Origin of the sequence: Psychrosphaera aestuarii, from assembly GCF_017948405.1 — a bacterium.
GTDB lineage: Bacteria > Pseudomonadota > Gammaproteobacteria > Enterobacterales > Alteromonadaceae > Psychrosphaera > Psychrosphaera aestuarii.
Map to the genome: position 1 here is coordinate 2,249,190 of NZ_CP072844.1, position 57,671 is coordinate 2,306,860.

Here is a 57,671-nt window from a genome sequence, read left to right on the forward strand (position 1 = left end):
AGGATGATAATTAAAATCAACATGCATATCTAAGAAACTATCCTTGCCGCCTTGGTGTAACCCCCCGCCATGAAAATTGGGATCGATAAAGATGTTCTCACCTGTAATTTTGCATAGCAGTTCTTTAAACTCATCGGCTAACAACTCACGTTTCAATGTCTTTAAATTAGGATGGATATCATCAAATAGAGCTTTTTCAAATTTGTTTTTAGCAAATATGAAATCTCTACTTTTGTTCACCTCACCTTCTTTTACAGCTGGTATGGCAGCAACAGCTTCCAATAAAAGATTTTCATCACAAAAGTTATCAATTACAACATGCTCAAAAGGTTGAGCATTTAAAAATTGGCTTTTTAACTCTTCGACTTTTCCATTTAATAAATCAAAGTTAATCATTTCTCTTTTAACCTTTTAAAATTTAAAGTTATTTTTAAATATAAGTAGCGAAAAAAACTAAAATCCTTATGTTTCTTTCCAAATCCAACTAACACACTGTCTTGTCGCAAAGTTTCGGCAATATTAGTCATTTTGTTTAAAAAATATTTTATGTTAACTATCTTATTACCAATTTGATTCTGAGAATGTTGTCTATACAGAACAAGTTGCCGATCCAAAAATATCAGGTTCCCATTTAATCGAATGATACATGCAAACCAATGGTCGTGAACAATTTTGTTGGGCATTTGGTTAATTTTTAATATTAACTCTTTGGCATGTGCATTAATACAGAGTGAGCAGCCTGCGACGGGATTTTGAGCAAAAATACCTTCTTTATATTTCAGTATATGATTTGGATTCATTCTTTGAGATGACAAAAGAGACATACCTATCATTCTCAAGCTTTCATCTACGAGCGCCATATCTGAAAATACACCTGCCGGTTTCTTAAGACCTATTGATGCGATTGACTTTATTTGTATCTCACACTTTTCGCTACACCAAACATCATCCTGATCACAAAAAAATATATAATCGGCGCTTGAGTACTTTAGTAATTCGAAAAAGCTTCTAGATGATCCAAAATTAACACCATTAGACTCTACAAGTAATACCTTATTAAACCTAAACTTATTATTATTTAAAACATCAACTGTACCATCGCTCGAACAATCGTCTCTAACTATTAGGTTTACTAAAACAGACTTTTGATTCGATAATGATATTAATTGTTCCTCTAAGTATTGCTCTCCGTTATAGGTTGAGAGCAATATATCAACTTCCATGCTTGTTCTCCCATAGCATAAAGTAATGAAATAAAAAAAACGGTACTGCCGAAACGCTAAGTAAATATGGATTTATGAACGAAGATAAAAATAACATCATAAAACTAAATGAAATTAACAATGTATCTTTATTTATTTTCCTTTTTACAAAAGTAAAATATGGAAAAATGAAAAAAAAGAACAAATAAAGCAAAGTACCTACAATGCCCAATTGAACAAGTAGAGTTCCAAATTGGAATTCATAAACATATGGCTTATATTCACTTCTAGTGTAATTAGGTACGTAAGCGGTTAAGCCATGTCCTAATATAGGTGCACTCGAAAAATACTCCATAATTTTTTTAGCTTGTAATGATTTAGTATCTAGTGAAGACGAGTCATTAACTTTTATCATTAAAACATCTAAAACACTTTTTGAAGACCCATCACTAGAGTGTTCCATCTTAGCAACTGATGATAAGAAAATTAGAATTGTAAACAGTATGTATACAGGTGCTTTTTTACTGTACAAAATTAGATGGAATATAAAAACACAACTAATATATAACCAAATAAACCTTTGAAAACTAACGATACAGGCCACAAAGAGTATGGTTTGAAATATTAAATATATTTTGCTTTTAAAATACCCTTTCCTTATAAAAATAAGGCCTAACAAAAAGCTAAATGACAACATTAGTTCATTTAATAGTGATACCCTTACAAACTTCTCATTCCCCCAAAAGAGTTGACTCGATACGCCAGGGAAATTATTCTCAAAAAAAGCGACTATTGACTTCCCCGAAATAAGACCAACTAAAGGAGTTATTATAATCATAAGTTTTACGATAGCTAAAACTATGCTAAGAGAATAACAATAACGTAAATGTACCACAGAGCTCTTCATCAAACATTCAGCTCTGCCAGTGAGTATAATGACACTAATTATTAAAATAGTAGGAAGAAATACCATTACATCTTCCTTAAAACGCCAATAGACCAAGGTATTTAGAGCCGCGACTATAAACATTAAACTTAAAACTGTAAAAACAAATAGTTCATCTTTTTTAAACTTAAACTTTCTAACTAAAATAAAAGTAAGTAAGAATAGAAGTATACTAGCTATTTTAATTTGTAGCATCCCTGATGCGGGCACTAATATTAATGTAGCCAATAAAAACTTAAATGAGTATGCTGTTAAAACGTTTTTAGAAAACATATCTTTCAAATTGTTTTCTTATGTTATTGACATCGTGTTTTTCAATTAATTGAAGGCAAATCCTAGGTAAATCTAATTCATTAATTTGGTTAGAAATTAGTAAATTAAAGCACGGTTCAAGTTCACTCGAAGTATGGCTACTACTATTACGACCGGAGTAATTGTTATACGAAACAGCATCTATATTTGATAGTGTTAAGACTCCTGAAAAATTCCCTCCCTTCTTTCCTTTTACATGTCCTGCGATAATAGTCGGTATTTGCATCATAGCAGCCTCAACAGCTGACCGACCAACACCAACAAATACTTTTGCATTCTTATTTACGTAGCTTAATGCGTGCTTTCTTGGCATTGCTCCATGAAACTTAATGTTGGGATAGCTTAAAATAGCATCCTGTGCGAATTCTGAAGTTGATTCACCAATTACTTCAAATAGTAAATTAGGATAATTACTTGCTAAGTTACAAAACGCTTCGATAGATTCTTTTTTATCTTTGTGTACGTGCGATAACATTATTATCTTAGAGCGTTCCACACTGTTTATTTCTATATCTAAATTAATTGGATTATAAATAACCTCAGATCTTATGTTGTGATTAAGTAAGTGATCTCTTACCTCATTACTAACAGATATATAATGATCGGCTTTACCAAAGTGGCCTTCTAAACAGCTGTATTCATTAGGTAAAATATGGTGAACCACTTTAATCACCTTAAATCGAAAAACCTTCGACAAGCAAAGAGCCAATATAGTAGGAAACGGATGCGAACATATGACAACCCTTAACTTACGAAGACTATTAAAGTATTTTAAACCTACGAATAAACAAACTATAGGAATACATAAAAAATATACCTTTTTCATTAAGCTCAATGCTGAAAATCGATCAGTATCTAAATACATGTTATTGAACTTGTTTACTTTAACTTCCTCAGGGGATCCCTGCCCACCACCAGAGTATAATTCCGCTTCTATTCCTTTCTGTTTAAAGCTTTGTGCCAATGCATAAAAGTACTGCTCTGCACCACCAGTACGAGTATAATTTATAAAGAAACCTACCATTTAAACCTCTATTAATTTAAGCATTATCTAGACAGTTGAATACCGTAGCAATTAAGTTTGCTTTCCAAATTTTCGTAACCTCTAAATACTTGCCCAGCATTTTTTATTGTACAAACTTTAGAAAAGTTAGAGCCAATAATAACATTAAAAAAACCAGACCTAAGGTCGTAAGTGTTCATCGTTATATTATCGGTACTCTTTATAGTCCATTTGGTAATAGTCGCTTTTCCTACCTCTATATCAACCTCTACACCTAACTGCTTTAACTCTTCTAGATATTTAAAACGCAAAGGGTAAATTTCATCAACTATAGTCCCACCTGTATATAGCATTAATGGAGCTATGACCGGTTGATAATCAGTGCCAATCTTGGGATAAACGCCAGTTTCTAACCTCGGCTCCTGCCCTTCAACTGGTATGAAACGTTTGACTCTGACATCTGAAACGCTGCCATCTTTGTTTTTAAGTTCTAATTCGACTCCTAAACTTTTTAAAAACCTTAATGGCTGTTCCATATATATGTATGGAACTTTTTTAATTAAACTTGAGGATTTACTAACTACGGAGAGTACTATATAGCTCAGAGCTTCAATACGATCATTTATTACACGATGGGTAACCTCTAACCCAAACGTCTCTGTGTTAGATACACTTATTACCCTGTCACTAATTTTAATATTAGAGCCACGTTTATTCAAATAACTAATTAAGTCAATGATTTCTGGTTCAATTGCTACGTTTTCAATTGTGATCGAATGCTTAGTTTGTAATGATGCAAATATTAAATTAATTGTTGCACCTACACTTGGAAAACGAAGCTTAATTCTTTTGTCTCCTTTAAATATTTCTCCTGATATAATTGTACTACTTTCGCTATCAGAAACAGTGAACCCAAGCTCAACAAAGCCATCTAAGTGTATATCAATCGGACGTTCACCAAATGAGGAACAACCACCCGATTTCGGAATAGTAATATGGGTACACCCTTTACCCAACAATGCTCCCATTAAAAGAGTTGAATACCTTATTTCAGAGTTTCTGGGAGAGTTTAGCGATACTTTCTTTGGAATAGAATTAGAATTAATATTTAACTCTGTACCATTTTGAAAAGTCATATCTAGATCGTCTGACAAAATCTCTAGTAGCTTTTTTACATCTGTTAATTGAGGAACATTACTAAATGTACATTTTTCAAACATTACGCTTGCACAAATTAGCGGTAAAACAGAATTTTTAGCCCCAGATACTTCAACGCTTGAAGTCACATCACCAACTTTTTGAACCGTTATTTGTTCCATTTATTTTCCTTTTATTAAAAATTTTATATCGTAAAAAAACAAACCTTTATAAGAATGAGTTAGTAACTTAAATGCCTTTTTGTTAAATACATTTAATAAAAAGGCATTTAAAAAACCCGCAAAAACCATTATTAGGGAGGCACCAAACACTCCATATACCGGGATAAAAAGAAATAGTAAAACTCCTGAAAAGATAATGGTTATTAGATTCTTAATAAGTGCAAAAGTTATCAACCCTTCCTGATAGTACCAGACGCTATGAAGCTGAAGTGCACTAGACGGAATTAAGGTAAACATATAAATGTAGAATATTGTTAATGCACCTTCATATTTATCACCAAATATAAAAACAAAACTGAAGCTTAAGATAATACTAGTCAGCATCATTGTTAAATACACAAAAAGAAAAGTTAACTGGTTTAGTTGTCGAAACAAATGCCCATCTATTTCATTTTCTTTAGCCGTTTTAGCTCGAACTATTAAAACAGTATTAAATGCTACAATCGGAATAAACAATAAAGATGCCAATCTTGATACCAGTCCTAACTCTGCAACATCGTTAAGACTTCCAAACACTTCGAGCAATATAATATCAATTCGGGATTGTAAAATTGCTACAATTGCTGAAAGGCAAAGCGAAGCCAATATTGACGGCTGAAAGAACTTTAAATTAAAACAAAATAATAATCCTTTTAAATACTTGGCATATTTAATTATAAAGCTTAGTAGCAGAACAAATAAACCAAGTACTGATTCAAATACAACTATCTGAATAGCATCTGAAAAAGAAATACTTTCATTAATTACAAAATCTAAATAGAAGACGCTAATACATATGAGAATTAAGAAGTAGGATACAATATTAACAAATATCAGATTGTTAGCTCTATTATAACTCTCAATAAGTGACGATAAAGCTAGCATAGAACCAGAGAAAACCATTAATGAGATACTTTCATCGAAGACTCCAATCGAACAAATAATTACAATTGAAGCTAAAAGAAAACGCAAATAAAAATGGTTTAAAAAACATTTGACTTTTGAGCTTACACTTTTATTTTCCAATATTTGCTGTAAGAAATAATTATCGCTCCCAATAGTAAAAACCACTAAACTTATTTGACGGTAGATAAGCAAAATCATAATTGAGCCAAAAACTTCTACTGTCGCATAGCGACTTAATAAAACGAGAAATACCAGTGAAAATAGCGCTTTAAGGCCCCTATCAAAAATATTTAAAAAGGAATCTTTAACCATTAGTAAGTTCTATGTAAATAGCTTGCTCTTGCTCGAATTGCGCAGTTTCATTTACTTCAAGTATTGCTTTATAAACAAATTCATTTTCAATTTTGATTTTATCTTTTTTATCAACTAATTGATAAATTGAATTAAAGTGTTGCAATATTTTTAATGTTGAATAGCCTACATTTATAAACGTATTTAAGTTTCTTCTAGAGATGACATCGAAATCAAGAGAGAGCTTTCTACATTTTGTAACATAACAAGTAAGACCAAAATCCGTCGGGTCTTTTCTATTTAGCATCTTAGAAAACCTGTTGTAAAACAAGTAATTATAGAATTTATATTTAATTTTTGTTAACAGTGAGGTATTTTCCATTAGTAAGTTATGTAATTTGTCGTCTAAGCAAAAAATTGACCCTAAGTTCGGATAATTAAATTCTTGATAAGAATGTCTAGCGGCATGAAAAACCCTCATTCTTTTTTCTATTCCTTCGGCTTCTCCCTTTTCTAGCCCTGAAAAAGTTGTCGAAAGCAGTAAATAGTTCCCTCCTAATAAAATTGAAGATCGCTTCCCAAAGCACAATTCAGCTTTACTCAATTTTTTGACGTGTCCATTATGAAGAACTTGGCAAGATTCAACATAGTCACTGATGTTGTATCCGTATGCTCCTGCATTCATCGTAATAGCACCGCCCAGATTTCCGGGTATTCCTTCCAGCCCTTCAAATCCTTTATACTCTTTATAAAGAAAAAACCTTGATAGCTCTGAAATATCAACGCCAGCCTCTGCAACGATTCTATTTTTTGTATCTATTTTTATTGATCTAATTTTTTTTAAGTTAAGGAAACAAGAGTAAACAACTGCATCAGAGAATAGTAAATTGGTAGTATTTCCTATTACTTTCCATTGAATGCCAACTTTTTTTGCTATATGTACGAACCGTTCAACTTGCAAAATAGTGGCTGGATAAACGATCAATTTTACTTTTTTACCAGTCTTAGAGTACGTATAAGAAGCTAGGTTTACATCTTTCTCAAAAGCTATTTTTTCTTCGAAAAGAAGGGAAATTAACTTTTCCATTAACTTCTCCCTAGTATAATTCAACATTAGCCTATCTCTGAGTTTGGGTGATATCTAAAAACAATAAAAATAATAAAGGTTAAAACGCCAAAAACAGTAGATAAAAATACTATTAAAAACCTTTTAGGCCCACTTTTCTTTTCTGGAAGCATTACTGAAACCAGGGTTTTTATTAAATATTGATCATTTACTTCAGCCATAAGCAAGGTTTTAGAGTGTTGTTCTATCATATTGTAAAAGACTTGTTGCATGTCAGCATTAGAAGTTTCAGAAATTTTATTTGCTAAAACTTCTATACTTTTCTCTGCTTCTTTTTTGTCTAACTCTTTAAAATAGCCATTTAACTCAACTGTTAGAAGGTTCACAAGCTCTTTAGCTACATAAGGTGAGTAATGGCTAACTCTAAGTGTTATTAAACCTGAAGTTTTGTCTTGTTCGAACGTTATACTTTCTACAACTTTTTCGTATGTTTCAAAACTTGTAGGCTCTTGACTTCGGCTGTCAATAGTCAGCCAGATATTTTTTTTCGAATCATAAATATCATCATCATATATTAAAGTGTTAGTCTTTTGATCCCATTTGCTGGCAGCCATAAAAGTTGGTTTCAAATCATATTTATTTACAAACCCCTCAATATACGGCCAACTTTTAACCAACTCTAGCGCATGTTCGATTTTATTTTCTGAGTTACCAGTTCCAATGTCGAGTCCTGCGATTGTGGCTAAACCACTATATTTAGAAGCAAGGGCACTAATTCCTCCTGCAGAGCTCTGGCTAGACGGAACTAATACAGTACTAGCTGTATAAATGTTTGGTAAAGAAATAGAAAATAATAAAGATAAAGTGGCGCATATTATAGCAACCAACATTACCTGTAACTTCTTACTCCAAATAATGGAGGCTAATTCTCTAATATCTATGTCACTATCACTATCTTCTAGAAATTCACTACGAGAATAGTCACTAACGTTATCTACCAAGCTTTTCTTTAGCTTAAGATTCGAAGCATCATTATTTTCTGTGTTATATCTTGAGTTGAAGGCGTCATCTTTTGACATCGTAATTCCTATTTGTTCGTTTTAATAATTTAAAGGAACGCGCTTTTATTGATTATTTGTTTACAGCGTAGGAACGCCGCTAAACCAATAGATAAAATATCTATGTCGACTTACCCTAATGTTAGCTCAACTGTGTAATTTATATCTAATGGCATGCCGTATCGGCTATTCTCCGTAATAAGTAAGTCTGAGCTAAATTACCACTTGCACGGAGGAGTTTTGCCAACGCCAAGTATCACTCAGCATCTCTTTCAGTCCAAACTCAGCTTTCCAACCAAGTTCTTGTTCTGACTTGTCGGGGTTTGCCCAACATTCAGCTATATCGCCTGGACGTCGGCCGACAATTTCGTATGGTACTTTTTGGCCAGTTACGGCTTCAAAGGTTTCCACCATTTCTAACACTGAGTAACCTTGTCCTGTACCCAAGTTATGGGTAATAACACCGCTTGCGTTGTCGATTTTTTCTAAGGCTTTTAAATGGCCTTTGGCTAAATCAACTACGTGAATATAATCACGAACGCCAGTGCCATCTGGTGTGTTGTAGTCGTTACCAAACACACTTAGTTTGTCTAATTCACCTGCTGCTACTTTGGCAATAAAAGGCATTAAGTTGTTTGGAATACCTTTTGGGTCTTCACCAATCAACCCAGACTCGTGCGCCCCAATTGGATTAAAATAGCGTAATATCGACACTGACCAGTTGTTGTTCGACGCGGCTAAATCCCTAAGGATATTTTCCATCATCAACTTACTTTGCCCATACGGGTTAGTGGCGGAAGTTGGAAAGTCTTCAGTAATAGGTACCGAAGCCGGATCACCGTATACCGTGGCCGACGAACTAAATACAAATTGATGCACACCGGCTTTTTCAAGCTCTTCTAGTAATACTAGCGTACCAGTCACGTTGTTTTGATAATAAGTAAGGGGGATTTGTGTTGACTCGCCCACCGCTTTAAGCGCTGCAAAATGTATCACTGATTTAATGTCTGTATGCTCAGCTAATATTTTTTGCAGTAGATCACGGTCACGAATATCTCCTTGATAGAAGTAAAAATCCTTCCCTGTGATTTTTTTCACTTTGTGTAAACTTTCTTCCGACGAGTTACACAAATTATCAACCACTACGACGTTATAGTCGGTGTTTGTATCTGTTAGTAATTCTACTATAGTGTGCGAGCCAATGTAACCAGCACCGCCAGTAACTAATACTGTTTGCTTATTCATTAATCACTCCCAAACAAATCTCGGGTATAAACCTTGTCAGTAACGTCAATAAGCTCATCAACCATGCGGTTGGCTACAATCACATCACTGCTTTGTTTAAATTCATTTAAATCTTTAATAACTTTTGAACGGAAAAATTCGTCTTCTTCTAAAACAGGCTCATACACCACAACTTCAATGCCTTTGGCTTTGATACGTTTCATGATGCCTTGTATTGCTGACGCCCTGAAGTTATCCGAGCCGGTTTTCATGATTAAGCGGTACATGCCCACTACTTTAGGGTTACGACGAATAATGGCATCGGCAACAAAGTCTTTACGCGTGGTATTAGCATCAACAATAGCGCGTATTAGGTTTTGCGGCACCGCACTAAAATTAGCGAGCAACTGTTTGGTGTCTTTTGGTAAACAATATCCACCATAACCAAAAGATGGATTGTTGTAGTGACTGCCTATTCTTGGGTCAAGTCCTACACCTTGAATTATTTGTTTACTGTCTAGGCCATTAATTTCTGCGTAGCTATCTAGCTCGTTAAAGTAAGCAACACGCATGGCTAAATAGGTATTCGAGAATAACTTGATGGCTTCAGCTTCCGTGGAATCGGTAAAAAGCACATCAACGTTTTCTTTGATGGCGCCTTGCTCAAGTAAACCTGCAAATACTTTGGCTCGTTCTGATTGCTCACCGACAATAATACGAGATGGATGTAGGTTGTCGAATAACGCCTTACCTTCACGTAAGAACTCGGGTGAGAATAGAATGTTATCAGTATTAAATTGCTGTTTAATATCAGCGGTAAAACCAACGGGTACGGTTGACTTAATCACCATCACCGCATTTGGGTTAATGGCCATGACGTCTTTTATTACCGACTCAACCGATGAAGTATTAAAGTAATTGGTTTCTGGGTCGTAATCCGTTGGCGTAGCTATAACAACAAAGTCAGCATCACTATAAGCAAGCTGCTTATCTGTGGTTGCCGTAAAATTAAGACGGTCGTTTAGCAAAAACTCGCTAATTTCTTTATCAACAATAGGTGACTGACGATTGTTTAGCATCGTCACTTTTTCTTCAACAATATCCACCGCAACCACTTTATTGTGCTGCGCTAGTAGCATGGCATTTGACAAGCCAACGTAACCAGTTCCTGCAATTGCTATTTTCATACTAATTATATTCCGTTTTAATCATTGAGTTGTCGATACAGCGGACAAGTTAAACTTGGTAAAAGTCTCGATACCATTGCACAAAGTGTTTAATGCCTTCTTTGAGTGCTGTTTTAGGTTGGTAACCCACGGCGTCAAACAAGTCTTGGGTGTCGGCCCACGTTTTATAAACATCACCGGGTTGCATTGGTTTCATATTTTTAGTGGCAGTAATGCCAGTGGCACTTTCAATGGTTTGTACAAACTCCAATAGCTGTACTGGATTGCCATTGCCAATATTGTACAGGCGATAAGGGGCTGAGCTGCTTTTTGCCGTGCCGGCTTCTGGAGTCCAGTCTTTATTGGCGCTAGGTACTTTTTCTGCAACACGCACTATGCCTTCAACAATGTCGTCGATATAGGTGAAATCTCGGCTTAAATTGCCATTGTTGTAAATATCAATGGCATCACCGTCGATGATTTTTTTGGTGAATTTAAAAGGTGCCATGTCTGGTCGGCCCCATGGACCATAAACGGTAAAAAAGCGTAAGCCTGATGTCGGTAAATCATACAAATGAGAATAAGTATGACTCATTAACTCGTTGGCTTTTTTTGTAGCGGCGTATAAGGAAATAGGATGATCAACACTGTCGTCACAGCTAAACGGCGTTTTCGTATTTAAGCCATACACTGAACTAGAAGACGCGTAAACCAGGTGTTTTACCTTGGTCTGTCGACACCCTTCTAATACCGTTAGGTGTCCGGTTAAGTTAGAATCTGCATACACCAGTGGGTTGTCGATAGAATAACGAACACCAGCTTGCGCCGCCAGATGTATAACGATGTCAAACTGTTGTTGTTCAAACAAGGCTGCCATGCCATCGCGATCGGCAAGATCAAGTTTAATAAAACTAAATTCAGCAACGGGCTCAAGTTGAGCTAATCGAGCTAGCTTTAATGCAGGATCATAATAATCGTTCAGATTATCGATACCGATAATTTCATGACCCTGATTAGACAATGCCTGAACAACATGAAAACCAATAAAACCCGCCGCACCTGTAACTAAATATTTCATTTTAAAATCCACTTTACTTTTAAAAGACTAACTCTCGTTAGAAACTGATATCAATTACTTAACGGTTTAAAGCCTACCTAAAGCGGCCAAACCTACGGTCAACTGATAGAAAATAGACGTGGCTTTTTCCCATAAGGTTAATTGGTCGGTGTAATTCGCATCAAGTGGAACCACGATTGTATCACCAGGATTAATGGTGGTTTCATCACCGCCTAACCAAGTGTAATCTGGGATATCCACTAAGCCGTTGGCACGGATAATATAAACACGGTCTTCGTCAGCTTGTTGACGCAAACCACCGCTTGAACGTAAATAGTCCTCTAGTGCCCAATCTTTGCTGTGTATATGAGAGGTAGCCACTTGCACTTCACCAATCACGTTAACTTCGCGGCGATACGTTGGAATAACTAACTTGTCGCCGTTTTCTAATTGAATGTCGTAGCTGTCGTCACCTAGTACTTTTTCTAAGTCAATAACTAACCGGCCAACACCCTCAACGGTTGTTAATTGGTTAACTAAGGTTTGTACCTCACCCACGGCAATGCTGGCATACGACGACGAAATAGACTTAAACGCTAATTCTTTGCTTAAGTTACGGGCTAAATCGCGTGCTTGTTTTTGTTCTAACTCTCTTAACGATTCACGGGTAAAAAACGCGGCTTCTGATGACGCAAAGTTAGTCAGGCCACCTGCGCGCTGAATCACATTAGCTAAACCTTCACCCTCACGAATGGTATAGGTACCCGGAAATACAACTTCACCGCTTAATGTAATACGAGACTCTTTTTGCCAATTGGCTTGCTGATAAACGTTAACAACATCTTTAGGTTGTACGGCTATATTGGCCGACTTATCGCCATTTAAGGCTTGATGTAATGAAAAGCGCACATGAGTGCTGTCTGATGCATTCACGCTATTGTTGATACGCGTAATTTCACCAACGTCTAAATTTGCCGACTCTTGAACGCCGCCCGCTGAAGCAATTACGTCAAGTATTGTTGCATTTGATGATATTGGATAAACCCCCGGGAAATTAACTTGTCCTGAGACTTCTACCGTTGGTACTAGTTGTCCTGGTAATACATTGGCTTGCAACAACTTCACAATTGGCAATATAAGCTCTTGGCGACTTAATGATTTTGTTGAGTCCAGTGCTTGTTGTTGAATTTGCAAGTCACCGGTTTTTAATTGGTATAAATAGTTTAATTCTTGATCATCTTTTAATGCAGCGATGTTAAGTTTTAATAATTCTTGCTTTAACGAGTTTGCTGCACTTTGTTGCGCTGAGTAAGTAAGGTCTAACTTTTCATTTGTTGAGATATTTGGAATATCATCCAGTTTTGCTGCAACTAGCTCACGCTTTTTCAGGCTATCAGCCATAAAGTCGTTTTGATCATAGCGATTAAAAAACAGGACTAAATCGTTGGCAGATAATGTCACGCTTGAGCCCGCTAGTGCCGCTCGTGGCGCAAAATTATTTAAGCTGATAGTACCGTCATTATTTTCACTAACAATAAGCGCGTAATTCATGTCGGTAGACTGAGTTAAGTCATCGGCGTTCGTAATTAATTCGTTTAACGTCATCCCTTCTACAAAGGCATAGCTGCTTGGTCTAGATACTGCACCGGCAACATGTACTACTTGGCTAAATTGCTGAGATATTGGTAAAACTCGAACCACATCACCCGCTTTTACGCTTTGCTTCGCCGACGGTTCTGTTAAATCGATGCGTTTTACCACACGCTGATAATTTGTATCTAGGGTCGTTAGTAATACATTTTTTGGATACGCTAGCGAGGTTAAACCACCCGCTAATTTGATTGTTTCGGCAATGCTTTCATTTGCCTTCACTTCGTAAATCGCTGGGCGACGCACTTCGCCGTATACTTTTACTTGTGATTGAATTGAGTTTACAAAAACCACATCACCTTGTTGCAGTCGAGCGTCGCTAGTTACATCGCCTTGGGTGAACAATTTATATAGGTCGAGCTTAGATACGGTTTTGCCTGCACGCTTAAGTTGAATGTCACGTAACGACCCCACTTCGTTTGGGCCACCACTGATAAACAGGGCGTTGGTCATGGTTGATAAACTAGATAATTGATATGCGCCCGGCTTTTGGACGTCACCAACAACATAAACCTGTATGTTGCGTAAGTTAGCAATTGAAACAGAAGACTTTATGCCGATCATGCTCACTTCAACGAGTTCAGCAATGCGTGTTTTTACTTCTTGGTAAGTTAGTCCTGCAACGTTAACTGGCTGTAATTCCGCAAAAGTAATCTTACCTTCGTTATCTACGGTAACTTGTTGTGAAGATGACTCTTTACCAAATAAGTTTATTTCTAGGGTGTCGCCCGGCCCAATCATGTAGTCGGCTGGCACGGCGGTGTTTTCACCTGGGACAAAAGCCGTTTGCATGTCTTGGAACATGTCGTAGCCAAACGGTTTTAAGTTGTTTAGGTCGTGTTTATTCTGCGTTTTTTTTGTGTTAGTCAGTGCTTGGTCTAACGCACTATTGGTATTTTGATTGTTTAGATATTGTAGTTCTGGTGCTTGTTGTTGACCGTTCTGAGTTTTGTTACCCGACATGTCAAAACTATTAAGGTCGATACCAAACTGTTTTGCTAGCGCTTGCTGTTGCGATTTAGGAAGTTTTTTAAACTGCTCTATTTGCGCTGCCGATGGCGTGGTGGAGATTTGCGCGGTGGCAAAGCTTGAACATAACAACAATGTAGATGAAAAAAATGTTGTTGCTAAAAGCGAAACGAACCCTTTGGAAAAGGCCTTGTTCATATATCTATCCTCAGAAAACTACTAACACGTTAGGTAAGGACGCCGTACTGTAATCCTTTACCTAAAAATCGACGTTGAATAATACATTAACTGATTATGACTTGCACCAAGTTTGCCTAAGTTATTTACACAAAAACGTTTCGAATTTTTAATTGCTCAATAATTAAATCTACGCACTGCTCTACCGACTGGCCCGCTGTGTTCAAATGTATTTCTGGACTCACTGGAATATCATAGGGCGAATCGATTCCAGTAAAGTTTTTGATACTGCCACTTCTGGCTTTTTTATATAAACCTTTTGGGTCTCTTTTTTCACACACATCTAACGAGGTATCAACAAATATCTCAATAAATTGGCCTACCTCTAGCTGATTTCGAACCATTAATCGGTCTGACATAAAGGGCGAGATAAATGCCGTTGACACAATAAGGCCGGCATCAACAAATAACTTGCTGACTTCTCCAATACGGCGGATGTTTTCGACTCTATCTTTATCTGAAAAAGTTAAATCTCCATTTAAGCCGTGTCGAACATTATCGCCATCTAACAAGTATGTATGGCAACCTTGTTCAAATAGTCTCGCGTCGACCGCATTCGCAATGGTGGACTTTCCTGCGCCACTTAAGCCGGTGTACCATAATACAACGGGGTTATGGCCGTTGGCAGCACTGCGTTGTTCACGAGTAACGCTTTGTGGATGGTTCACGATATGTTCTGAGGTTAACTTGCTTGATTCGCTCATATGAAATCCTAATGCCCGCTACTTTTTAAATATTTCTGAAATGTCTTGGGCACCCCAATGCGGGAAGTGCTTTCGAACTAAGGCGTTTAACTCTATTTCAAATTCTGAAATATTCACGTTTGAATGAGGCATAACGTTACGCCCTTTACCTTTTATCATGCCAGCGCCAACGGTTACATTGGTGAGGCGGTCAATAACAATAAACGCGCCCGTCGCTTTTAAATGGTCGTAATGGTCAAATGCGACTTGGTGATTTAACGTAATTTGGCATTGCCCTATTTCATTTAACTCAAGCCTTACTGCGTCTTGCGTTTCGATCGTATTGACGTCAATTTTATAGTCTAAGTCCCGTATCGAGCCCGCTATTTTTTTGGACGCAAACTTAAAGTTAAATTGTTTGTTAGGCACCATAGGTTGCTCAGACATCCAAATTAAGTTTACTTCAAGTTCATTCGCCACTAGCGCTTGATTATTCGCAAGGGTAATGATGTCGCCACGGCCTACATCGATTTCATCGTTTAAGGTCAGTGTAACGGCCATTCCGGCATGTGCTTGAGTTAACTCGCCATCAAAGGTAATTATGTTCTTAATTGAGCTTACTTTACCAGATGGCAACACGCTAACAACATCGCCTACTTTTATAACACCTGATGCAATGGTTCCGGCAAAACCTCTAAAATCGGAGTTAGGTCGATTGATATATTGCACTGGAAAACGAAAGTCTTCTGCGTTGTGCAAATTAGCGGAGTTGTTAATCGGCGTCGTTTCTAACATTTCCATTAATGTTTGACCAAGATACCATGAGCTTTGTTGCGACTGTAAGACGATGTTGTCACCTTTTAAGGCACTAATTGGCACATATTGGATATTTTCTAATTGCAGCTGCTGCGCAAGCTCGGCGTAGTCTTTTTGAATACTCTTAAATACCGGCTCGGAGAAATCCACTAAGTCCATTTTGTTGATGGCCACGATGATGTTTTTTATACCCAGCAAAGAAGCGATAAAACTATGTCGACGGGTTTGGGTTTGCAAACCGTAGCGAGCATCAATCAGAATAATGGCAAGATCTGCCGTTGAGGCGCCGGTTGCCATGTTACGCGTGTATTGTTCATGTCCGGGAGTGTCGGCAATAATAAATTTACGTTTGTCTGTTGAGAAGTAACGATAAGCCACATCAATGGTTATGCCTTGTTCACGCTCAGACTGCAAACCGTCGACTAACAGCGCCAAGTCAAATTCTCCATCTGTGCTGTTAAAGCGTTTAGAGTCGCTTTTTATGGCGGCCATTTGATCTTCAAATATCATTTTTGAGTCATGCAATAAACGACCAATCAAGGTGCTTTTGCCGTCATCTACCGAACCACACGTTATAAATCGCAATAATGCTTTGTTTTCATGCTGTTTTAGATATTCGTCGATATTCGTTTTGATTAAGTCGGATTGATGTGCCATTAGAAATAACCTTCTATTTTCTTTTTTTCCATCGATCCAGCTTGGTCATGGTCTATCATTCTGCCTTGACGTTCAGAAGTTTTTGTTAACAACATTTCTTGAATAATTTCCGGTAACGTTGTTGCATTTGACTCCACAGCGCCCGTTAATGGATAGCAGCCTAGTGTGCGAAATCGAACCATTTTCATTTCTGGGGTTTCGCCTGCCTCAAGTGGCATGCGCTCGTCGTCTACCATAATGAGCATTCCGTCACGTTCAACAACTGGACGTTTTTTTGCTAAATAAAGTGGCACAATTTCTATATTCTCAAGGTAGATGTATTGCCATATGTCTAGCTCGGTCCAATTTGATAACGGAAAGACTCGAATACTTTCCCCATTATCAACATCACCGTTGTAGATATTCCACAACTCTGGGCGTTGCTGTTTTGGTGCCCACGCATGATTCTTATCTCTAAATGAATACACGCGTTCTTTGGCGCGCGTTTTTTCTTCGTCCCGGCGCGCTCCACCAAAGGCGGCATCATAACCACCCGCATTAAGTGCTTGAAGAAGTCCTTGGGTTTTCATGATGTCGGTGTGTTTTGAACTGCCATGCGTGAAAGGCCCAACATTGTTTGCCGCCCCTTCTGGGTTAATATGAACGTTTAAATCTAGGTCATACTTTGCTGCTATTTTGTCGCGAAATTCAATCATTTCTTTGAATTTCCATTGCGTATCAACATGCAAAAGAGGGAATGGTAACTTCGCTGGGAAAAAAGCTTTTCGGGCTAAATGAAGCATTACGGCTGAGTCTTTCCCGATAGAATATAACATCACAGGATTGTTAAATTCAGCAGCGACTTCTCGAATGATATGAATACTTTCCGCTTCAAGTGCTTTTAAGTGCGTTAATTTATGTTTGTCCATTTACAACTGCTACCCGCTAGGCGTTGGTTAATTTGTGATCAATTCGTTTTTGCCACTAATACGTTAAGTAAAATAACACAAAAAAACCAGCCGAAGCTGGTTTTTTAATTAAACTAAATTTATTACTAAACTGCGTTTATTTATTGAGACGGTATTGAACGGTATCGACACGAAGTCGTCTCGCTACCTTAGCATCTCAATATTACAGGTGCTTCTCTTGAGTACCTTCATGAGTACCAACAACAGATAGTTCTTCATCAATTTTTGATTCAACGTCTTCAACCGGTTTGAAATCTTCTGCGCCGTGCATCCAGTCTACTAGCTTGTCGCTTAGTAACCATAAACAGATACCGCCTAGGAAGGCCATAACGGCTACGCCACCAAAGGTAGACAATGGACCTGCATCACCAACCATTTGACCAATTGCTGCTGCAGCATAGTTACCTAAACCAGAGAATAGGAACCACATACCCATTAACAATGATGTATATTTAAGTGGTGCTAAACGAGAAACCATTGATAGACCAATTGGTGATAAACATAGCTCACCCATTGTGTGGAAGATGTACGCCATCACTAACCAGATAACGTGCGCTTTCATGTTTGCATCGTCACCAATTTGAAGTGCCGCACCTACCATTGAAATAAAGCCTAAACCAAGGAAGAACATACCTAGGGCAAATTTCTTTGGTGAGTTTGGCTCAGCTGCGCCCATTTTTAACCAAATAGCGGCAAACATAGGAGCCATGATGATAATAAAGATTGGGTTTACTGACTGTAACCATGATGCTGGCATTTCCCAACCAAAGAATACAAGGTCAGTTTTATATTTTGCGAATAAGTTCATTGAACCGGCTGCTTGTTCAAAACCAGCCCAGAAAATAATAGTGAAGAAAGACATGATTAGAATAACTTTAACGCGATCACGTTCTTCAGGTGTAAGCGGTTTGTTTGCAACGGCAGCGTTGTCGCCTTTAGATTGTTTTGCTGAAGGCTCTACACCTACATCGCCTAAGTATTTATTAGAAAGTGCAAGTTGTAGCAGCACACCTAACAACATACCAATACCTGCAACTAAGAAACCGTATTGATAGTCATACTTCTCACCGACTGTACCAACAACAAAGTAACCTAAGATAGAACCTGTGTTAATACCCATGTAGAAGATAGTAAATGCTGCGTCACGGCGTTTGTCGCCTTCAACATACAAGTCACCAACCATGGTAGAGATATTAGGCTTGAAGAAACCATTACCAACAATAAGAAGTGCAAGACCTAACCATAAAAAGCTTTGTTCCATGCCTGGAATGAATTCATGCGGCGTACCAAGTGCAAATTGGCCTAACATCATTACAACGCCACCAAAGATGATTGATTTACGTTGACCCCACACGTTGTCGGCCATCCAGCCACCAAGTACAGGAGTTACGTACACAAGCATTGCATAGGTACCTAAAATACCCAGTGCTTTTTTCTGTAGTTCAGTCTGGTATAAATCATCAGCGCCAGCTGCGGCTGCATCAATACCAAAGTAAGCCATGTCCCAACCCATTGCCGTCGCAGTTGCTAAGCTTGATAGGTATAAAACAAAGATACCACGCATACCGTAGTAGCTCATGCGCTCCCACATTTCCGTTCCGAATAGCAGGAAGAGGCCCTTAGGATGGCCTAACATTTCACCTGCTGAGGCAGATTTATTCATAATTTACCCTTTTATTTTGTTTTTATAATATTTTTTATATTTATTTTTATTATTAAAAAAATTGACCTCAAGATTTATACAGTCATCAAAGACGGGTTGCAAGGCTATACCTGTACATTGCATAAATATGAAGCAAACTGTTTAGCGAATAGTCGGTTTTATACCTTATTTGTTATTTACACAAAAAACTTAATGAGATGAGCGGCCCATACTATGCCCGCAATAATCAGTGATAATGTAACAGCTGCGCTGGCCAGATCTTTTGCTCGCCCTGACAATTCATGACGCTCTAGTCCAACTCGGTCAACCACGGCTTCAATGGCTGAATTCAGAAGCTCAACAATAAGTACTAATAGCATCACGACAATCAGCGATACAAAGTCCATTATCGATTCTGCAATAAACCATGCAAGTGGGGTTAACACAACAAATAAGAGTAATTCTTGGCGAAAGGCGGCTTCATGTTTAAAAGCGGCTTTAAAACCTAAGATTGAGCATTGTGTTGCCTTAAGAATGCGTGTTATGCCGTGGCCATTTGCTTTTTCATTGTGTTTTTGAGTCTGGTCTTGAGTCGGCTTTTCAAGTGGCGGTTGTCGATTTGAATTCATTGATTTGGTCTGCTTATTTTTAACTGCATGTTTTGGCGGCTTCAGTTTGGATATAGCGCTTAATTATTACGACTCAAAATATCATATTTTCTAAGTTGCGGTATTTGATTCTGTAGTCTTGCTTCTGTTTTATCGAGCGTTTCAAAACGTTCACAAAAGGCAGCGGCTTTGCCCGCAAGTCGGTTAGCGTTATAGGCTAATGTGCGCTCAACGCTGCTACTTAGCTTTTCGACACTTTCATCTACGTCGTAACCTTGACCTTCTACTGAGCCTTCACTTTGGCGATAAGCCTCGCCCATGGCTCCTAACATTACTCGCATTGAGTCGGTAACCACTCTGGATATTTGTTCTGAAAGTTTGTCGGTAAAAAAGTCGTCGAGTTCATTTAAGCCTTGCGGAGCAATATAAAAATTATCACCGCTGCGTGCGAATCGCTTTAATAAACCGTATCTTAGCTCTAAAAAGTGATCTTCAATTTCTTGTGCTGCGTCGGTACCGGCAAAGTCTTTGATCACTTTATTTAATGCGTCAAAGCCGATGTCTAAACTGTCCATGGCGATGGTGACGATTTCTGGTAGTTCTTTGCGTAAGCCTAAACTGAATTCACGCAGTAAGTAGCGCTCTTGATCGGTAAGAGTGATGAGTTCGCCGCGAATAAATAACTCGGAGTCGTTGTTAATTTGCATTTGAGTACGACCCATTTCCATAATTCGGATGTGATCTGGCGAGATCAACAATCCAAACTTTAGACGAATTGGGCACTCTTCCGCCGTAGCTTGCGATGGAAATACTAAGCTACATAACGTAATCAGGGTTATTAAAATACTTTTGATAGGCAAAACTTCGACCACTTATAGGTTGCGACAATCACGCGCAATTAAACACGATGATCAGTTTGCGAGCAACCAGAGTTTAAATCAATGTTATTCAGCGTACCTGACCATGCGTACGTAGAAATCACTATTTTTATCGTTGCTGTCGATTCGACCATTAAAAAAGCCTAATGCCCACGCTTCGTCTTTTTTAGTGGCCGCTGTATTAGGTGTAGAGGACCAGTAATGCTGCGCCGGGGCTCCGTTAAATATGGTTAAGTTTGTTGCAGGATTAACACAGGCACGCTCCACAATCGAAGCTAATTCTTTGATATTAGGTACTCGCCAGTCATCAAAGTTACCAGCTTGATAAGTTGATGAGGCTTGCAATGCTTCTTGCCACGTCAGTCTGAGTGCTTCACCGGTACAAGTTTGTGTGGTGCCATTCCATTGTTGCCCGACTACGCATCGCGCCCAGGCAAGACCTGTGGTGGAGTCAATCACCATTTCTTGGCTAATATCTTCGGTAATAAAAATGTCGGTTGGTAATGTTGCGTCTGAACCAGGACAGTCTTGCGCCCACGCACTCGATACCGATAAATGGACTGCCGTTAAAAAACTGGCTAGCGTAAAAGATAGTATGTTCTTCATGGGTTTCTCACTAAACGTATATAAGCGCCAGATGTGCCTTTAATTGCTGAGTCGTCGCCATTTCTAACGTCGATTACCCACTGCAATGTTTCATTGCCACCTTCGATATTTATTTCCGATACCCAATAAAATAAGTGATTGAGTACTGCAGGATCTGGTGAATTGGGAAAAAAGTCAGTTGGGAATAAATTCGCGTTATCGAGTTCACCATAGTCAAGTATTTGCATTAATTCTAAGTAGGTCGGCAATCGCCAATTTGCGCCACCGCAGAAGGTGTCATCGTTCACTTCTTCAATAAAGGTTTCGCTACCGCAGCTTGCAGGATTTGAGCAGGATAGTTGGCCTGGTAACGAGTCATCTATACTGTAATAGTTTTCTACGCCATGTAATTCGCTATATTGCGGCGTCGCGTTCGCAACTTTAACTTCCCATACTAAACCAGTGAAATTATCGCGAATACAACTAAAAACGAGTGCATCATTTGGTAGCTCATCCCCGTTTATATCAAATTTTGTAAAGTCGAAGGTTTTATCGCCCGCACCACTTTTGTCAATCGCATCTCGTACTGAATCTCGTCCTGAGTCGGCGTCTTGATTTGGAAAATTGACGTTATCACAAGGCACAACGTCGGTTGCGCCATAACATTCAATAACGCCTGAGTCGTGCAAGCTGCCTAAGTTGAGCGGATTTACTGTGATATTGACCGTATCTGATTCGCTGTTACTGGCATTGTCAATCACCGTCACTTGAAAGGTGAGTAACTCTGTTGAGTCAACGTTTGGCGCAAAAAACTCGGCGATACATTGGTCGGCATTAGTCAAGGTTACGGTAATACCGGTTAACTGCTCCCACTGGCAAGATAAAACATTATCGATGGAGACACTGTCGGAGGCATCGAGTATGACTTTTGTGAATTCGTCCACAATTTGATCTTGGCCTGCGGTGGCTACTGTGCCTTCGGCGGCGGCAATTTGAATGTCTATGGTGTTGGTCGCTGTTAACCCAAAATTATCAGTCACTTGTAACTGAAAAGTGTAATTTGTTATTTGTGTTACATATGGTGCTTGAAAGGTGATTTCTCTTAAATTATTTGGTGAGAGTATTTGCAACGCAGGATTACTATCCACTTGTGTCCATTGGTAGTAGCGAATTTCACCGTCAGGATCGATACTATCTGCGGCCGATAACGAAATAACTTCAAAGGTTTCATAAGGAGCAACGGCATCGGTATTATTAGTAATGCGCGCAATCGGCTCCTCATTTACGTTAGTCACACTGATAGTTATTGAGTCATCCACTCGTTGTCCATCTGTTGTGGTATAGGTCGCCTTAATAACGATTGTGGTGTCGATATTAATTGTTGGCGCCACCAAGCTGACTTCTAACGCCGGATCTACCGGAAAGTCGCTAATAACAGGACCTTGCGTTTGCGTCCAAATTACGGAGCCATTTTCTGGATAAATAGATGCCGTTAAGGCAAAAGTTTGCCCTTCTAATACGGTAATGTCGTTGCCTATGTTAATGCTTGCTAAATTATTCCCCGACGGATCGGAAGATTCACTGCCGGAACAAGCGCTGAGTAGTAAGGTAAATAACAATACAAATATTAAATAATGACTTCTCATTTAATGGGTTATCCAGTTTTAACGTTATTTAATGGTTTTTGTTAGGCTAAATCTTATCGGCCTCAAGTAACAAAAATGCATGTGTCTAGCCAAACTAAAGCAATAATTACGCCAGCGCCTATTTAGGCTAGTATAAAAAAAGGCCACTTGAATAATCAAATGGCCTTTTCTGAAGTTCAGTCGAATATAAGTTTATTACTCGGCGCTGTCTTCTTCTGTTTTATATTTTGCTGCTGTTTCTTGAATTAACGGCTGTAGTTCACCTTTTTGGAACATTTCCATAATGATGTCACAACCACCCACTAATTCACCGTCTACCCATAACTGTGGGAATGTTGGCCATTCTGCATAACCTGGTAATTCAGCTCGGATATCTGGATTTTGCAGAATATCAACATACGCAAACGGTTCGCCCACTTGCATTAATGCTTGAGAGGCTTGTGAAGAAAAACCGCATGATGGCAATTTAGGGCTACCTTTCATGTAGATCAAAATTGGGTTTTCTGCGATTTGTTTTTTAATTTTATCAATGGTTTCCATTGCAACCTCTTCTTTATGGTAAATTTTTACACGACGACTAGACTTATGTCTGATCTTAAAAATAAAATACGGCGTTTTATAACTTTAGACTTGAAAAACAAACTTTAAGTCATATTTATTGATAACGTTACAAAACTGATACTTGAGTAAATTAGTCAAGTTTTATAATCTTATCAGCAAACATAAACAAAGCCAACGGAGACAACCATTATGGCATTCGAATTACCAGCACTACCATATGCAAAAGATGCATTAGAACCACACATTTCAGCGGAAACGTTAGACTTTCACCACGGTAAGCACCACAACACTTACGTTGTAAAGTTAAACGGTCTAATCGGTGGTACTGAGTTTGAAGGTAAGTCATTAGAAGAAATCGTTAAGACTTCTGAAGGTGGTGTATTTAATAACGCGGCACAAATCTGGAACCACACTTTCTACTGGAATTCATTAAGCCCAAATGGCGGCGGCGCACCAACTGGCGCACTTGCTGACGCTATCTCTGCAAAATGGGGTTCGTTTGAAGACTTTAAAGCCGCATTTAACGACAAAGCAGTAAACAACTTCGGTTCAAGCTGGACTTGGTTAGTTAAATTAGCTGACGGTTCTTTAGACATCGTTAATACGTCTAATGCCGGCACTCCAATTACTGAAGCAGGCGTTACTCCGCTAATTACTGTGGATCTTTGGGAACACGCTTACTACATCGATTACCGCAACGTACGTCCTGAATACTTAAACGGTTTCTGGGCACTTGTGAACTGGGAATTTGCGAACAGCAACTTTGCTTAATTCATAAGTATTTGGGCACAAAAAGTAAGGTTGAGCATTTTGCTAAGCTGATTTTGTATCCATAAAATAAATAATAAAGCGCTGAGTTTATTGTGAACTTAGCGTTTTTTTTTGCGTATAATACCCCTCATACAAATAAGTAGGGAAAGTAAATGAAAGAGTTATTACTCGCTTCGGGTAACCAAGGCAAGGTAAACGAATTACAGGAAATCTTGAGCCCTTTTGGTTTTAATGTTGTACCGCAGAAGCACTACAATGTCGAAGAAGTGCCAGAAACCGGCACTACCTTTGTTGAGAACGCAATTATCAAAGCCCGTCACGCCGCTAAAGTGACAGGTTTACCATGTGTTGCCGACGACTCTGGTTTGGAAGTGGATGCGTTAAATGGCGCACCAGGCATTTATTCTTCTCGTTTTGCAGGTCCTGATGCCACTGATGGTACCAACATCGATAAGCTGTTGTCGGTACTTGATGGTAAAACAGCCGAGCAACGTAAAGCCCGTTTTGTTTGTGTTATTGTTTTTATGCGTCATGCTGATGATCCTTGCCCTATTATTTGTGAAGGTTATTGGGATGGCGTGATTGCTGACAAGCGTTCAGGGGATAGTGGTTTTGGTTACGATCCGGTTTTTTATCAACCGCAATTAGACAAAACGGCTGCTCAGTTATCACCTTCTGAAAAACATGCGCTGAGCCATAGAGGCCAAGCGTTAAAGCAACTTGTTAATAAATTTAAAGAGCTAGGAATATAAGTTGCCCTCCAATTCATCTAACCGTGTGTTAATAAACCAACTACCACCTCTTTCTCTTTATGTACACATCCCATGGTGTGTACAAAAGTGCCCTTACTGCGACTTTAATTCACACGCTTTAAAAGGTGGTATTCCTGAAACAGAGTATGTTGCACACTTACTAGATGATCTCAGTGCTGATTTGCATTTTGTTCAAGATCGTAAATTACAAACCATTTTTTTTGGTGGTGGAACGCCTAGTTTGTTGTCGGAAAAAGCCATGGCAACGCTGTTAACCGGCATTGAACAGCGTATTCCTTTTTCTGAAAATATAGAAATAACGTTAGAAGCGAATCCTGGTACCTTGGAAACTAACAAGTTTGAAGGGTTTGCGAAGGCAGGTGTGAACCGTATTTCTATTGGTGTACAAAGTTTTGAGTTAGAAAAGCTGGTTCAACTAGGACGTATTCATAACAGCGAAGAGGCGTTAAAAGCCGCTGGTTTTGCTCATAGTTCAGTATCTACCTTTAACTTGGACTTAATGCATGGCTTGCCAAATCAGTCACTTGAACAAGCACTGGCCGACGTGAAACAAGCTATCGCCTTAGACCCTTTTCATATTTCTTGGTATCAACTAACCATTGAGCCGAACACCCTCTTCCACTCTAAGCCGCCTGTACTGCCAGATGATGATGTACTTTGGGATATTCAGCAACAAGGGCATGAGTTATTGACTCAAGCCGGCTATGAGCAGTATGAGATATCGGCTTATTCAAAACCGGGCCATCAATGTAAGCATAATCTGAACTACTGGCAGTTTGGTGACTATCTTGGCATAGGTTGTGGAGCACATGGCAAAATTACCGTTCAAACTGATGCACTTAAATCAACCCAATATGCACCTCAAACAAACGCACAAATTAAAGTAATTAGAACTGAAAAAGTAAAACACCCTAAAGGTTATATGGACTTAACAAAACCTTATGCATATAAGCAATGGACAGTTGAACCTGACGAATTACCATTTGAGTATTTTATGAACCGACTGCGCCTTAAGTCCATGTTTAGTATGGAAGAGTTTGAGCAAAGGACGGGGTTGGCGAAAGAAAGTCAGTTAGCACCACTAACAAAAGCTTTAGAATTGGGGCTTTTAACTCAAATTGATGCGAACTCGTATAAAACCACCAGCAAAGGAATAAGATACTACAACAACTTAGTGGATCTTTTTTTGTAACTAAGTGTTGGTTTCAACCTCAGTAAAATTTAACATTTCAACTGTGACAAATTACGTCATAAAAAAAAGCGACCTTCTGGTCGCTTTTTTGTTAAACCTAGAGCTACGCTCTTTGATGCAGTCTTAGGTTCGCATTAATATTATTTCTTTTGCGAAGCACGAGCCGCTTCTTTTTGTTTACGCTTTTCTTCTTGTCGCGCTGCAATGACTTCTTTCGCTTCAGAACCAATATGCTCTTCACCGCGTGCTTTCGCCAATTCTATTTGCTTTTGACGCTCCGCAAAACGTGCACGCTGCTCGTCAGTTACTTTGTCAATACAATGCGGGCACGATACGCCTTGTACGTAGTGCTCAGATTTCATTTCGTCTTCAGTAATCGGCATACGACAAGCGTGGCACTGATCGTACTGACCTTTGTTTAAGTCATGATCTACCGCAACACGGTTATCAAAAACAAAACACTCACCTTCCCACATGGTTTCTTCTTTTGGCACTTCTTCTAAATACTTCAGAATACCACCTTCTAGGTGATAAACTTCTTCAAAACCTTGCTCTTTCATATACGCTGTTGATTTCTCACAACGAATTCCGCCTGTACAAAACATAGCTACTTTTTTGTGTTTGGCCGGATCCATATTTTTAGCGACGTATTCAGGAAACTCTCGGAAGGTTTCTGTTTTTGGATTTACAGCCCCTTCAAAGGTACCAATTTGAATTTCGTAGTCGTTACGAGTATCAACTAAAATCACTTCTGGATCTGAAATAAGTGCATTCCAGTCTTTTGGTTTCACATATGTACCAACGACTTCACGAGGGTCGATGCCTTCAACACCCATGGTCACAATTTCTTTTTTCAGTTTTACTTTAGAGCGATAAAATGGCATTTCTTCATCAAAGCTTTCTTTTGATGAGATATCTGCTAAACGTGGGTCTTGGCGCAACCAGTTTAATACTGTGTCGATACCTTCGCGACTACCAGCAACAGTGCCGTTAATGCCTTCCTCGGCTAATAACAAGGTGCCTTTAACGCCATTGTCTTCCATTACTGTTTGTAACGGCTCACGTAACTCTTGAAAATTTTCTAAGCGCACAAACTTATACATTGCGCACACTACAACTTGTGACATATTTTTTTCCTCTTTGCCGCCCGAATCGTAAATCCGGAGCATTGTGGGTAAATCAGGGTTGATTTAGCGAGCGCGCATTATACGGATTAAACTTTGAGCTGACAAACGGCAGATAAAAAAAATCCAAACCGCTATAACACGATTTGGATTTTACTTGTTTCAGATCAATATTTGATGATGTCGATGTTTATGCGATATCGCCAATAATTGACCTTGCAGTTTTTTTCGTTATTTAGTCTAGCTTATCCGTGGCAATTTTGTAGCGCGGATCTTCATTAACATTAATTTCAACGAATTTTTGTGCTTTGTTAAGTAAGGTACGACACTCTGGACTGATATGACGAATATGTAATTTCTTACCAGCTTTCTGATACTTATCAGCAAGTCCGTCTAGTGCATCTATACCTGAACTGTCCCAAATACGAGAGTCTTTAAATTCAATAACAACATCTGAAGGATCAGTATCCACTTCAAATAAGTTGCGGAAGTATGAAACTGAGCCGAAGAATAATGGCCCATCTAACTCGTAAACTTTCCAACCTTCGTCATCAATATGAGTACGTGCACTAATATGTGAAGCGTGTTTCCACGCAAATACCAACGCCGAAACAATTACACCAACAATAACGGCAATTGCTAAATCAGCAATAACAGTCACACCAGTTACTAACAGAAGTACAAAAGCGTCTTCTTTGTTTGCTCCACGGAAAATGCGGAACGAAGCCCATTCAAAGGTACCTAAAACAACCATGAACATTACGCCAACTAGTGCCGCTAGAGGAATAAGTTCAATCCATGGCGCCAAGAATAGAATAAAGGCTAACAATACAACAGCGGCGGTAATACCAGATAAACGACCACGACCACCAGAATTAATGTTGATCATAGATTGTCCAATCATGGCACAACCACCCATTCCACCGAAGAAACCATTTACGCTGTTTGCAACGCCTTGACCGATACACTCTTTGTTTGAACTACCACGAGTATCAGTAAGCTCGTCAATCAGCGTTAATGTTAGTAACGACTCAATCAGACCAACAAGACAAAGAATTATCGCGGTTGGTAAAATAATGTATAGCGTTTCAAGTGACAACAAGCCTGTTTCAGGCGTTGGAATGGCAAAACTTGGTAGTTCGCCCGCTAGCGTTGCCGTTGCTTTTTCAGCTTCTGGTAACATGTCGCGAACAAAGTCGATTACGGTACGTGCTTCTAAGTCCATACCATGCACTATGCCTGTTACTGCTAATATAGCGACAAGTGATGCCGGTACCGCGGTCGTAATTTTTGGTAGGAAATGAATAATTGCCATCGTTAAAGCGACGAGACCTAGCATGATATACATGGCTTGGCCTGTCATCCATTGAGCATTACCCAATGAATCTAGTACTTTAAACTGGCCCATTTGCGCGAGAAAAATAACAATCGCTAAACCGTTAACAAATCCAAGCATAACTGGATAAGGCACAAGCCTGATAAATTTACCGAGTTTAAACACCCCGGCGAGTATTTGCAGTATGCCTGCCAATATTACGGCGGCAAATAAGTATTGAATACCATATTGAGCAACAAGTGCGACCATTACAACAGCCATTGCGCCAGTTGCACCAGAGATCATTCCTGGACGTCCACCAATTGCAGAAGTGATTAGGCCCATCATAAATGCGGCGTATAAACCAACCATTGGGTCGACCCCTGCTACGAAAGCAAAGGCTACGGCTTCTGGAACCAGTGCAAGTGCAACGGTAATACCAGATAACACGTCATTTTTTACGTTTGAATCACTTTTCGTGATCAGGTTAAACATGACAACTCCGTTTTTGAGCGAATTTTAAGGCGCGAGAGTCTATCAAATTCAGCGTAACTGTTCATTAATTAAGTCAATTTATCTTAGTCTATTATTTAAAATTATGTTTTTCGCGACAGCTTCTATACTTAGTCATAAATATTTAACTTTTAAGCTCGGTATTTCTTGCGTATTTTCAATAAATACATTATTTATCGCTTAATTGTTGAACGCCAAAATTGAACACGTCCGTTTAATTACGAACAACAATATTTTTAGTATTTTTACTGCGGAAAGCAAATGAACACTGAAACAACACCTTCATTACCCCAACTAGGTTGGCGCCCTTATTTCCAACAACAACTGTCATTAGAAGAATTTGATCAATTTCATATTGGTCGCGTTTCTGAACAGCATCGAAATAACAATGTTATTTTGACGGATAAAGGACAGCTTAGCTTAGTTTCAACTCCATCTGACGAACCCGTTGCGGTGGGTGATTGGGTACTTTATGACGACAACAATAGATTAGTTAGAGTTTTAGAACGACAGTCGCTATTCCAACGAAAGGCCGCGGGTACTCGTTCGCAAGCACAGCTTATTGCCGCTAACGTTGATAGGGTTTTTATTGTTAGTTCGTTAAATGAAGATTTTAATTTAAATCGAATTGAGAGATATCTAGCGATTGCCAAGGAAGCGGAAGTGGAGCCAATTATAGTGCTTACTAAAGCTGACCTGTGTGATGACATTGATACCCCAGTGGAACAAGTTCAAAAACTTAATCCTCTTATTATTGTTCACGCACTAAATTCATTAAATCCAGAAGACCTAACTCAACTCGAGCCTTATTGCCGTGTTGGTAAAACCTTGGCTTTATTAGGCTCATCGGGTGTTGGTAAATCTACCTTAATTAATGGCTTGATGGGAATTGATGTCCAGCAAACAGCAGAAATAAGAGAGTCTGACGGCAAAGGTCGTCATACAACCACAGCCCGTTCATTAAAGTGGTTGCCGGCCGGCGGTATCTTTATTGATACCCCTGGAATGCGTGAATTGCAATTAGTAGATTGTGAACAAGGCGTCAATGAAACCTTTAGTGAGATAGTGACCTTGGCCAGAAAATGCCGTTTTAATGACTGTTCTCATAATAAAGAACCAGGCTGTGCCGTTCAAAAAGCGATTCTTGATGGTAATTTAGAACTTAGAAGGTTGCAGAGTTTTCAAAAACTGTTGCGGGAACAAGAGCTAAATAGCGATAGCGTTGCTGAACGTCGCTCAAAAGATAAAACTTTAGGTAAAATGATCCATCGTGTGCAGGCTGAATCTCGTCATATGAAACACAGAGAATTAGATGTGTAGCGGTTGAGTATTTGAGTATAAAAAGTGGGTTGTTTGGCTTTACTAAACAACCCCACCTCCATAGCGAACATTGTTTCGGATTAAATCCTACGTAGTAAAGCCAACAACCAAAGTCGTGCGCTGTAAACTAAATCTGTTAACGAAGCTGCAGAATAGCCTGCGTAATCGTTGAGTTAACCTCAAGTGCTCTTGAGTTAGCCTGATAGTTTCTTTGAGCCGTAATCAAATCAACCAGCTCAGTAGTTAGGTTAGTATTTGACTGCTCTAACGTACCTGAACGAATTTGACCAAATGTACCTGAGTCAGCTTCACCCGCTAGTGGCGAGCCAGACTCTTGGCTTTCTGTCCAAGATGTATTGCCTATTTGGGTAAGGCCTTGATCATTGGCGAAACGTACAAGAGAAATTTTTGTTACTGGAACCGAATCACCGTTTGAGTACTTAGCTTCAATCAAGCCATCTGTACCAATCGTCACACCTGTTAATCGCCCTACCGTTTTACCATCTTGGCTCAATGCCGAAACTTCAAATGGCGCAGAGAACTGCTTTAGGTTGGTCATATTAATGTTAATACGCTGATCTGGATCGGCACCATTTGTAATTGCATTCGCACCGTCATATGGCGCTACAGGTGGCGGAGCAATAGTGGTTGCCGCTGTTGTTTCACCTAATCGCTCTGTTTGCGGGTAAGGGAAAGTAGAGTTGACTACCGCGCCTGCGCTATCAAATTGCAATAACATGCCGCGTTGCCCTGAACGTGACTCAAACGTGACACCCGTCGCACCTAAAACGTTGTCGTTTTGTAAATCAACAGGAATCGTGTTGCCTTGTTCATCCGTAACCGTTGCGTACATAATCCAACTATTGGCATTATTTTGTTCAGCGGCTGGTACGGCACCAAGACCACCAACAAAACCATCGGTCGCAGAGGTTGCATCAGCTGTTGCAGCTGCATCAACATTGGTTGGTGACGCGGCTTTAACATAATAAATTGACGCGATTCGACTATTACCTAACGAGTCATAAATGACCGTTGATGTTGATGATGTAAATGTATTTGTATCATTTGGGTCAAATTGAGTTGGGTCAATTGGAAATTCGTTGCTGTCTAAGTTAAAAGACATATCAATTTGACTAGTTTGTTGAGGTGCACCAGCTGTATCAGGTACTTCAATTGGATTAGTTGTACTCAAACTAACCGACTTTACTGAGCCATCATCGTTTACCGGAAAGCCCTGCAAAAAACTGCCGTTTGAGTCAACAATGTAATTCTCAGCATTTAGCTTAAAAGCACCAGAGCGGGTGTAAGTAATGTCTCGGCTTAACAAGTCATTAGTCATGGCAAAAAAGCCACCACCTGAGATTGCCATATCAAGTGAGTTTGATGTAAACAACAAGCTACCTTGAGAAAATTGCTGAGCAACATCATTAACCAAAACACCTTCACCGTTCGCTGTTTTAGCGTTAGTAAAAATGGATGAAGAATATACATCGGCAAATTCTGCGCGAGACTCTTTAAACCCGTACGTATTTACGTTGGCTATGTTGTTCGCGGTAACATCTAAATCTTTTTGCGCTGCTTTTAAACCACTAAGGGCGATATTAAAAGACATAGGATTCTCCTATTTTACTAATCTATTCACCAACTGCTAACACGTCAGCAAGTCGGATTGAGCCTAAACCTTGAATGTTTAATTCAAGACCTGTGCCATTCTGTCCTAAAGTTACAGAACTTACGTTGCCATAGCTTAATACCGCCATGCGTTCTGCTTCTGTTGCACCAGCTGGTAAGCCGGTTACATTAATTTCATAACGCCCTGGAGGCCATGCTTGACCATCAGGGCCTTTGCCGTCCCAGGCAAAATCCATCATGCCGGCATTTTGATTGCCGTATGGAATGACCATAGTTGCGCCATTCTCGTGTTTAACTTCTACCAAGACATTTTGTGTCGCGCTTTGCAGCGGAATCTGGCCGCTTACACCAGAGCCGTCAGAGTATGCGACAGGACTTGCCGTTAGGATATTTCGACCAACTAAAGATGACGCCTCTAATGCTTGGTTTGAAGTCATTGATGCGGTTAACTGATTCATCTTGTCGCCAAGATCTGAAATGCCTTCCGCCATAGTAAACTGCGTCATTTGCGCAATCATGTCTTCATTCGTTGTTGGATTCATTGGGTCTTGCATCGACAGCTGTGTCGTTAACAATTTAAAGAAATCTTCTTTACCTAACTCACCGTTCACTTTATTCGTGGTTACGCCATCTTCCTTCCAACGGAGGTTGTCAACGGCAGGATTTGAAATTGTATTATCAATCATTGGTTATTTTCCTATCGTTGACCCATTTGTAAGGTTTTGCTTAACATGGTTTTTGCAGCATCAGCGACTTGCACGTTAGTTTCGTACGAACGTGATGCAGAGATCATGTTGGCCATTTCTTCTACTACGTTTACATTTGGTTTATAAACGTAACCATCTTTATCTGCTAAAGGATGATTTGGGCTGTACTCAATCTTTAGCGGCGCATCACTTTCTACGATACCTAATACATTTACCCCTGCCGACTGAGCATTAAGAGCTTTACTCATTTCTGCTTGAAATACTGGGTGGCGTGCACGATACGTTTCGTCAACGCTGCTCGATACACTATTTGCATTAGCTATGTTACTGGCAGTGGTATTCAAGCGAACAGACTGTGCGCTCATACCAGTGCCTGATACATTAAATACGTTATATAAACTCATAATTACTGCCCTCCACTTAACGCTTTATTAAGTGATTTAATTTTTCCATTTAGGAACCGCAAGCTCGTCTGGTATTCCATGGAGTTCTGCATAAATTGATTCCGTTCTACTTGCACATCAACGCTGTTACCGTCGCCAGTATCAGGTTGCATAGGATTACGAAACTTTGAACTGGAGTTAACATTTATTGACAGGTCGTAGTGCTTCTCGTGAGTTTTACTCATTGAGTAGCCTGAACGTTTTTGGGCATTAGCCAACGCATCGGCAAAGTCGATATCTTTTGCTTTATAACCCGGAGTGTCAGCATTGGCGATATTACTCGCGAGCACTTCAGCTCGTTCTGAACGAACTAATAGCGCGTGTTGATGTATACCAAATGCTTTATCTAGACTGATTGCCATAAGTGCTCCACCAGTGGAATTTCTATATGACAAAAGAAATGCAAAAAAAAGGCCAAAAATTTTTGGCGCTTATTTTTTCTTGTAAATGATACCTGGATTGCATCGAATCATTTCAAACTTATCACTCAAGCCTGACATTGATTCTGAGGCTCCTAAAATTAAAAAACCGTTAGGGTTTAATTGTGCTGCAAACTTATTAATAATCTGCGATTTAATTTCTGGAGAAAAATAGATAAGTACGTTTCGACAAAAAATGATGTCAAATTTGCCCATTAAACTGTAGTTATCCAATAAATTTAGATGTCTAAAATTAACTAACCGGCGAATATCTGCCTTCACTTTCATCATGCCGTTACCGCTGTCTTCAAAAAAAGCTTTACGACGTTGGTCCGACAATCCTCTCGATAAAGCAAGATTGTCATACTCGGCATTTTTACATAGGTCTAGCATAGTGTTACTGATATCAGTCCCTACTACGGAAAAATTAGACCGACTTTTTGATTTTGCCTTATATTCGGTAATGGTCATGGCAATTGAATATGGCTCCTGCCCCGACGAACTCGCAGCGGACCAGATTTTAATGCCTTTACCTTGATCTATTTCCGGAAATACTTTGTTTTGTAAAAGGTCAAATGGATAGGTGTCTCTAAACCATAAGGTTTCATTGGTGGTCATTGCATCTACGACCGCTGAGCGCAGTTGCCTTTCCGTTGGTTTCAGCGTGCGGTTGACCAATTCCGTTAGTGACTCTATGTCAAATCGAGCCATTAGAGGCGACAAGCGACTTTTAACCAAGTACATCTTACTGTCGCCTAATACGATTCCGCACTGTTGCTCAAGAAAATTGCAAAAAGTGCGATACTCGTTATCAGCTAAGTTATTATTTCCCACTATTAAACACTCTACTTAATTTTATCAATGTTTAATCCGCATGCAGCCATTTTTGAACGGCACCGGCAAGCTCATCTGGGTTGAATTTCGCAATAAAATCATCAGCGCCCACTTTTTCAACCATAGCATGGTTAAATACTCCACTTAATGACGTATGCAAAATAACATGTAAGTCGGTTAGTTTCGGTCTAGATTTAACTTCAGCTGTTAGGGTATAACCATCCATTTCTGGCATTTCAACGTCTGATATAAGTAAACCAATTTTCTCGGTTACTGAGTTTTTGCATTCCGCACCAACTTCAACTAAATAATCTAATGCTTCTTTGCCATTTTTCTTAGCAACGATTGGCAACCCAACAGCTTCAAGCGCACGTTTTACCTGATTACGAGCAACTGATGAATCGTCCACGATAAGAATCGTTCTATCACCGAGCTCATCTTGCATTTCTTGTGAATCAGAAATAAGGCCATCGCTGACTTTTGTACTCGAAGGCGCTATTTCTTCAAGTATTTTTTCAACATCCAGTATTTCAATGAGCTCTTTATCGATTTCAGTTACTGCTGTTAGATAGTTTGTTCTGCCAGATCCTTGCGGTGGTGGCATTACCGACTCCCAGTTAAGGTTAACAATTCGCTCAACAGAGTCCACGAGAAAGCCTTGGATTGTTCGGTTATACTCGGTGATGATAATAAAGCTATTTTTAACATCAACAATCGGACGACCGCCAGTCGCTAAACCCATATCAATAACAGATATTGTTTGGCCACGAATATGTGCAATACCTTTAACGAACGAGTTAAGTCTTGGCATAGAAGTCAAAGGTGGGCACTGCAGTACCTCTCGGACTTTAAATACATTGATGCCATAGCGTTGACGTCCTTTCAACTTAAATAATAGTAATTCCAGTCTATTCTGACCGACTAACTGGGTTCTTTGATTGACTGAGTCAAGAATACCCGCCATAAATTTTTCTCCAAAACTAGGAACGATACTTGCTAACTATAACTAATACTGTGTTATCGATATTTTCGCGTCAATATTTCGACGAATTTGAAACTCAATAATTTCATATCTTTAACTATAAGATACAGCATAGTAAAAAGGCGATTAATATGTTGAAAAATTTGTTAATAATTCTTCTTTTAAGCATAAATTTTATTTTTGTGGCTTTTCCCCTATCGGCAAAAACCGCAAATTCTTTAGCGCATGATGCTCTTTTACAACAAGTTTCTGATTTTGTTCAGGAACAAGTGAATCCGCACAATACGCCAAACATAACGGTAAAAGCAATGCCGCTCGATAGCCGAATCCGTATTACTCAGTGTCAATCTGATCTTGAATTCGAAATGCCATCAAGACAACGCTTTACTCGACACTTCCCAATAAAAGCAACTTGTTACGACAATGGCGCTAATTGGAAAGCCTATGTTCAAGTGCGAGTGTACGAATATATAGAAACTATAGTCACCACTACACATATTGCAAAAGGAGAAGTGGTTTCTAAGGATATGATTAAAACTGCTCTAGTCGATAAGTCAAAGGTTAGAGCAAAGTCTACCGATGCAATGGAAAATATAATTGGCGGACGTGCTATGCGAAATATTTCAAGGGGTTTTCAAGTTTCTGGAAGTGATGTTTGTTTGGTTTGTAAAGGTGATAGTGTTTCAATAATTGCAGACTATAATAACTTGAGTATTAAAACTTCAGGAACAGCATTGGAAAACGGTTCATTTGGAGAGTCGATTCAAGTTAAAAACAACTCTTCGGAGCGTATTGTGAAAGGTGTTATTGGCGATTTGAGACAAATATTCATTAAACTATAAAATATGTTAAAGTTTACGGTAATAAAGCCGATAACGATGACAGAGAAATTTTATAAATCGGGTGATGTATGGTTAATAATGTAAATAACAATTCGGTAAATGGAGCTAAACCTTCAGCTTATCAATCGCAAAATCAAAAGCTTGAACAAGCTAAACAAGACTCTGTGTCAAACACAACACAGCAAGCGAGTAGTGCTAAATCAGCGGAAAAAGATTCCGTTGCATTAACACCACAAGCGAAACAATTAAAAGATTTACAAAAGAAGATCACCGAATCTGAAAGCTTTGATCGTAAGAAAATTGACGATATTAAAAAAGCGATCGCGAGTGGTGATTACAAAATTAACTATGACAAGCTAGCTGAAAAGCTGTCTGCATTTGAGTTTGATTTATAATATGACTACTGAGCAACCTACTACTTCTGTCGACGTGTTATTACGTCAACAACGGGAGTCTTTAACTAATCTAAAAGCGCTGTTAGACAACGAGCTAGATGCTGTGAAGCGACGTGATGGTAACGATTTAGTTGAGGTTGCAAAACAAAAAGAGCTTATGCTGATAACAATTCAGCAGACTGATCATCAGTTAAGCCAACACCCGGCTGCCGATACTATTAATAATGATGAGGCACACGCATCTTTGAAAAAAGACATCACCCGTCTATTAGAAGAGTGCCAAACACAAAATGAAGTAATTTATTTAACCGCAAAACAAAATGAAGTGGTTATCGAGCAAGTCAAACATATGCTCATAGGCGGCAGTAAAAATACCACCTATGACGCGTATGGACAGAAAAAGTCAGGTCCAAGCCTTACAAAAGGTATTAAAGCTTAAAACTTTCTAATCTTCTCAATGTAATGACGTACTCTAAGTACATCAAGTCGTTGACGGTTGGCATCTAATACATAAGCATCAAATTCATCCGCTATTTTTTTTGCTGCGTTGTGCATCATATTAAACGTTTGCAACGCCTCTCCAGCATTTGGCAATGTCATAAATATACTTAAACCGCGCGTACTAACCTGCTCCATGTTATCAATATCAAACGTGCCTGGGTTATACATATTCGCTAAGCTAAACAATATTTCACCATGACCTGAGCTCTGTTCGTGACGATGAAAGAAGTCCATCTCACCGAACTTAAAACCTAAGGTTAATAACAGTGGCAATAATTTGGCACCATCGATCATGTCACCTTCTGGCTTATCGATGTATAAAATCAACACTTCATTTTTCTTAGCTGGTTCTGCTGTTGTTTCTTTTGATACTTCTGATCCTGAATCAACATAATGGTCTTGAATAGGCGGTTTTTCTTGCGCCGCCGTTGTTTCGTCAAATCCTGACGTGTCGCGTTGGTCAAACTGAAGAGTGATATCATTTTGTTTTGTTGACGCTTCATCATCTAAGGCCGAGAAGCTTGGCATCTCATCATCGTCTAACAACGAGCCTTGATTAGCATCTTTAGTCAATTGCGGTGCTACTTCATGTTCTATTTCAGATTCAATAGAAATTTCACTAACTTGACCTTGTACCTTAACCCCACTTTCGTCCTTAGCGGCTTTATCATGATGGTAAATTGAGTCCACATCGACGTCTACAACTGGAAGGCCGTGCTGACTATCGGCGCCCAAGGTACTAAAGTCCATTTCCATCTGCTTTATTTTTAACGACTGGATTTCAAGTTCTTCTTCGTTTAAGTCAACCTCTTCTGGCTCTGAATCTTTCGCGTGTAATTTACGCTCCTCGTTGACATTTTTTCGCACTGTCCAAATACCATGTAAAACCACTGCACCAATTGCCAGTGAGCCTAATAAAATAAGTGCTAATCTAAGTTCTTCAGCCATGTTAATTAAAAACCCTATTTACGTTCCATTGCATTAAATAGCATCTGCCATTTCTACTGCTTGTTGAATATCTACTGCGACCAATCGAGAAACCCCGGGCTCTTGCATCGTTACACCCGTTAAGTGAGTCGCCATTTCCATTGCCACTTTATTGTGGCTTATATATATAAATTGCACCGATTCTGACATTTCGTTGACCAGTTTACAGAAACGTCCAACATTTGCATCATCTAGTGGCGCATCAACTTCATCCAACATACAAAATGGCGCCGGATTCAGTTTGAAAATTGAAAAAACCAATGATAATGCGGTCAGCGCTTTTTCGCCACCACTAAGCAAGTGAATTGTCGAGTTTTTCTTGCCCGGAGGGCGTGCCATTATCGAAACCCCAGTTTCCAATAAATCGTCACCTGTTAATTCTAAATATGCAGCGCCGCCACCAAATACTTTAGGAAACAGAGTTTGAAGTCCTTCGTTAACGTTGTCGAAGGTCTCTTTAAACTTGGCACGAGACTCTCTATCTATTTTTCTGATTGCTGACTCTAGTGTTTCAAGGGCATTTACTAAATCAGTATATTGCTCATCTAAGTACCCTTTTCGTTCTGCCTGAATGTCATATTCATCAATTGCTGCCAGATTAATTGCACCTAGGCGTTGAATTGACGATGTCGCTTTTTCTAGATTATCAGTCCATAGTTTTTCTTCAGCATCTTCTGGCATATTCTCCAGTAATACTTTTAATGATTGTTCCATATCTTGAAGAGACTCAATCATGCTTTGCGCTCGCACTCTTGCCCCTTCACATTCCATTTTAATATCTGTAATTTGCTCACGCATTTTATCGAGTTTAGCAATCACCCCTGACTGCCCTTGCTCTAAGGTCTTAATTTCATCATCTATTATCGCAGCTTCACTATGCAACGCCATTAACTGCTCTTCACTTTCTAGCTTATCAAACAGCGCTTGCTCTAATTGTTCAGCTAAAAGTTCACTGGATTCATTTTGATCATTGCCCGTTAACAAATCATTCTTTCGCCTTTGTAATTGCTTAATTTGACTCGACGCGCGATGAATATTTTGTTGTAGATTTGATTTGGTATTTTGTAACGATTGTACCTTTAACGACAATTGATGAGTTTCTTGCTTTAATCGCTCCACTGTCATTTTGGCGTTAGTAAGCGTTTGTTGCGCTGATGCTTTTTGTTGTTCAGTTGTATCGCTTTGGCTTTGAAGCTCTATCTCTGCTTCTTGCGCTTGTAATTGTTCTTCTAAAAGTACTTCTAGTGTCAGGTTCAACTCATCAACGGTTTGAGTTAAAGATTCAATTTGTGACTTTAGCTTTAGTTTCTGTTCGCTAAATTGCTGGGCTTGTTGCTCTAAAAAACCATACTCTAACTGGGCTTTTTGTAGTGCTTGTTTTTGTTGTTCTAGTTGGGTTTTGATTGCCTGATAGTGAGCCTGAGAGTCTCTAGTTTCTGCAATCGAATTTTCCAGCAACATTTGATTATTATAAGTTTCTTGTTCAATTACCGATAAAGATAAGCTTAAGCTTTCTATTTCGGCCAAACGTTTTAATATACCATTATTGCCAGTGTCATTATCGGCGTTTTGTACACCACCTAATCCTGTCCAGTTTTTACCTAGCCACTGTCCTGACGGTAAAAGTACAGCCAACCAATCGTCATTATTTATAATGTGTTGAGCTTCATCTAAATTGTCGGCTAGCGCGACCTTAGCAAACCATGCTGGCGCAGCGCCCGTTGAAATCACTGACATAGCATTTGGAACAAGACTGTTTGACGAACGTTTAAGACTTTGGTCAATGTCGTTGTTGTTAGCAGTTAAAACATATTGTCCCGGCTGCGTTAACTCCGCTGTTGGCAATTCAGAAACCATTAGCGCGTGTCCATGATGACTCAGCAGTTGCTCTATAGCATTTCGCCACTTTTCCTCGACATTTAATTGGCCAACTAGCAGCCCAAGCGTTTCTATTTCGCTATTGCTGTTACTGCTTTGATTAGCAAAGAGTTCGTCACGCCATTGTTCAAGTTGCTCTAATTTAATTTGCACCCTTTCTTTTTGTCTAAGTGTCTGATCCACTCTCTCTTGTGCTTTTTTTCTATTTTCTTGATGAAGATCATCAAGATGAGCAGCCTCTGCATATTGCTCTGACAATTCGCTAATTGCGGAGTTTAACGTGCCAATAATTTGGTGTTGCTCGGCAAGTTGCTGCTGATAATCGTTTTTTGATAGCTCGGCCAATTCAGTTTTGAGATCTGTTAAACGCTGATTACTTTTTGATAGTTCTAGTTGTTGATGATGTAAACGAGTATCAATAATCTTTATTGCTTGCTGAGCTTTGGCAACAGCCTGAATTTGTTGACTAATACCTTGTTGCGTTTGTTCGTAATTTTGCTCAGCGTCGTAAAGTTGTTGCTCTGCTTGACTAAGTTGCTCATGAAGTAATTCTTGTTCTGGCTCAAATGACAGTAATTGTTCGCTTATGTCTTCTAACGAAGCTTGCTCTAATTCCAGATGCTGCTGATTTTCAACAATGCTTGTTTCTAATTGCGCTAATTGCTCTTGTTGACGCGAGCGGTTTTCTTGTTCAAAAACAATTTGCTGCTCGAGTTTAGTAATCTTATTGCCAGTTTGATAAACAATTTGCTGTTTTTCTTGAGCTTTATCGGTTAATTCCTGCAATTGTTGTTTTTTAGTAATTAAACCTAGCTCTCCACCACGTTGTTGGGCCATGAAGGCTTCAAGCTCAGTTTCTTTTTCTAAACGCTGCCTGTCGTGAAAATTAAGCTGTTCGTTATACTTGTGCCACTTCAATGCGGCTAACTCAGCTTTATATTGGCGCTCTTGCTTTTTTAATTCTTTAAAGCGTCTGGCTGTCGCGGCTTGACGTTTAAGCTTCTCTAGTTGAGTGCCGAGCTCTTCTCTAACATCGGCTAAACGTTCTAAATTTTCTCGCGTGTGCTTAATGCGCGTTTCGGTTTCTCGGCGGCGTTCTTTGTACTTTGAAATACCAGCTGCTTCTTCCAGAAAAACGCGTAGCTCATGTGGCTTAGACTCAATTAACCTAGAGATCATGCCTTGTTCGATAATGGCATAACTTCGTGGACCTAAACCCGTTCCTAAAAATATATCGGTAATGTCACGACGGCGACATTTAGTGCCATTTAAAAAGTAGGTCGATGTAGCGTCTTTGGTTACTACACGTTTGATTGAAATTTCACTTCTACTGGCAAGCTGACCTTGCAACTTTCCTTCGGTATTATCAAATAACAATTCAACACTGGCTTGGGATACAGGCTTTCGATTGGTTGAGCCATTAAATATGACATCCGTCATTGCGTCGCCACGAAGGTTTTTCGCTGAACTTTCACCTAATACCCAGCGCACGGCGTCTATTACGTTAGATTTACCGCAGCCGTTTGGACCGACAATAGCGGTCATCTGTTCCGGAAACGGAACCGTGGTGGCATCAACAAATGACTTAAATCCAACCAGTTTTATATGTTTTAGACGCATTTACGTTTGTTACTTGCTTTTAGTTATTATTATGGGGGCAAACGATAGCAAATTTTGTTGTACTTTGTAACACTTGCCCGCTTGCTTAGTCTTCAAACAACTTTATACTTAAGACTTTGTAAAATAAAGTTTGTTTGGGGTTTTTATAATGACAATGAGTGATGGCGTTAGTTATTTTTTTCGCGGTTTTGGTTTATTAAAGACTAAAGGCTTGAAACGTTTCATTTTAATTCCGTTAATGGTTAACTTTGTTCTTTTTATTGGCGCTTTTTATTACCTTTTTGATGTGCTTGGTGCCAACATAACTTGGATGCATGAACAAATACCTGATTGGTTAAGTTGGCTAGAGTTTATTATTTATCCGTTTGTTATTTTATTGATGGTTTTATTGTTTGGGTTGTTCTTTACTACCGTTGCAAACTGGCTAGCCGCGCCTTTTAATGGTGTATTAGCCGAACGAGTAGAAATGCATCTAACCGGCCAAGCTCCGCGTCAAGACTCTCTAGCTGCATTAATTAAGGCGACACCACATACTCTGCTCCGCGAATGGAAAAAGCTCGTTTACTTTATTCCTAGAATGATTGGGTTCTTTTTAATTGGTTGGTTTTTTCCGGTTATTGGTCAATTGATCTGGTTTGCTTTTATTGCGTGGGTTTTAGCAATTCAATATTGTGACTATGCCTTTGATAACAATAAATATAGCTTTGATTTTATGCGCTATATCCTAAGCCAAAATAAGTCAGCCTGTTTTGGATTTGGCGCTTCAGTTTCAATTATTACTTCGTTACCCTTTATTAATTTATTGGTAATGCCCGCTGCTATTTGTGGTGCAACGTTAATGTGGGTTGAACAACTTGAAGAGCAAACTCGCAGCCAAAGCATTTCAGAACAAGACTAGCTTTTTGCAAAATTTGGCGTTGCCAGGCGTTCTTGTTGCAGGTATTTTAGTCATCAATTAATTTATATATGGATTTAAAGTCGTTATGGGTTCGTTTTCTAAAGCCGAATTATCAAACCTAACCGCCAAGGATGAAGGTAACTTTTCTGTTGTATTAACCTTAGGCTTAATATTTTTACCTGTCGTTGTCGCTGCTTTGGCCTATTTATTTTTTACTTATGGTGTTGTCGCACCAAGTGAGATTGGCCAAATTGGTGAGTTTTTTGGTGGCTGGTTAACACCTCTGGTTGGCTTGTTCGTATCTTTACTTTTAATTTTTACTCTGCGTTTTCAAATTCAACAAACCCGCCTGATTAGATTAGCTATAGATAAGTCTGCCGCAGTTCAGAATAAGCTCGCCGATACTCAAGAGGATATTTTAGCTCGCTCACATATTAATTTTGAACTTGAATCCAGTGCAAAGGGCTTAATTAGCCTAGTTGAACAGGCTGACTCTATTTTAAATACCAAAGTAAACATTTACGTCGATATACTAAATTTTGATAATAAATTACCTCACGAAACTCGCCTTTTTAATGTCATTGATTCTTGGAACCAAGATCTGCAACACAGCAAGGCATTTAATATCAAGTTTAGGCATGAGCGTGATGCGAAAGTCATTGCTAAATATCTTCATAATGTTCACCACGAAATCTATATTTGTCAGTCACTCATCAAAAACAAAGGTTGGGTCTATATTTCTCCTTATGTTAAGTCAATTACTGAGCATATTGAGGCAATCGTAACGTTGAATGCTGTTAAGTTAGTCACCGATGCGGAGATTTGGAAAATCAAATTGGCGATACATAATGTATTGGAGAAGTTGACCAGCGGTAAAGAAGGTAAAGTTATTTTAAGCAGTGAAATTATTGCTGAATTGATAAAAGATAAGTTCGACCTGCTCTATCACGAACTCCCAATACCTGCAGGTTTTGAAGAGCAAGCAAAAAATTTGATGCCTGAGCAGAATGAACAAGACGTTGAGAATCTTTTCTAGCGCCAAATTTTATTTTGCTCTTTCGTTTCACACTTGTGTTGCGTGCTTTGGTCAAAAAAACGCCCCTAATCGTTAGTATTAAAATCATTTAATAAAAAGCTACCTCGGTGGCTTTTTTACTACCTGTCACTTAGTAAGTCCCGCGCAACACCTTATCAGCATGAAAAACAGGGGTAAATTCGATCTTTAAATTAAGTCGTGTTACACTTTTTCGCAATTTCATTCCTTAAACAAACATTAGAACTCTAATAAAAAAGGTGTCCCTTGATTAGTTATACATTTTTGTCAATTTTACTGTATTTTTTGCTGATGCTAGCCATTGGCGTATATGCAATGCGACATTCTACTGCAGACAACAGTGAATATTTATTAGGCGGTCGTAATGTCAGCCCTAAGGTGACCGCTTTATCAGCTGGTGCTTCTGATATGAGTGGCTGGATGTTGATGGGCCTGCCTGGTGCTGCTTTTATAAATGGTTTAGATAGCATTTGGTTGGCACTAGGGTTATTAATTGGTGCATATGTTAACTATATTTTAGTGGCGCCGCGCCTGCGGGTTTACACTGAAGTTGCCGATGACTCGCTGACGGTCCCTGAGTTCTTTTCAAAACGTTTTTCGTTAAATAACAGTTCCGTTCGTATTATTGCTTCTATTGTTATTATCTTATTTTTCACACTATATACATCTTCAGGTTTAGTTGCCGGCGGTAAATTATTCGAGAGTGGCTTTGGCATGGGCTATGAAACAGGTGTATTGATCACCGTGTCTGTTGTTATTTTATACACAGTACTCGGCGGTTTCCTTGCGGTTAGTTTGACCGATTTTGTTCAGGGTTGCATTATGTTCATCGCACTGGCCATGGTTCCGTTATTTGCAATGGGTCAGTTAGATAACTTGTCTGGTATCTCTTCGATGATAACGAGCGACTTTGTTACTGAGGTAAGTAGTAAAGATGCGTTAGGTTGGCTCGGTGTATTAAGTTTGATGACTTGGGGTTTAGGCTATTTCGGCCAACCTCACATCATTGTCCGGTTTATGGCGATCAATTCACACAAGCAAGTAAAAACAGCAAGACGCATTGGTATGTCGTGGATGACGGTAACTATAGTTGGCGCTGTGTTAACCGGCATAGTTGGTCTTCACTACACGCAACAGCATAATATTGCTATTGACGATCCTGAGACTATTTTCGTGATGTTGTCACAGATCCTATTCCACCCTCTAATTGCTGGTTGGTTATTAGCGGCGATTCTAGCGGCTATAATGAGTACGGTATCTTCTCAATTATTGGTATCATCAAGCTCATTAGTTGAAGATTGTTACCGTATATTTATCCATAAAACAGCAAGCGATAAGGAACTGTTATTAGCCAGCAGGTTATGTGTGGTTATTGTTGCTGCCGTTGCTACGGGTGTTGCTTTTAATTCTAATAGCGGCGTACTTGATATAGTTTCTAGTGCTTGGGCTGGATTTGGTGCTGCGTTTGGGCCGGTCGTGTTATTTGCATTGTTATGGAAACGCATGACAAACGAAGGCGCTATAGCGGGTGTTTTAGCTGGTGCTATTACGGTTATTTTCTGGAAACACGCACCTGTTTTAGCTAACGGTGATGCGTTATCTACTCTGTTTTATGAGTTATTGCCAGGTTTTGTTGCGTCTTCAGCGGCAATCTATGTTGTGAGTATCTTCTCTAAAGAGCCAAGTGAAAAAACCTTAGCGCAATTTGAAGAAACACAAACAATTATAAATTCTTAGTTTAGTAATTTAACGATTTTAGGTGGAATAATTTTGGAAAAGTATGAAGAGTTACTAGTTGCAATTCGACGTGTAATTCGCGCAATCGATTTGCGCTCTAAGAAGCTAAGTAAAGATGTGGGTATTACTGGCCCACAATTGCTCGTTCTACAAGAACTTGGAGCTGATCCGGGTATTACTGCAAAGCAAGTTTCAGATATAGTGAACCTTAGCCAAGCGACTGTCACTAGCATATTAGATAGGCTAGAAACTAAGTCTATGGTTGAGCGCGTACGAAGCGAGTCAGATAGACGACGTATTGCACTTTACTTAACCGAACAAGGTAAAGAAACGTTAAAAAATGCGCCTCGTTCAATGGAAGATAGTTTTATTGAAAAGTTTAATACGTTGGAAGACTGGGAGCAGTCTTTGTTGTTATCGAGCGTACAACGCGTTGCAAATATGATGGACGCTAATGAATTAGACGCCGCACCAATTTTGAATATTGGTGATATTACGCCTAAATAAAAATAACTGATACGTACGGAAACCGGCTTAAATAGCCGGTTTTTTTATGCCTGGACGTCAACTATAAATAGAACTAATAACAGAGATAAGTAACTTGAATATTATTTCGTACAGTAATAATTAGACTTCTAAGTATTAGTCTGTATACTTTACAACCTGATTCGAGTAATAGGATATAAGTAATGAATACAAACTCTTGGAATGACTGGAACCGAATCGTCTTGAAAGTCGGAAGTGCGTTAATTGCCCCTAGTGGCAATGGCTGTAGCGCTCACCAATTATTTCCAATCGCCCAGTTTATTATTGAATGTAAAAAACAGGGTAAACAAGTCGTGCTGGTTTCTTCTGGTTCAGTTGCTGCAGGTCGTCACGTTTTTTCTAGTCCTGAGCACCCTTCTCTAGCATTGAAAAAAGCCATGGCTGCCGCTGGGCAAGCTGAAATGGTAGCAACTTGGGATCGCTTATTTGATTTTCCAACTTCACAAATACTATTAACACATGGTGATTTGCGCGATCAGGAACGTTATCAGAGTATTAGAGATACATTAATCACCTCTCTAGAACATGGCGTAATGCCCATTGTTAATGAAAATGACACGATAACCACCGATGGCTTAAAGGTGGGTGATAACGATAATTTATCGGCCATGGTGGCCGCAGCAGCTGGTGCTGATGCATTGATAATGTGTTCTGACATTAATGGTTTATATAATAAAAACCCGAACCTTCATGACGACGCGGAATTACTTAGTGTTGTAAGTGAAATAACAGATGAAGTGAAGAAAATGGCCGGTGGAGCTATTAGTTCAATGGGCACCGGTGGTATGTTGACAAAACTACAAGCGGCAGAAAAAGCGACTGCGCATGGAATTACTACTTTTATAGTTAATGGTTTTGAAGCAGAAACGTTTTCGAAGCTAGTAAGAGGCGACAACCCAGGCACTGTGTTTACGCCATATAAAAATCCAATGCAAGACGATTTACATTGGTTGACTCACACTACTAGAGCGCAGGGTGAAATTATCGTTGATAACGATGGTGCAATATGTGTATTAGACGACGATAAAACGCTTTCTAGTGACCAATTAGTTGATGTTAAGGGCAACTTTAACATTGGAGATACGGTGTTAGTTAAGACTGAAAATGGTCACCGCGTAGCAAAAGGTGTTGCAAATTATAGTAGCTGTTTGATGGCCTATATTTCTGATAAACAGGCTCCAGAAGAGTCTTCTTTTCCTACTATTGACTCACTTATTGAAGATACAAATATTGCCGTATTAAAGGAGGCCTAATGAGCTATATCGAAACGATTTCAAAAGCAGCTAAGTCTGCATCTAAAAAGTTAGCTATTTTATCGGAACAAGACAAAAACGAAGTTTTGTTGTCTATGGCAAAAAATATTAAGAGTGCTGAAGCTGACATATTAAAAGCGAACGAATTGGATTTAAAACAAGCGGAAGAAATGTCCCTAGAGGCCTCGTTTGTTGATCGCTTAACATTAAATGTTGAACGCATTGATGACATGGTCAATGGAATCAAAGAAATTGCTGAACTTGACGATCCAATTGGCAACCGCAAAAAGGTTACCACTCGTCCAAACGGACTAGAGATCGAAAAAATGCGCATTCCGCTTGGTGTTATATGTATGATTTATGAATCTCGTCCGAATGTGACGGCTGATGCCGGCGCGCTTTGCTTTAAGTCTGGTAATGGCGTAATTTTACGAGGTGGTAAAGAAGCATTACATTCTAGCTTGGCAATTGCGGCTGCGATGCACAAAGCGCTAGAAGAACATAACTTGCCAAAAGAATTAGTTTCTGTGATCGATAATCCGGCGCGCGAGTTAGTGCTAGAGCTTATTTCTCAAGTTGATAGCATCGACCTAGTAATCCCTCGCGGTGGTGAAGGGCTGATTAAGTTTGTGAGTGATAACAGTAAAATCCCAGTCATCCAGCATTTTAAAGGTGTTTGTCATTTATATGTAGATAAAGAGGCTGACTTTGAAAAAGCACTTCGTATTTTAGAGAATGGTAAAACACAGCGCACTGGTGTTTGTAATGCACTTGAAGGCTTATTGGTTCACAGTGATATTGCAGCCGACTTTTTACCGATTGCTGCAAAAATGTTGCAAGATAAAGGTGTTAAAGTGAATGCCTGTCAACGTTCACACGGGTTTTTCCTGAGCCCTCGTCTACTGCCTTATGAAGATTTTGGTCAAGAATACCTAAGTTTAGAAATTGCTGTACGCACTGTAGATGACTTTAAGCAAGCGTTAGAGCACATTGATCAATTTGGTAGCCATCACACAGAAGTTATTTGTACCGAAAACAAAGCAACTGCTGAGCTTTTCCAGCTAGCTGTAGACGCTTCTGTTGTTATGGTAAATGCGAGCTCTCGCTTTTCTGATGGCTCGCAGTTAGGCCTAGGTGCAGAGATTGGAATTGCTACAACTAAGCTTCATGCTTATGGTCCTATGGGTTTAGAGTCGCTTACTGCAGAGAAGTTTGTTGTAAGTGGTGAAGGTCAAGTTCGCGCTTAATTTTCATATTAATAAAGAGTGTTTCTTAAGTAATTGCGCCAAAAGCGGCGCTTTCTAAACCTTAATTTATAAGTTTATTTATCCTCCATTTTTAAGCCCTTTTACAAAAAAGGGCTTTTTTTTTATTTGATTCACTGTTTTTTAAGCAAATTCTTGAGTGTCGTCTACACTTTCATTGTAAATTAACAACAATGAGACAGGGTACTATGAAAAAAGTATTGCAACTTGGTTTTCCAATCGGGCTTATCGCCTTATCGACTGCCAGCTTTACCGCTAACGCAGATATACGCTTTAATGGGTTCGCTTCGATAGTTGCTGGTCAAACGCTTAGTGATAACGAAACTTATCTGGGTTATGACAACGACTTATCGTTCAAAAATGAATCTTTATTTGCGCTACAAGCTGTAGCGGATTTAGGCGAAGGGTTATCAGCAACAGCGCAAATAGTGTCACAAGGAAGCGATAACTTTAACACCGAATTTGCCTGGGCCTACATTTCTTACGAAGCGAGTGATTACACTACAGTTCGCGCAGGTCGTTTAAGAATACCGTTTTATTTGTATTCTGATTATCTAGATGTTGGTTATGCATACCCATGGGTAAGACCGGCTAATGCTATGTACAATTTACCATTTAATAATTATGACGGGGTCAGCGTCGTTCATAATAAACTCGTTGGTGACTGGGACTTTTCATTTAACTTCTTATACGGTGAACTTTCAGATACCTTCTTTGAGGATACAACTCCAACAGACGGCTCGTTGAATAATATTTTCGGGTTAGCTACTAGTTTTACAAAAAACTGGTTTAGTGGTTATTTTACTTTCATTCAAGGTGAAGTGGATATCCCAGTTGCCGGAATAGAGTCTTTTGCTTCGTTGGCTCAAGCGTTAGGTGCATCACAGTCAGCTGCTGATGAACTTAGGATCAATGGGGACACAGGTACCTTTATAGGTGCTGGCTTTAATATTGATTATGAGAAATGGTCAATAATTGGTGAGTACTCGCAAAACGGTACGGATAACTCGATACTTCAAGAAGATGACAAAGGTGGTTACATTAGCTTTGGTTACCGTGTTTCTGATTCAACCATGCCTTACCTGTTACTCGAAACCTTTGAAACTAGCGCTAACTCTAGTATTGCGGCGGGCTTACCAAACGTTACAATTCCGGCTTTAGGAACTGCCTTTGATGGCGCACCTTTACGTGCAGCTGCTCAAAGTGTTATTAACCAAACTAACAGAAATGAATATACATCTACCTCTGTTGGTGTTCGCTACAACTTCCATCCAAGCGCTGCATTTAAAGTCCAGTACACTATGACTGATAATGATTACAACGATGCATGGGATGCAGATACTATTGCGTTTGCTGTAGACGTTGTATTTTAAAGGAGGAAGGCATGAAAAAAATTACTGTAGCTCTTATAGCAACATTATTTAGCTTTCAAACCTTGGCGGTTAATATTGTCGTTCACCCGTCAAATACAGATGCACTTGATAAGGCTTCCATATCACGTATCTTTTTAGGAAAAGCTAAGTCATTTCCTGGCGGTGGCGCAGCAACGCCCGTTGATCAGGCCGAAGGTGCAGCGGTAACAGACGAATTTAACGATAAAGTGTTAAGTCGTTCGGCCAGTCAGCTCAAGGCCTACTGGTCAAAGCTTGTATTTACTGGAAAAGGCACACCACCTAAAAAGTTAGATAGTGATGCAGCTGTAATTGACATGGTTTCTAAAAACCCTGACATGATCGGTTATATTCAAGGTGATGGCGGCGGTGCGGTCAAAGTGGTCGCTAGCTTTTAATTAATTTAGTTAACATAATACTTAAACGGATCATTAAACACGGATGTTTACCTTTCCCTTTCGAAAATCCTACTCTTCTCGGTTGTAATTTTAATTCAAATCCGTTTATTTCCTTCCTGCACTTCTTGTTCTTTGTCATTGTTATTTAGTTTTGTAGCTAACTTATAGTTGTAAATTTACCGTCTTGAAATGCTTATACATTAATCAAATTTTAATCATTTTTTTTATCCTGTACCTATACCTGTACCGTTAAAAAAACGGTAACATTGCGGCGGTAAAATTAACCTTTACAACAATAATTCCGCCTCCAATCAGGAAATAATAAGATGAAATACCTAAGTTTAACGGTGTTCGCATGCTTGGTCTCAGCTACTACGCAAGCAAGCGATATAACTTCACCTTGCTTTAATTGTCCAGATTTAGATAAGGTTGCCGACGCGTCAACCTATGTAGATAGTGACTATTATCGTGATGTGATTAATGCAATTAATAGTGGTCAAAGTCAGCAAGAGATAAAATCTTTACTGTCGACAGCAATTAGTTTGAACCACAAGCAGTTAACCTACTCTGAAGTATGGAGTGCATTAACCAAAACGGATGAAGATCCATCCAATCCGGATAATGTGATGTTGCTTTATAAAGGCATATCGATTCCCAAATTTTCAAACGGGAGCGGTTCTCAAAGCACCAATCCTGATAATTGGAATAGAGAACATGTTTGGGCCAAGAGTCATGGCTTTCCATCCTCCTCTCTAGAAGCTTATACCGATATACACCATCTTCGCCCCTCTGACATCTCAATAAATTCCTCCCGCAGTAACCTCGATTTTGACAACAGTGACAACCCTCTTAGTGAAGCCCCTTCTAACCGATACGATAGTGACTCTTTTGAACCGCGTGATGCCGTTAAAGGTGATGTTGCACGTATGGTGCTATACATGGATACACGTTATGAAGGGTTTGACTCAACACCAAATCTTACTGTTGTAAACGAAATTACAAGTTCAGGTGAGCCTTTACTTGGAAAGCTGTGTCGCTTATTAGAGTGGCATGAAGCGGATCCTGTTGACTCGTTTGAAACAAACCGAAACAACACTATTTATGAATATCAAGGCAACCGTAATCCTTTTGTCGACCATCCAGAATGGGTAGAGTCTGTATTCCCAAAAGCAGATTGTGCGAATGAACCAACGGACCCAACTGACCCGACAGAACCTACAGATCCAACGGACCCGACGGATCCAACTGATCCGACCGATCCAGAAACACCAACAACACCTGTTTCTGCACCGTTAATTATTTCAGCAGCCTACGACGGTCCTTTAACTGGCGGTTTACCAAAAGGTGTTGAGCTTTTTGTTACGCAAGATATCGCTGATTTAAGCGTATGTGGCTTTGGTTCGGCGAATAATGGCGGTGGTTCAGATGGTCAAGAGTTTACATTCCCAGCTGACAGCGCTAGCAAAGGCCAATACATTTACTTAGCATCTGAGTCTGCACAGTTTGAAGCTTTCATGGGTTTTGCACCAGACTACACGAGTAGTTCAGCGAACGTAAACGGCGATGATGCATTAGAACTATTCTGCAACGGAGAAGTTGTTGACGTTCTTGGCGACATTAATACCGACGGTACTGGTCAAGACTGGGAGTACATGGATGGCTGGGCAGCCCGTAAAGCTAACTCAGTTGTTAATGGTGGTGTTTATGACGCTTCTCAGTGGGTATTCAGCGGTAAAAACGCACTAGATGGCGCAACTAGCAATGCAACAGCAGACGTTGCAATTCCAGTTCAAGTGTTTACTCAAAGCCCTTCTCTACTAATTAGTGGTGTGATTGACGGGCCACTTACCGGTGGTGTGCCAAAAGCGATTGAAATCTATATTGCAACTGACATTGCAGACTTAGGTAACTGTGGCATTGGTTCTGCTAATAACGGTGGCGGTACAGACGGTGAAGAGTTTAGCTTCCCAACAGGAACTTCAGCTTCAGCTGGCAGCTTTATTTATGTTGCATCTGAATCGAATGGCTTTACTAACTTCTTTGGCTTTGCACCAGACTTCGTCAATGGTGTTGCATCAATTAATGGCGATGATGCGGTTGAACTTTTCTGTGACGGTGAAGTTATTGACGTTTTTGGCGATATTAATACTGACGGTACCAATCAACCTTGGGAATACCTTGATGGTTGGGCTTATCGTGTAAACGGTGCAGTAGCAAACGAAGGCGTATTTAACGTAGCTAATTGGCTTTTCAGTGGCAAAAATGCACTAGATGGCAGCTCTGATAATGCAACAACAAGCTCACCTTTCCCGTTAGGTACTTTTTCTACTGAAGGCGAGCCTGAACCTGAACCAGATCTATTAGGTCAATGTTCAGACGAAGCGACGTTTATCAACGCTATTCAAGGTACTGGCTTTGAGTCGCCAATGTTGAATGAAACTAAAGTTATTGAAGGCGTTGTTACCGCTAGCCTTCCTGCTATTGGCGGTTTTTTTGTTCAAGAAGAAGTTGCAGACCAAGACATAGACTCATTATCTTCTGAAGGCATTTTTGTGTCTTATGAATTAGCTGATAACTTACCGGCAACCGGCGATGTAGTTCGCGTTTTAGGTAACGTAGTTGAAAGCTATGGTAAAACACAGTTAACAGCAACAAAAGAAGCGTTAAACTGTGGTACTGATACGATAGCACCTGTTGTTGTAACCTTGCCATTTGTTAGCGCAGAGCAACAAGAGTCGTTAGAAGGTATGTTTGTGTCGTTTTCTCAAGACCTTACAGTGACTGATAACTACAACTTAGGTCGTTATGGTGAAGTAACCTTATCAAGTGAACGTTTATTTGTTCCGACTAACTTGTACCTGCCGGGTTCGGAAGAAGTTGCAAACTTAACGGCGCAAAATAAGCTCAATAAAATCTTACTTGATGATGCTGTTAATGGCTCAAATCCGGAGTTTATTAAATACCCTTCAGGTGGCTTGTCGGCTAACAATACATTACGTTCAGGCGATAAAGTTGCAGCATTAGAAGGCATAGTTGATTACAGCTTTGGTAACTACCGTGTATTGCCAACTGCTGAGCCTACGTTTATTCAAGAAAATGCTCGTGAAGCAACACCAAACTTGGAAACCGGAAACTTACGTGTAGCAAGTTTTAACGTATTAAATTACTTTAATGGCGATGGTTTTGGCGAAGGATTCCCGACGAGTCGTGGTGCAGATTCACTAGTAGAGTTTGAACGTCAGCGTAGCAAAATCCTTAACGCAATCACTACAATTGATGCAGATATCATTGGTTTACTTGAAGTTGAAAACGACGACTTTAGTGAAACAAGTGCAATTCAAGATATTGTGAATGGCTTAAACGCTATAGCGCCTGCTGGCAAACACTATTCATTTGTAAACCCAGGTTTAGATCAATTAGGTACTGACCAAATTAAAGTAGCTTTAATCTACAATGACCTATCAGTGACTGAAATTGGTACGGCAGCGACGATTACTGAGTTCCCTTTTGAATATCATAATCGCCCACCACTAGCTCAAACATTCAGAAGCTCAGTATCTGGTGAGAAATTGACTGTTGCTATCAACCACTTCCGTTCAAAGAGCTGTTCTAGCAGCGGTGGTGTTGAAAATGAAGATAAAGGTGATGGACAAGGCTGTTATAACCTTCGTCGAGTGCAAGCTGCTGAAGCTGTAACAGCTTGGTTAGCCACAAACCCTACAGGCGTGGAAGATGAAGACTACTTAATTATGGGTGACTTAAATGCCTATACAAAAGAAGATCCAATTACCACAATCGTTAACGCAGGTTACACTAACCTCATTGAGTCTCTAAACGGCGCGGGTACTTATTCTTATACTTACCAAGGTGAGTCAGGGACTATTGACCACGCTTTAGCGAGTAACTCACTTGCCGAAAAAGTCGTAGATGTTACAGAGTGGCATATCAACACTGATGAACCTCGTATCCTAGACTACAACGTAGAGTATAAGAGCGATGATCAATTAGTAACGTTATTTGATACTGAACCTTATCGTGCTTCAGATCATGATCCAGTTGTTATTGAGATAAATGGTGTAACTCCTGTTGTAACAACAACGAAAGTAATTGAAGACATTGATAAAGTTCGCCGTTGGTTCTGGTGGTTCTGGTACAAGCCTCAAAATACTTTTGCCGTGAACGTGCCTGAAAATGCAACGAGCTTAAAAGTAACGTTAGCCGGTGGAACAGGTGACGCAGACTTATATCTTCGCCAAGGTAAAAAACCAAATAAACGTAAATTCGATTGTCGCTCTGTAAATAACGGCAACGACGAAGTTTGTGAAATTGAACTGCCGGAAGCGGGCCAATGGTTTATTAGCGTTAAAGGCAAGAAACTGTTTTTTGACGTAACGATGACGATTGAAACAAAAGCATTAGAGTCATTAAATTAACTACTCTATTTGCAATAACAACAAACTAGGCTGATTAGTTAAAGCCTAGTTTGACAAAAGCCGCTGAAAAGCGGCTTTTTTATATCTGTGAAAACTGTCTAACCATATTGTGATACACATTGTGTAACTGATCTAAGTGCTCTCGACTCGCCGTTTCTGTGGCAATCAAGCCTTGGATTGTTTGATCTAGCTGATACAAAGATTGTCTTGTTGTTACGTCACTTACCATACTTTGCATCCATGTTATTGCCGCAACACGTTGGCCTTTAGTGACAGCCGTTACTTTGTGTAAACTACTTGATGGGTAAACGACAACATACCCTGCAGGAAGCTTTACTTGTTGTTCACCAAATTCGGTTTTAATGACGAGTTCACCACCTTCATACTCATCAGGTTCGCTTAAAAATACTGTCATTGAAACATCGCTACGAAGTACATCATTGCTATTCGGTAATCGCATAATCGCAGCATCAACGTGATAGCCATACTCTTCTGACTCGGAGTAGCGATTAAAACAGGGTGGGAATATTTTAAGAGGCAATGCCGCTGATACGACTTTAGCTGCGGAGCCGATTCGTCCTAGAAGCTCATTAGCTAAGTCTCCAACGATTGGATCACTAGGGTTAGCTTGATTATTATTTTTTACTGACGTGGCCATACCCATTGCTGTTTTATCGCCATTTTGCCACTCGGTTTTTAATAAAGCCTCTCTAAACACAGCCACTTCTTTGGCACTAAGTAGTTGATCAATAACAACCATACTGACTCCAAATTTACTAAAAAAAATGTAACACCAATGAAAGTCAATGATGTTACATACTTATTGTTATCTACTCGGTTTATTAAGTTCGTTTAGAATTGGTAATTCATTGTAAAACGAACATTTCGCGCATCTCCAAGGTACATAAATGCACCTGAGCGATAAGCCGCAGTCCAATATTCCTTGTTCATTACATTACCAATATTTAAACGTAAAGTGACGTCTTTACTCATATTGTAGTTCGCGAATAAATTAACGACTTGATAGCTCGGAACAACAATTGAGTAGCGTTGATTTGCTGCATCAAAACTAGCCGCCGTATCTGGCTGACCGCCATACATTTCGCTTTGATAAGAATAGTCACCACCGAAAGCAAAGTCTTCCGTCGGCTGATAACGAAGTTGCAGGTATAAACTCTTATCTGCAAAGTTACTTAATGTTAGTCCAACATTATCTTCGTTATAAGACTCCATCACTTCTGACGACATAGATGTTGCAGAAAATTGCATGCTTATTTGTTCGTTAATATCACCAACTAAACCAAACTCCACACCTTTTACTCGGTTTTTACCCGTGTTTAGAGTTCCTAAAGTTGAATAGCTATCACCAACACTTTCCATAACATCGCTTTTGGTCATTTGGAAAATTGCAGCCGTTGCCATAAATTTATGGTCAAACAATTGCCATTTAGTACCAATTTCTATGTTTTCAACAATTTCAGGATCAGCCTGTTGAGCTTGGACTGGATCTCCGCAAATGCCGCCATAACCGCAGTTGGCACCAAGGTCCGACTCGCCACCATTAATATTTGTTGCGGTACTAAAGTTAATATAAACGTTGCCATCTTCAGTAATACTGTGCAACAAACCTATATGTCCGTTATACATAGTATCTGAGTATTCATATAGTACATCGCCTGAACGTCCACTGGTGTCATTGCTATAATCAAAGCTATCTTGACGAAGTCCCAAGAATAACTGGGTTGCGTCAGTCAATTCAACCGTGTCCATAACGTAAGCAGAAATGGTTTCAATATCAAATAATGCGTCGGTATCCGCTTTGGTGTATTCACGTTGTAAAAGGTGGGTGGCGTTTTTTAACAAAGCACCATTAGCATCTAAAATACAATGACCATCTGAAACACCGCCTCGGCCTGATATTCGACAATTGCTATCGCCCATTATTGAGTATTCATAAAACCCATTGTCTACTGACTCGTTAGTAAACTCTAATCCGTAAACCAGTTTATGTTTCATACCTAATGCCGAAACCGTATCAATTAGGTTAAACTGTGTCGCAAAATACTCTACTTCTTGCCAACCTTGATGGGTACTGATTCTGATTGTTTGCGCACCTGGCGCTAATAGGTCACTCTCATGACGACTCGTGCCACTAGCCCCCGTTGTAATGTAACCATTCTCGGTTTTACCAAAACGAGTGGTATTATAAAATCTTGTATTGTCATCAATTTCATATTCTGTACGCAAAGTGAAAGTGGATACTTCTGATTCTAGAAAGTCTTCTTGTTGTGCATAAACAGGAATATCTGCAACTGGTTTACGTGTATCTCTGTCAAAATAGCTACCTAAGTCAGGACGATCATCTGCGTTTAAATAGTAAAAGTCCGCAATAAAGTTGAGCTTATCGTTAACGTGATGAACGCCTGATAATTGTGCTCCATGACGTGAACTAGTAATTCCATCACGACCAGGCTTAGTTTGATCGGCAGAAAGTGCGTTTATTCGTACGGCTGTATCATCACTAATAGATAGGTTGTAATCGGCTGTTAAACGGTAGTAATCATCGCTACCTACGCTGCCATCTACACGACCAAAGTTATAAGATGTTGACGCTTGTTTAGTTACGCTATTAACCGCACCGCCTGATGAACCGCGACCAGCAAACGTTGAGCTTGGCCCTTTGGTAATTTCAACACGCTCTGTGGCAAAGCTTTCTCGAGTTGTCATGCCTGGATCACGTAAACCATCTACAAACACGTCACTTCTAGCTTCGTGACCGCGAATAATATAACGATCGCCGAATGCATTGCCGTTCTCGCCTGTGCCAAGCGTAACTCCAGACTGGGCAGACAAAATATCTTTTAAATCTGTTTTACCTGACTCTTGAATTTGATCTTGAGTCAGAATATTAATGACCTGAGGGGTTTTAACTAAATCATTGACTCTGCGTAAATCACCCGACTTATCAACATGGTAGATT

General features: G+C 39.4%; 49 protein-coding genes (2 of these 49 cut by a window edge). 16 read left to right on the forward strand and 33 right to left on the reverse strand.

Annotation, left to right across the window (positions count from 1 at the left end; all coding sequences use genetic code 11):
* The 21 genes from J9318_RS10235 to J9318_RS10335 all read right to left on the reverse strand — a co-directional run.
* Positions 1-396: the 5' portion of a 2OG-Fe(II) oxygenase gene (locus J9318_RS10235; RefSeq protein ID WP_210559830.1), read on the reverse strand. Its footprint begins 393 nt before the window's first position; 396 of the gene's 789 nt are visible here — the first part of the coding sequence; it begins with the start codon at positions 394-396; the stop codon falls past the left edge of the window.
* On the reverse strand, positions 393-1,223 hold the full coding sequence (locus J9318_RS10240; protein ID WP_210559831.1) for a glycosyltransferase family 2 protein: 831 nt from the start codon (positions 1,221-1,223) through the stop codon (positions 393-395). Before J9318_RS10240 ends, J9318_RS10235 begins: the two co-directional genes overlap by 4 nt.
* Positions 1,213-2,430 carry a hypothetical protein gene (locus tag J9318_RS10245; protein ID WP_210559832.1) on the reverse strand — a complete coding sequence of 406 codons (1,218 nt, stop codon included), beginning with the start codon at positions 2,428-2,430 and terminating at the stop codon, positions 1,213-1,215. The genes J9318_RS10240 and J9318_RS10245 overlap by 11 nt, the downstream gene beginning before the upstream one ends.
* Positions 2,411-3,484 (reverse strand): glycosyltransferase family 4 protein, encoded by a 1,074-nt coding sequence (locus J9318_RS10250; RefSeq protein ID WP_210559833.1) that lies wholly within the window; start codon positions 3,482-3,484, stop codon positions 2,411-2,413. The genes J9318_RS10245 and J9318_RS10250 overlap by 20 nt, the downstream gene beginning before the upstream one ends.
* Positions 3,485-3,507: 23 nt before the next feature.
* Entirely contained in the window at positions 3,508-4,782 is a 1,275-nt protein-coding gene (locus tag J9318_RS10255) for a hypothetical protein (protein WP_210559834.1), read from the reverse strand.
* Positions 4,783-6,039 carry a lipopolysaccharide biosynthesis protein gene (locus tag J9318_RS10260; protein WP_210559835.1) on the reverse strand — a complete coding sequence of 419 codons (1,257 nt, stop codon included), beginning with the start codon at positions 6,037-6,039 and terminating at the stop codon, positions 4,783-4,785.
* A complete protein-coding gene (locus J9318_RS10265; protein WP_210559836.1) occupies positions 6,032-7,105 on the reverse strand; it encodes a UDP-N-acetylmuramate dehydrogenase in 1,074 nt (357 codons plus the stop codon). Before J9318_RS10265 ends, J9318_RS10260 begins: the two co-directional genes overlap by 8 nt.
* A gap of 26 nt (positions 7,106-7,131) precedes the next feature.
* Positions 7,132-8,163 carry a Wzz/FepE/Etk N-terminal domain-containing protein gene (locus J9318_RS10270; protein ID WP_210559837.1) on the reverse strand — a complete coding sequence of 344 codons (1,032 nt, stop codon included), beginning with the start codon at positions 8,161-8,163 and terminating at the stop codon, positions 7,132-7,134.
* Positions 8,164-8,355: 192 nt separating this feature from the next.
* Entirely contained in the window at positions 8,356-9,387 is a 1,032-nt protein-coding gene (galE, locus tag J9318_RS10275; RefSeq protein WP_210559838.1) for a UDP-glucose 4-epimerase GalE, read from the reverse strand.
* Positions 9,387-10,553 carry a nucleotide sugar dehydrogenase gene (locus J9318_RS10280; RefSeq protein WP_210559839.1) on the reverse strand — a complete coding sequence of 389 codons (1,167 nt, stop codon included), beginning with the start codon at positions 10,551-10,553 and terminating at the stop codon, positions 9,387-9,389. Before J9318_RS10280 ends, galE begins: the two co-directional genes overlap by 1 nt.
* Before the next feature lie 49 nt (positions 10,554-10,602).
* The gene (locus tag J9318_RS10285; RefSeq protein ID WP_210559840.1) at positions 10,603-11,610 is read right to left on the reverse strand and encodes an NAD-dependent epimerase; all 1,008 of its coding nucleotides are present in this window, start codon (positions 11,608-11,610) and stop codon (positions 10,603-10,605) included.
* Positions 11,611-11,676: 66 nt separating this feature from the next.
* The gene (locus tag J9318_RS10290; RefSeq protein ID WP_210559841.1) at positions 11,677-14,406 is read right to left on the reverse strand and encodes an SLBB domain-containing protein; all 2,730 of its coding nucleotides are present in this window, start codon (positions 14,404-14,406) and stop codon (positions 11,677-11,679) included.
* 125 nt (positions 14,407-14,531) lie between these two features.
* Positions 14,532-15,149, reverse strand: a complete 618-nt coding sequence (gene cysC / locus J9318_RS10295) for an adenylyl-sulfate kinase (RefSeq protein WP_210559842.1) — start codon at positions 15,147-15,149, stop codon at positions 14,532-14,534.
* A gap of 18 nt (positions 15,150-15,167) precedes the next feature.
* Positions 15,168-16,601, reverse strand: coding sequence for a sulfate adenylyltransferase subunit CysN (gene cysN, locus J9318_RS10300; protein WP_210559843.1), 1,434 nt, complete (start codon positions 16,599-16,601; stop codon positions 15,168-15,170).
* The gene (cysD, locus tag J9318_RS10305; RefSeq protein WP_210559844.1) at positions 16,601-17,509 is read right to left on the reverse strand and encodes a sulfate adenylyltransferase subunit CysD; all 909 of its coding nucleotides are present in this window, start codon (positions 17,507-17,509) and stop codon (positions 16,601-16,603) included. Before cysD ends, cysN begins: the two co-directional genes overlap by 1 nt.
* A gap of 202 nt (positions 17,510-17,711) precedes the next feature.
* The gene (locus J9318_RS10310; RefSeq protein ID WP_210559845.1) at positions 17,712-19,211 is read right to left on the reverse strand and encodes a peptide MFS transporter; all 1,500 of its coding nucleotides are present in this window, start codon (positions 19,209-19,211) and stop codon (positions 17,712-17,714) included.
* Positions 19,212-19,387: 176 nt separating this feature from the next.
* Positions 19,388-19,819, reverse strand: a complete 432-nt coding sequence (locus tag J9318_RS10315) for a diacylglycerol kinase (protein ID WP_210559846.1) — start codon at positions 19,817-19,819, stop codon at positions 19,388-19,390.
* Between the two features lie 59 nt (positions 19,820-19,878).
* Positions 19,879-20,658: a DUF2884 family protein gene (locus J9318_RS10320; RefSeq protein ID WP_210559847.1), complete on the reverse strand. Its 780-nt coding sequence runs from the start codon at positions 20,656-20,658 to the stop codon at positions 19,879-19,881.
* 84 nt (positions 20,659-20,742) lie between these two features.
* The gene (locus tag J9318_RS10325; RefSeq protein WP_210559848.1) at positions 20,743-21,282 is read right to left on the reverse strand and encodes an Lcl C-terminal domain-containing protein; all 540 of its coding nucleotides are present in this window, start codon (positions 21,280-21,282) and stop codon (positions 20,743-20,745) included.
* Positions 21,279-22,907: an Lcl C-terminal domain-containing protein gene (locus J9318_RS10330; RefSeq protein WP_210559849.1), complete on the reverse strand. Its 1,629-nt coding sequence runs from the start codon at positions 22,905-22,907 to the stop codon at positions 21,279-21,281. Before J9318_RS10330 ends, J9318_RS10325 begins: the two co-directional genes overlap by 4 nt.
* A gap of 195 nt (positions 22,908-23,102) precedes the next feature.
* Entirely contained in the window at positions 23,103-23,447 is a 345-nt protein-coding gene (locus J9318_RS10335; RefSeq protein WP_210559850.1) for a Grx4 family monothiol glutaredoxin, read from the reverse strand.
* A 210-nt stretch (positions 23,448-23,657) separates the two neighbouring features.
* Here J9318_RS10335 and J9318_RS10340 point away from each other — a divergent pair, with 210 nt between their 5' ends.
* The 3 genes from J9318_RS10340 to hemW all read left to right on the forward strand — a co-directional run bounded on the left by J9318_RS10340 (position 23,658) and on the right by hemW (position 26,204).
* Positions 23,658-24,239 (forward strand): Fe-Mn family superoxide dismutase, encoded by a 582-nt coding sequence (locus J9318_RS10340; protein WP_210559851.1) that lies wholly within the window; start codon positions 23,658-23,660, stop codon positions 24,237-24,239.
* Between the two features lie 152 nt (positions 24,240-24,391).
* Entirely contained in the window at positions 24,392-24,991 is a 600-nt protein-coding gene (locus tag J9318_RS10345) for an XTP/dITP diphosphatase (protein WP_210559852.1), read from the forward strand.
* A 1-nt stretch (position 24,992) separates the two neighbouring features.
* The gene (gene hemW, locus J9318_RS10350; RefSeq protein WP_244731628.1) at positions 24,993-26,204 is read left to right on the forward strand and encodes a radical SAM family heme chaperone HemW; all 1,212 of its coding nucleotides are present in this window, start codon (positions 24,993-24,995) and stop codon (positions 26,202-26,204) included.
* 140 nt (positions 26,205-26,344) lie between these two features.
* On the opposite strand, the gene trhO is transcribed toward hemW, so the two are convergent.
* Entirely contained in the window at positions 26,345-27,331 is a 987-nt protein-coding gene (trhO, locus tag J9318_RS10355) for an oxygen-dependent tRNA uridine(34) hydroxylase TrhO (RefSeq protein WP_210559853.1), read from the reverse strand.
* 232 nt (positions 27,332-27,563) lie between these two features.
* Positions 27,564-29,138 (reverse strand): SulP family inorganic anion transporter, encoded by a 1,575-nt coding sequence (locus J9318_RS10360; RefSeq protein ID WP_210559854.1) that lies wholly within the window; start codon positions 29,136-29,138, stop codon positions 27,564-27,566.
* A 279-nt stretch (positions 29,139-29,417) separates the two neighbouring features.
* On the opposite strand from J9318_RS10360, the gene rsgA reads away from it, so the two are divergent.
* On the forward strand, positions 29,418-30,476 hold the full coding sequence (rsgA, locus tag J9318_RS10365) for a ribosome small subunit-dependent GTPase A (RefSeq protein ID WP_210559855.1): 1,059 nt from the start codon (positions 29,418-29,420) through the stop codon (positions 30,474-30,476).
* 136 nt (positions 30,477-30,612) lie between these two features.
* Here rsgA and flgE read toward each other — a convergent pair whose 3' ends face one another.
* The 6 genes from flgE to J9318_RS10395 form a co-directional block, all read right to left on the reverse strand.
* On the reverse strand, positions 30,613-32,088 hold the full coding sequence (gene flgE, locus J9318_RS10370) for a flagellar hook protein FlgE (protein WP_210559856.1): 1,476 nt from the start codon (positions 32,086-32,088) through the stop codon (positions 30,613-30,615).
* Between the two features lie 22 nt (positions 32,089-32,110).
* On the reverse strand, positions 32,111-32,794 hold the full coding sequence (locus tag J9318_RS10375) for a flagellar hook assembly protein FlgD (protein ID WP_210559857.1): 684 nt from the start codon (positions 32,792-32,794) through the stop codon (positions 32,111-32,113).
* An 11-nt stretch (positions 32,795-32,805) separates the two neighbouring features.
* Positions 32,806-33,219 carry a flagellar basal body rod protein FlgC gene (flgC, locus tag J9318_RS10380; RefSeq protein ID WP_210559858.1) on the reverse strand — a complete coding sequence of 138 codons (414 nt, stop codon included), beginning with the start codon at positions 33,217-33,219 and terminating at the stop codon, positions 32,806-32,808.
* A gap of 2 nt (positions 33,220-33,221) precedes the next feature.
* Complete coding sequence (gene flgB, locus J9318_RS10385; RefSeq protein ID WP_210559859.1) at positions 33,222-33,620, reverse strand: flagellar basal body rod protein FlgB; 399 nt, start codon at positions 33,618-33,620, stop codon at positions 33,222-33,224.
* 69 nt (positions 33,621-33,689) lie between these two features.
* Positions 33,690-34,511 carry a CheR family methyltransferase gene (locus J9318_RS10390; RefSeq protein WP_210559860.1) on the reverse strand — a complete coding sequence of 274 codons (822 nt, stop codon included), beginning with the start codon at positions 34,509-34,511 and terminating at the stop codon, positions 33,690-33,692.
* 31 nt (positions 34,512-34,542) lie between these two features.
* A complete protein-coding gene (locus J9318_RS10395) occupies positions 34,543-35,475 on the reverse strand; it encodes a chemotaxis protein CheV (protein ID WP_210559861.1) in 933 nt (310 codons plus the stop codon).
* A 149-nt stretch (positions 35,476-35,624) separates the two neighbouring features.
* Between J9318_RS10395 and flgA the strand changes: the two genes are divergently transcribed.
* From flgA to flgN, 3 genes are all read left to right on the forward strand, one after another.
* Positions 35,625-36,335 (forward strand): flagellar basal body P-ring formation chaperone FlgA, encoded by a 711-nt coding sequence (gene flgA, locus J9318_RS10400; RefSeq protein ID WP_210559862.1) that lies wholly within the window; start codon positions 35,625-35,627, stop codon positions 36,333-36,335.
* Between the two features lie 68 nt (positions 36,336-36,403).
* Positions 36,404-36,730 (forward strand): flagellar biosynthesis anti-sigma factor FlgM, encoded by a 327-nt coding sequence (gene flgM, locus J9318_RS10405; RefSeq protein WP_210559863.1) that lies wholly within the window; start codon positions 36,404-36,406, stop codon positions 36,728-36,730.
* A gap of 1 nt (position 36,731) precedes the next feature.
* On the forward strand, positions 36,732-37,169 hold the full coding sequence (gene flgN, locus J9318_RS10410; protein WP_210559864.1) for a flagellar export chaperone FlgN: 438 nt from the start codon (positions 36,732-36,734) through the stop codon (positions 37,167-37,169).
* On the opposite strand, the gene zipA is transcribed toward flgN, so the two are convergent.
* Positions 37,166-38,179 carry a cell division protein ZipA gene (zipA, locus tag J9318_RS10415; RefSeq protein WP_210559865.1) on the reverse strand — a complete coding sequence of 338 codons (1,014 nt, stop codon included), beginning with the start codon at positions 38,177-38,179 and terminating at the stop codon, positions 37,166-37,168. The genes flgN and zipA overlap by 4 nt on opposite strands.
* 33 nt (positions 38,180-38,212) lie before the next feature.
* Positions 38,213-41,716: a chromosome segregation protein SMC gene (gene smc, locus J9318_RS10420; protein ID WP_210559866.1), complete on the reverse strand. Its 3,504-nt coding sequence runs from the start codon at positions 41,714-41,716 to the stop codon at positions 38,213-38,215.
* A gap of 148 nt (positions 41,717-41,864) precedes the next feature.
* Between smc and cysZ the strand changes: the two genes are divergently transcribed.
* From cysZ to J9318_RS10465, 9 genes are all read left to right on the forward strand, one after another.
* Positions 41,865-42,614, forward strand: a complete 750-nt coding sequence (gene cysZ, locus J9318_RS10425) for a sulfate transporter CysZ (RefSeq protein ID WP_244731630.1) — start codon at positions 41,865-41,867, stop codon at positions 42,612-42,614.
* An 85-nt stretch (positions 42,615-42,699) separates the two neighbouring features.
* Positions 42,700-43,650, forward strand: coding sequence for a hypothetical protein (locus J9318_RS10430; protein ID WP_210559867.1), 951 nt, complete (start codon positions 42,700-42,702; stop codon positions 43,648-43,650).
* A 333-nt stretch (positions 43,651-43,983) separates the two neighbouring features.
* Positions 43,984-45,405, forward strand: a complete 1,422-nt coding sequence (gene putP, locus J9318_RS10435; protein WP_425314321.1) for a sodium/proline symporter PutP — start codon at positions 43,984-43,986, stop codon at positions 45,403-45,405.
* 33 nt (positions 45,406-45,438) lie between these two features.
* On the forward strand, positions 45,439-45,912 hold the full coding sequence (locus J9318_RS10440) for a MarR family winged helix-turn-helix transcriptional regulator (RefSeq protein ID WP_210559869.1): 474 nt from the start codon (positions 45,439-45,441) through the stop codon (positions 45,910-45,912).
* Between the two features lie 182 nt (positions 45,913-46,094).
* Entirely contained in the window at positions 46,095-47,204 is a 1,110-nt protein-coding gene (gene proB / locus J9318_RS10445; protein WP_210559870.1) for a glutamate 5-kinase, read from the forward strand.
* A complete protein-coding gene (locus tag J9318_RS10450; RefSeq protein WP_210559871.1) occupies positions 47,204-48,451 on the forward strand; it encodes a glutamate-5-semialdehyde dehydrogenase in 1,248 nt (415 codons plus the stop codon). The genes proB and J9318_RS10450 overlap by 1 nt, the downstream gene beginning before the upstream one ends.
* Positions 48,452-48,657: 206 nt before the next feature.
* On the forward strand, positions 48,658-49,842 hold the full coding sequence (locus J9318_RS10455) for a porin (RefSeq protein ID WP_210559872.1): 1,185 nt from the start codon (positions 48,658-48,660) through the stop codon (positions 49,840-49,842).
* Between the two features lie 11 nt (positions 49,843-49,853).
* Entirely contained in the window at positions 49,854-50,258 is a 405-nt protein-coding gene (locus J9318_RS10460) for a type 2 periplasmic-binding domain-containing protein (RefSeq protein WP_210559873.1), read from the forward strand.
* A gap of 326 nt (positions 50,259-50,584) precedes the next feature.
* Positions 50,585-54,691, forward strand: a complete 4,107-nt coding sequence (locus tag J9318_RS10465) for an ExeM/NucH family extracellular endonuclease (RefSeq protein WP_210559874.1) — start codon at positions 50,585-50,587, stop codon at positions 54,689-54,691.
* Positions 54,692-54,770: 79 nt separating this feature from the next.
* Here J9318_RS10465 and J9318_RS10470 read toward each other — a convergent pair whose 3' ends face one another.
* Both J9318_RS10470 and J9318_RS10475 read right to left on the reverse strand, forming a co-directional pair.
* The gene (locus J9318_RS10470) at positions 54,771-55,451 is read right to left on the reverse strand and encodes a Fe2+-dependent dioxygenase (RefSeq protein WP_210559875.1); all 681 of its coding nucleotides are present in this window, start codon (positions 55,449-55,451) and stop codon (positions 54,771-54,773) included.
* A 92-nt stretch (positions 55,452-55,543) separates the two neighbouring features.
* Positions 55,544-57,671: the 3' portion of a TonB-dependent receptor gene (locus J9318_RS10475; RefSeq protein WP_210559876.1), read on the reverse strand. 203 nt of this gene lie beyond the right edge of the window; only the last 2,128 of its 2,331 coding nucleotides appear in the window; its start codon lies off the right edge, out of view; it ends in the stop codon at positions 55,544-55,546.

Coding starts and splice junctions, on each gene's coding strand:
- J9318_RS10240 (WP_210559831.1), bottom strand. CDS start 1,223: ATGGAAGTTGATATATTGCTCTCAACCTATAACGGAGAGCAATACTTA.
- J9318_RS10250 (WP_210559833.1), bottom strand. CDS start 3,484: ATGGTAGGTTTCTTTATAAATTATACTCGTACTGGTGGTGCAGAGCAG.
- J9318_RS10255 (WP_210559834.1), bottom strand. CDS start 4,782: ATGGAACAAATAACGGTTCAAAAAGTTGGTGATGTGACTTCAAGCGTT.
- J9318_RS10260 (WP_210559835.1), bottom strand. CDS start 6,039: ATGGTTAAAGATTCCTTTTTAAATATTTTTGATAGGGGCCTTAAAGCG.
- J9318_RS10265 (WP_210559836.1), bottom strand. CDS start 7,105: ATGGAAAAGTTAATTTCCCTTCTTTTCGAAGAAAAAATAGCTTTTGAG.
- J9318_RS10270 (WP_210559837.1), bottom strand. CDS start 8,163: ATGTCAAAAGATGACGCCTTCAACTCAAGATATAACACAGAAAATAAT.
- galE (WP_210559838.1), bottom strand. CDS start 9,387: ATGAATAAGCAAACAGTATTAGTTACTGGCGGTGCTGGTTACATTGGC.
- J9318_RS10280 (WP_210559839.1), bottom strand. CDS start 10,553: ATGAAAATAGCAATTGCAGGAACTGGTTACGTTGGCTTGTCAAATGCC.
- J9318_RS10285 (WP_210559840.1), bottom strand. CDS start 11,610: ATGAAATATTTAGTTACAGGTGCGGCGGGTTTTATTGGTTTTCATGTT.
- J9318_RS10290 (WP_210559841.1), bottom strand. CDS start 14,406: ATGAACAAGGCCTTTTCCAAAGGGTTCGTTTCGCTTTTAGCAACAACA.
- cysC (WP_210559842.1), bottom strand. CDS start 15,149: ATGAGCGAATCAAGCAAGTTAACCTCAGAACATATCGTGAACCATCCA.
- cysN (WP_210559843.1), bottom strand. CDS start 16,601: ATGGCACATCAATCCGACTTAATCAAAACGAATATCGACGAATATCTA.
- cysD (WP_210559844.1), bottom strand. CDS start 17,509: ATGGACAAACATAAATTAACGCACTTAAAAGCACTTGAAGCGGAAAGT.
- J9318_RS10310 (WP_210559845.1), bottom strand. CDS start 19,211: ATGAATAAATCTGCCTCAGCAGGTGAAATGTTAGGCCATCCTAAGGGC.
- J9318_RS10315 (WP_210559846.1), bottom strand. CDS start 19,819: ATGAATTCAAATCGACAACCGCCACTTGAAAAGCCGACTCAAGACCAG.
- J9318_RS10325 (WP_210559848.1), bottom strand. CDS start 21,282: ATGAAGAACATACTATCTTTTACGCTAGCCAGTTTTTTAACGGCAGTC.
- J9318_RS10330 (WP_210559849.1), bottom strand. CDS start 22,907: ATGAGAAGTCATTATTTAATATTTGTATTGTTATTTACCTTACTACTC.
- J9318_RS10335 (WP_210559850.1), bottom strand. CDS start 23,447: ATGGAAACCATTGATAAAATTAAAAAACAAATCGCAGAAAACCCAATT.
- J9318_RS10340 (WP_210559851.1), top strand. CDS start 23,658: ATGGCATTCGAATTACCAGCACTACCATATGCAAAAGATGCATTAGAA.
- J9318_RS10345 (WP_210559852.1), top strand. CDS start 24,392: ATGAAAGAGTTATTACTCGCTTCGGGTAACCAAGGCAAGGTAAACGAA.
- trhO (WP_210559853.1), bottom strand. CDS start 27,331: ATGTCACAAGTTGTAGTGTGCGCAATGTATAAGTTTGTGCGCTTAGAA.
- J9318_RS10360 (WP_210559854.1), bottom strand. CDS start 29,138: ATGTTTAACCTGATCACGAAAAGTGATTCAAACGTAAAAAATGACGTG.
- rsgA (WP_210559855.1), top strand. CDS start 29,418: ATGAACACTGAAACAACACCTTCATTACCCCAACTAGGTTGGCGCCCT.
- flgE (WP_210559856.1), bottom strand. CDS start 32,088: ATGTCTTTTAATATCGCCCTTAGTGGTTTAAAAGCAGCGCAAAAAGAT.
- J9318_RS10375 (WP_210559857.1), bottom strand. CDS start 32,794: ATGATTGATAATACAATTTCAAATCCTGCCGTTGACAACCTCCGTTGG.
- flgC (WP_210559858.1), bottom strand. CDS start 33,219: ATGAGTTTATATAACGTATTTAATGTATCAGGCACTGGTATGAGCGCA.
- flgB (WP_210559859.1), bottom strand. CDS start 33,620: ATGGCAATCAGTCTAGATAAAGCATTTGGTATACATCAACACGCGCTA.
- J9318_RS10395 (WP_210559861.1), bottom strand. CDS start 35,475: ATGGCGGGTATTCTTGACTCAGTCAATCAAAGAACCCAGTTAGTCGGT.
- flgA (WP_210559862.1), top strand. CDS start 35,625: ATGTTGAAAAATTTGTTAATAATTCTTCTTTTAAGCATAAATTTTATT.
- flgM (WP_210559863.1), top strand. CDS start 36,404: ATGGTTAATAATGTAAATAACAATTCGGTAAATGGAGCTAAACCTTCA.
- flgN (WP_210559864.1), top strand. CDS start 36,732: ATGACTACTGAGCAACCTACTACTTCTGTCGACGTGTTATTACGTCAA.
- zipA (WP_210559865.1), bottom strand. CDS start 38,179: ATGGCTGAAGAACTTAGATTAGCACTTATTTTATTAGGCTCACTGGCA.
- smc (WP_210559866.1), bottom strand. CDS start 41,716: ATGCGTCTAAAACATATAAAACTGGTTGGATTTAAGTCATTTGTTGAT.
- cysZ (WP_244731630.1), top strand. CDS start 41,865: ATGACAATGAGTGATGGCGTTAGTTATTTTTTTCGCGGTTTTGGTTTA.
- J9318_RS10430 (WP_210559867.1), top strand. CDS start 42,700: ATGGGTTCGTTTTCTAAAGCCGAATTATCAAACCTAACCGCCAAGGAT.
- putP (WP_425314321.1), top strand. CDS start 43,984: ATGCGACATTCTACTGCAGACAACAGTGAATATTTATTAGGCGGTCGT.
- proB (WP_210559870.1), top strand. CDS start 46,095: ATGAATACAAACTCTTGGAATGACTGGAACCGAATCGTCTTGAAAGTC.
- J9318_RS10450 (WP_210559871.1), top strand. CDS start 47,204: ATGAGCTATATCGAAACGATTTCAAAAGCAGCTAAGTCTGCATCTAAA.
- J9318_RS10455 (WP_210559872.1), top strand. CDS start 48,658: ATGAAAAAAGTATTGCAACTTGGTTTTCCAATCGGGCTTATCGCCTTA.
- J9318_RS10460 (WP_210559873.1), top strand. CDS start 49,854: ATGAAAAAAATTACTGTAGCTCTTATAGCAACATTATTTAGCTTTCAA.
- J9318_RS10465 (WP_210559874.1), top strand. CDS start 50,585: ATGAAATACCTAAGTTTAACGGTGTTCGCATGCTTGGTCTCAGCTACT.
- J9318_RS10470 (WP_210559875.1), bottom strand. CDS start 55,451: ATGGTTGTTATTGATCAACTACTTAGTGCCAAAGAAGTGGCTGTGTTT.